The 54,238-nt window shown below is 68.8% G+C and carries 58 protein-coding genes, 1 rRNA gene, 3 pseudogenes and 1 riboswitch (1 of these 63 cut by a window edge); of the genes and pseudogenes, 36 read left to right on the forward strand and 26 right to left on the reverse strand.

Annotation, left to right across the window (positions count from 1 at the left end; all coding sequences use genetic code 11):
- Positions 1 to 10 precede the first annotated feature (10 nt).
- The 11 genes from rrf (at position 11) to G3I71_RS31245 (ending at position 10,479) form a co-directional block, all read left to right on the forward strand.
- Positions 11 to 127: ribosomal RNA gene (gene rrf, locus G3I71_RS31195) — 5S ribosomal RNA — on the forward strand.
- A 109-nt stretch (positions 128 to 236) separates the two neighbouring features.
- Complete coding sequence (locus G3I71_RS31200) at positions 237 to 845, forward strand: CDP-alcohol phosphatidyltransferase family protein (protein WP_164319831.1); 609 nt, start codon at positions 237 to 239, stop codon at positions 843 to 845.
- Positions 846 to 956: 111 nt separating this feature from the next.
- Positions 957 to 3,452: a mannose-1-phosphate guanyltransferase gene (locus G3I71_RS31205; RefSeq protein ID WP_164319832.1), complete on the forward strand. Its 2,496-nt coding sequence runs from the start codon at positions 957 to 959 to the stop codon at positions 3,450 to 3,452.
- Between the two features lie 110 nt (positions 3,453 to 3,562).
- The gene (locus G3I71_RS31210; protein ID WP_239149447.1) at positions 3,563 to 4,459 is read left to right on the forward strand and encodes a DUF881 domain-containing protein; all 897 of its coding nucleotides are present in this window, start codon (positions 3,563 to 3,565) and stop codon (positions 4,457 to 4,459) included.
- A complete protein-coding gene (locus G3I71_RS31215; RefSeq protein ID WP_003988855.1) occupies positions 4,456 to 4,788 on the forward strand; it encodes a small basic family protein in 333 nt (110 codons plus the stop codon). Before G3I71_RS31210 ends, G3I71_RS31215 begins: the two co-directional genes overlap by 4 nt.
- Before the next feature lie 5 nt (positions 4,789 to 4,793).
- Positions 4,794 to 5,687: a DUF881 domain-containing protein gene (locus G3I71_RS31220; RefSeq protein ID WP_164319834.1), complete on the forward strand. Its 894-nt coding sequence runs from the start codon at positions 4,794 to 4,796 to the stop codon at positions 5,685 to 5,687.
- A gap of 487 nt (positions 5,688 to 6,174) precedes the next feature.
- Positions 6,175 to 6,711 carry an FHA domain-containing protein gene (locus G3I71_RS52380; RefSeq protein ID WP_275409307.1) on the forward strand — a complete coding sequence of 179 codons (537 nt, stop codon included), beginning with the start codon at positions 6,175 to 6,177 and terminating at the stop codon, positions 6,709 to 6,711.
- A gap of 43 nt (positions 6,712 to 6,754) precedes the next feature.
- Positions 6,755 to 7,489: a MerR family transcriptional regulator gene (locus tag G3I71_RS31230; protein ID WP_164319837.1), complete on the forward strand. Its 735-nt coding sequence runs from the start codon at positions 6,755 to 6,757 to the stop codon at positions 7,487 to 7,489.
- 85 nt (positions 7,490 to 7,574) lie between these two features.
- Positions 7,575 to 8,048: a bifunctional nuclease family protein gene (locus G3I71_RS31235; RefSeq protein ID WP_164319839.1), complete on the forward strand. Its 474-nt coding sequence runs from the start codon at positions 7,575 to 7,577 to the stop codon at positions 8,046 to 8,048.
- A gap of 277 nt (positions 8,049 to 8,325) precedes the next feature.
- Positions 8,326 to 8,970 (forward strand): MerR family transcriptional regulator, encoded by a 645-nt coding sequence (locus tag G3I71_RS31240; RefSeq protein ID WP_164319841.1) that lies wholly within the window; start codon positions 8,326 to 8,328, stop codon positions 8,968 to 8,970.
- A 54-nt stretch (positions 8,971 to 9,024) separates the two neighbouring features.
- A complete protein-coding gene (locus G3I71_RS31245) occupies positions 9,025 to 10,479 on the forward strand; it encodes a DNA polymerase IV (protein WP_164319843.1) in 1,455 nt (484 codons plus the stop codon).
- Here G3I71_RS31245 and G3I71_RS31250 read toward each other — a convergent pair.
- Positions 10,401 to 10,772, reverse strand: a complete 372-nt coding sequence (locus tag G3I71_RS31250; RefSeq protein WP_164319845.1) for a PRC-barrel domain-containing protein — start codon at positions 10,770 to 10,772, stop codon at positions 10,401 to 10,403. The genes G3I71_RS31245 and G3I71_RS31250 overlap by 79 nt on opposite strands.
- Positions 10,773 to 10,884: 112 nt before the next feature.
- A riboswitch (glycine riboswitch) is annotated at positions 10,885 to 10,979 on the forward strand.
- Between the two features lie 180 nt (positions 10,980 to 11,159).
- Between G3I71_RS31250 and gcvP the strand changes: the two genes are divergently transcribed.
- On the forward strand, positions 11,160 to 14,045 hold the full coding sequence (gene gcvP / locus G3I71_RS31255; protein ID WP_164319847.1) for an aminomethyl-transferring glycine dehydrogenase: 2,886 nt from the start codon (positions 11,160 to 11,162) through the stop codon (positions 14,043 to 14,045).
- Between the two features lie 142 nt (positions 14,046 to 14,187).
- Here gcvP and G3I71_RS31260 read toward each other — a convergent pair whose 3' ends face one another.
- Together G3I71_RS31260 and G3I71_RS31265 are read right to left on the reverse strand one after the other, a co-directional pair.
- On the reverse strand, positions 14,188 to 14,382 hold the full coding sequence (locus tag G3I71_RS31260; protein ID WP_164319849.1) for a DUF5999 family protein: 195 nt from the start codon (positions 14,380 to 14,382) through the stop codon (positions 14,188 to 14,190).
- A 376-nt stretch (positions 14,383 to 14,758) separates the two neighbouring features.
- The gene (locus tag G3I71_RS31265) at positions 14,759 to 15,343 is read right to left on the reverse strand and encodes a hypothetical protein (RefSeq protein WP_164319851.1); all 585 of its coding nucleotides are present in this window, start codon (positions 15,341 to 15,343) and stop codon (positions 14,759 to 14,761) included.
- A gap of 571 nt (positions 15,344 to 15,914) precedes the next feature.
- Between G3I71_RS31265 and G3I71_RS31270 the strand changes: the two genes are divergently transcribed.
- Entirely contained in the window at positions 15,915 to 17,432 is a 1,518-nt protein-coding gene (locus G3I71_RS31270; RefSeq protein ID WP_164319853.1) for a glutamate--cysteine ligase, read from the forward strand.
- Between the two features lie 247 nt (positions 17,433 to 17,679).
- Positions 17,680 to 18,480 carry a type II CAAX endopeptidase family protein gene (locus G3I71_RS31275; RefSeq protein WP_164319855.1) on the forward strand — a complete coding sequence of 267 codons (801 nt, stop codon included), beginning with the start codon at positions 17,680 to 17,682 and terminating at the stop codon, positions 18,478 to 18,480.
- An 80-nt stretch (positions 18,481 to 18,560) separates the two neighbouring features.
- Here the strand turns inward: G3I71_RS31275 and G3I71_RS31280 are convergent, their stop codons facing one another.
- Both G3I71_RS31280 and G3I71_RS31285 read right to left on the reverse strand, forming a co-directional pair.
- Entirely contained in the window at positions 18,561 to 19,370 is an 810-nt protein-coding gene (locus G3I71_RS31280) for a PhzF family phenazine biosynthesis protein (RefSeq protein WP_164319857.1), read from the reverse strand.
- A 124-nt stretch (positions 19,371 to 19,494) separates the two neighbouring features.
- Positions 19,495 to 20,193: a response regulator transcription factor gene (locus G3I71_RS31285; protein WP_164319859.1), complete on the reverse strand. Its 699-nt coding sequence runs from the start codon at positions 20,191 to 20,193 to the stop codon at positions 19,495 to 19,497.
- 195 nt (positions 20,194 to 20,388) lie between these two features.
- Here G3I71_RS31285 and G3I71_RS31290 point away from each other — a divergent pair, with 195 nt between their 5' ends.
- The gene (locus tag G3I71_RS31290) at positions 20,389 to 21,036 is read left to right on the forward strand and encodes a PadR family transcriptional regulator (protein WP_164319861.1); all 648 of its coding nucleotides are present in this window, start codon (positions 20,389 to 20,391) and stop codon (positions 21,034 to 21,036) included.
- Between the two features lie 118 nt (positions 21,037 to 21,154).
- Here G3I71_RS31290 and G3I71_RS31295 read toward each other — a convergent pair whose 3' ends face one another.
- Both G3I71_RS31295 and G3I71_RS31300 read right to left on the reverse strand, forming a co-directional pair.
- Complete coding sequence (locus tag G3I71_RS31295; protein ID WP_164319863.1) at positions 21,155 to 21,583, reverse strand: SRPBCC family protein; 429 nt, start codon at positions 21,581 to 21,583, stop codon at positions 21,155 to 21,157.
- A 107-nt stretch (positions 21,584 to 21,690) separates the two neighbouring features.
- Positions 21,691 to 21,879, reverse strand: a complete 189-nt coding sequence (locus G3I71_RS31300) for a hypothetical protein (protein ID WP_164319830.1) — start codon at positions 21,877 to 21,879, stop codon at positions 21,691 to 21,693.
- 207 nt (positions 21,880 to 22,086) lie between these two features.
- On the opposite strand from G3I71_RS31300, the gene G3I71_RS31305 reads away from it, so the two are divergent.
- From G3I71_RS31305 to G3I71_RS31315, 3 genes are all read left to right on the forward strand, one after another.
- The gene (locus tag G3I71_RS31305) at positions 22,087 to 22,671 is read left to right on the forward strand and encodes a Clp protease N-terminal domain-containing protein (protein WP_164319866.1); all 585 of its coding nucleotides are present in this window, start codon (positions 22,087 to 22,089) and stop codon (positions 22,669 to 22,671) included.
- 94 nt (positions 22,672 to 22,765) lie between these two features.
- The gene (locus G3I71_RS31310; RefSeq protein ID WP_164320038.1) at positions 22,766 to 23,767 is read left to right on the forward strand and encodes an EamA family transporter; all 1,002 of its coding nucleotides are present in this window, start codon (positions 22,766 to 22,768) and stop codon (positions 23,765 to 23,767) included.
- A 222-nt stretch (positions 23,768 to 23,989) separates the two neighbouring features.
- On the forward strand, positions 23,990 to 24,970 hold the full coding sequence (locus G3I71_RS31315) for a DMT family transporter (RefSeq protein ID WP_164319868.1): 981 nt from the start codon (positions 23,990 to 23,992) through the stop codon (positions 24,968 to 24,970).
- Positions 24,971 to 24,973: 3 nt separating this feature from the next.
- On the opposite strand, the gene G3I71_RS31320 is transcribed toward G3I71_RS31315, so the two are convergent.
- Complete coding sequence (locus G3I71_RS31320; protein ID WP_164319870.1) at positions 24,974 to 25,876, reverse strand: oxidoreductase; 903 nt, start codon at positions 25,874 to 25,876, stop codon at positions 24,974 to 24,976.
- Positions 25,877 to 26,036: 160 nt separating this feature from the next.
- Between G3I71_RS31320 and G3I71_RS31325 the strand changes: the two genes are divergently transcribed.
- Positions 26,037 to 26,996: a helix-turn-helix transcriptional regulator gene (locus G3I71_RS31325; RefSeq protein ID WP_164319872.1), complete on the forward strand. Its 960-nt coding sequence runs from the start codon at positions 26,037 to 26,039 to the stop codon at positions 26,994 to 26,996.
- Positions 26,997 to 27,007: 11 nt separating this feature from the next.
- Here G3I71_RS31325 and G3I71_RS31330 read toward each other — a convergent pair whose 3' ends face one another.
- Positions 27,008 to 27,640 carry an FMN-binding negative transcriptional regulator gene (locus tag G3I71_RS31330; protein ID WP_164319874.1) on the reverse strand — a complete coding sequence of 211 codons (633 nt, stop codon included), beginning with the start codon at positions 27,638 to 27,640 and terminating at the stop codon, positions 27,008 to 27,010.
- A gap of 5 nt (positions 27,641 to 27,645) precedes the next feature.
- On the reverse strand, positions 27,646 to 28,401 hold the full coding sequence (locus tag G3I71_RS31335; RefSeq protein WP_164319876.1) for a pyridoxamine 5'-phosphate oxidase family protein: 756 nt from the start codon (positions 28,399 to 28,401) through the stop codon (positions 27,646 to 27,648).
- Between the two features lie 46 nt (positions 28,402 to 28,447).
- Here G3I71_RS31335 and G3I71_RS31340 point away from each other — a divergent pair, with 46 nt between their 5' ends.
- Positions 28,448 to 29,779 carry an aminotransferase class I/II-fold pyridoxal phosphate-dependent enzyme gene (locus tag G3I71_RS31340; protein ID WP_164319878.1) on the forward strand — a complete coding sequence of 444 codons (1,332 nt, stop codon included), beginning with the start codon at positions 28,448 to 28,450 and terminating at the stop codon, positions 29,777 to 29,779.
- A 63-nt stretch (positions 29,780 to 29,842) separates the two neighbouring features.
- Here the strand turns inward: G3I71_RS31340 and G3I71_RS31345 are convergent, their stop codons facing one another.
- The gene (locus G3I71_RS31345) at positions 29,843 to 30,826 is read right to left on the reverse strand and encodes a DMT family transporter (RefSeq protein WP_239149449.1); all 984 of its coding nucleotides are present in this window, start codon (positions 30,824 to 30,826) and stop codon (positions 29,843 to 29,845) included.
- Positions 30,827 to 30,900: 74 nt separating this feature from the next.
- Here G3I71_RS31345 and G3I71_RS31350 point away from each other — a divergent pair, with 74 nt between their 5' ends.
- Positions 30,901 to 31,803 carry a LysR family transcriptional regulator gene (locus G3I71_RS31350; RefSeq protein ID WP_164319882.1) on the forward strand — a complete coding sequence of 301 codons (903 nt, stop codon included), beginning with the start codon at positions 30,901 to 30,903 and terminating at the stop codon, positions 31,801 to 31,803.
- Positions 31,804 to 31,985: 182 nt separating this feature from the next.
- Here the strand turns inward: G3I71_RS31350 and G3I71_RS31355 are convergent, their stop codons facing one another.
- Positions 31,986 to 32,453, reverse strand: a complete 468-nt coding sequence (locus G3I71_RS31355; protein ID WP_164319884.1) for a pyridoxamine 5'-phosphate oxidase family protein — start codon at positions 32,451 to 32,453, stop codon at positions 31,986 to 31,988.
- A 120-nt stretch (positions 32,454 to 32,573) separates the two neighbouring features.
- Here G3I71_RS31355 and G3I71_RS31360 point away from each other — a divergent pair, with 120 nt between their 5' ends.
- On the forward strand, positions 32,574 to 33,224 hold the full coding sequence (locus G3I71_RS31360) for a cysteine hydrolase (RefSeq protein WP_164319886.1): 651 nt from the start codon (positions 32,574 to 32,576) through the stop codon (positions 33,222 to 33,224).
- A gap of 9 nt (positions 33,225 to 33,233) precedes the next feature.
- Here G3I71_RS31360 and G3I71_RS31365 read toward each other — a convergent pair whose 3' ends face one another.
- The gene (locus G3I71_RS31365; protein ID WP_164319888.1) at positions 33,234 to 33,671 is read right to left on the reverse strand and encodes a Rieske (2Fe-2S) protein; all 438 of its coding nucleotides are present in this window, start codon (positions 33,669 to 33,671) and stop codon (positions 33,234 to 33,236) included.
- A 114-nt stretch (positions 33,672 to 33,785) separates the two neighbouring features.
- On the opposite strand from G3I71_RS31365, the gene G3I71_RS31370 reads away from it, so the two are divergent.
- The 7 genes from G3I71_RS31370 to G3I71_RS31400 all read left to right on the forward strand — a co-directional run bounded on the left by G3I71_RS31370 (position 33,786) and on the right by G3I71_RS31400 (position 40,124).
- On the forward strand, positions 33,786 to 34,568 hold the full coding sequence (locus G3I71_RS31370; RefSeq protein WP_164319890.1) for a HipA family kinase: 783 nt from the start codon (positions 33,786 to 33,788) through the stop codon (positions 34,566 to 34,568).
- Positions 34,565 to 34,948: a DUF3037 domain-containing protein gene (locus G3I71_RS31375; protein WP_164319892.1), complete on the forward strand. Its 384-nt coding sequence runs from the start codon at positions 34,565 to 34,567 to the stop codon at positions 34,946 to 34,948. Before G3I71_RS31370 ends, G3I71_RS31375 begins: the two co-directional genes overlap by 4 nt.
- Before the next feature lie 138 nt (positions 34,949 to 35,086).
- Positions 35,087 to 35,848: a 3-oxoacyl-ACP reductase FabG gene (gene fabG, locus G3I71_RS31380; RefSeq protein WP_164319894.1), complete on the forward strand. Its 762-nt coding sequence runs from the start codon at positions 35,087 to 35,089 to the stop codon at positions 35,846 to 35,848.
- Positions 35,849 to 35,864: 16 nt separating this feature from the next.
- Positions 35,865 to 36,623 carry an SDR family oxidoreductase gene (locus tag G3I71_RS31385; RefSeq protein WP_164319896.1) on the forward strand — a complete coding sequence of 253 codons (759 nt, stop codon included), beginning with the start codon at positions 35,865 to 35,867 and terminating at the stop codon, positions 36,621 to 36,623.
- Between the two features lie 373 nt (positions 36,624 to 36,996).
- A complete protein-coding gene (locus G3I71_RS31390) occupies positions 36,997 to 38,577 on the forward strand; it encodes an ABC transporter substrate-binding protein (RefSeq protein WP_164319898.1) in 1,581 nt (526 codons plus the stop codon).
- Between the two features lie 139 nt (positions 38,578 to 38,716).
- Positions 38,717 to 39,400 carry a uracil-DNA glycosylase gene (gene ung / locus G3I71_RS31395; RefSeq protein ID WP_164319899.1) on the forward strand — a complete coding sequence of 228 codons (684 nt, stop codon included), beginning with the start codon at positions 38,717 to 38,719 and terminating at the stop codon, positions 39,398 to 39,400.
- A 184-nt stretch (positions 39,401 to 39,584) separates the two neighbouring features.
- Positions 39,585 to 40,124: a tetratricopeptide repeat protein gene (locus G3I71_RS31400; protein ID WP_164319901.1), complete on the forward strand. Its 540-nt coding sequence runs from the start codon at positions 39,585 to 39,587 to the stop codon at positions 40,122 to 40,124.
- 105 nt (positions 40,125 to 40,229) lie between these two features.
- Here G3I71_RS31400 and G3I71_RS31405 read toward each other — a convergent pair whose 3' ends face one another.
- Positions 40,230 to 40,682, reverse strand: coding sequence for a hypothetical protein (locus tag G3I71_RS31405; protein ID WP_343243125.1), 453 nt, complete (start codon positions 40,680 to 40,682; stop codon positions 40,230 to 40,232).
- A gap of 207 nt (positions 40,683 to 40,889) precedes the next feature.
- The gene (locus tag G3I71_RS31410) at positions 40,890 to 41,408 is read right to left on the reverse strand and encodes a DinB family protein (protein ID WP_164319905.1); all 519 of its coding nucleotides are present in this window, start codon (positions 41,406 to 41,408) and stop codon (positions 40,890 to 40,892) included.
- Positions 41,409 to 41,535: 127 nt separating this feature from the next.
- On the opposite strand from G3I71_RS31410, the gene G3I71_RS31415 reads away from it, so the two are divergent.
- The gene (locus tag G3I71_RS31415; protein ID WP_164319907.1) at positions 41,536 to 42,447 is read left to right on the forward strand and encodes a Gfo/Idh/MocA family protein; all 912 of its coding nucleotides are present in this window, start codon (positions 41,536 to 41,538) and stop codon (positions 42,445 to 42,447) included.
- Here G3I71_RS31415 and lnt read toward each other — a convergent pair.
- The gene (gene lnt / locus G3I71_RS31420; protein WP_164319909.1) at positions 42,365 to 43,939 is read right to left on the reverse strand and encodes an apolipoprotein N-acyltransferase; all 1,575 of its coding nucleotides are present in this window, start codon (positions 43,937 to 43,939) and stop codon (positions 42,365 to 42,367) included. The two genes, G3I71_RS31415 and lnt, sit on opposite strands and share 83 nt — an antisense overlap.
- 187 nt (positions 43,940 to 44,126) lie before the next feature.
- Positions 44,127 to 44,648, reverse strand: a complete 522-nt coding sequence (locus G3I71_RS31425; RefSeq protein WP_164319911.1) for a nuclear transport factor 2 family protein — start codon at positions 44,646 to 44,648, stop codon at positions 44,127 to 44,129.
- 90 nt (positions 44,649 to 44,738) lie between these two features.
- Between G3I71_RS31425 and G3I71_RS51485 the strand changes: the two are divergent.
- Both G3I71_RS51485 and G3I71_RS31435 read left to right on the forward strand, forming a co-directional pair.
- Positions 44,739 to 44,924: pseudogene (locus G3I71_RS51485) on the forward strand (DUF4291 family protein); the annotation flags it as partial.
- A 218-nt stretch (positions 44,925 to 45,142) separates the two neighbouring features.
- Positions 45,143 to 45,670 carry a hypothetical protein gene (locus G3I71_RS31435; RefSeq protein WP_164319916.1) on the forward strand — a complete coding sequence of 176 codons (528 nt, stop codon included), beginning with the start codon at positions 45,143 to 45,145 and terminating at the stop codon, positions 45,668 to 45,670.
- Positions 45,671 to 45,948: 278 nt separating this feature from the next.
- Here the strand turns inward: G3I71_RS31435 and G3I71_RS31440 are convergent, their stop codons facing one another.
- The 5 genes from G3I71_RS31440 to G3I71_RS31460 all read right to left on the reverse strand — a co-directional run bounded on the left by G3I71_RS31440 (position 45,949) and on the right by G3I71_RS31460 (position 49,829).
- The gene (locus tag G3I71_RS31440; protein ID WP_343243126.1) at positions 45,949 to 46,545 is read right to left on the reverse strand and encodes a hypothetical protein; all 597 of its coding nucleotides are present in this window, start codon (positions 46,543 to 46,545) and stop codon (positions 45,949 to 45,951) included.
- Between the two features lie 257 nt (positions 46,546 to 46,802).
- On the reverse strand, positions 46,803 to 47,396 hold the full coding sequence (locus G3I71_RS31445) for a DUF4291 domain-containing protein (protein WP_164319918.1): 594 nt from the start codon (positions 47,394 to 47,396) through the stop codon (positions 46,803 to 46,805).
- Between the two features lie 223 nt (positions 47,397 to 47,619).
- Complete coding sequence (locus G3I71_RS31450) at positions 47,620 to 48,324, reverse strand: hypothetical protein (protein WP_164319920.1); 705 nt, start codon at positions 48,322 to 48,324, stop codon at positions 47,620 to 47,622.
- A 357-nt stretch (positions 48,325 to 48,681) separates the two neighbouring features.
- On the reverse strand, positions 48,682 to 49,305 hold the full coding sequence (locus G3I71_RS31455) for a hypothetical protein (protein ID WP_164319922.1): 624 nt from the start codon (positions 49,303 to 49,305) through the stop codon (positions 48,682 to 48,684).
- 137 nt (positions 49,306 to 49,442) lie between these two features.
- Entirely contained in the window at positions 49,443 to 49,829 is a 387-nt protein-coding gene (locus G3I71_RS31460; protein ID WP_164319924.1) for a hypothetical protein, read from the reverse strand.
- A gap of 282 nt (positions 49,830 to 50,111) precedes the next feature.
- Here G3I71_RS31460 and G3I71_RS31465 point away from each other — a divergent pair, with 282 nt between their 5' ends.
- Complete coding sequence (locus G3I71_RS31465; protein WP_164319926.1) at positions 50,112 to 50,420, forward strand: hypothetical protein; 309 nt, start codon at positions 50,112 to 50,114, stop codon at positions 50,418 to 50,420.
- 122 nt (positions 50,421 to 50,542) lie between these two features.
- Here the strand turns inward: G3I71_RS31465 and G3I71_RS31470 are convergent, their stop codons facing one another.
- The 3 genes and pseudogenes from G3I71_RS31470 to G3I71_RS31480 all read right to left on the reverse strand — a co-directional run.
- Positions 50,543 to 50,956 (reverse strand): VOC family protein, encoded by a 414-nt coding sequence (locus G3I71_RS31470; protein ID WP_164319928.1) that lies wholly within the window; start codon positions 50,954 to 50,956, stop codon positions 50,543 to 50,545.
- Complete coding sequence (locus G3I71_RS31475) at positions 50,953 to 51,537, reverse strand: dihydrofolate reductase family protein (RefSeq protein WP_164319930.1); 585 nt, start codon at positions 51,535 to 51,537, stop codon at positions 50,953 to 50,955. Before G3I71_RS31475 ends, G3I71_RS31470 begins: the two co-directional genes overlap by 4 nt.
- A 185-nt stretch (positions 51,538 to 51,722) precedes the next feature.
- A pseudogene (locus G3I71_RS31480) lies at positions 51,723 to 51,941 on the reverse strand (IS256 family transposase); the annotation flags it as partial.
- A gap of 211 nt (positions 51,942 to 52,152) precedes the next feature.
- Here G3I71_RS31480 and G3I71_RS31485 point away from each other — a divergent pair.
- Positions 52,153 to 52,581 carry a DUF4291 domain-containing protein gene (locus G3I71_RS31485; protein WP_239149458.1) on the forward strand — a complete coding sequence of 143 codons (429 nt, stop codon included), beginning with the start codon at positions 52,153 to 52,155 and terminating at the stop codon, positions 52,579 to 52,581.
- 56 nt (positions 52,582 to 52,637) lie between these two features.
- On the opposite strand, the gene G3I71_RS31490 is transcribed toward G3I71_RS31485, so the two are convergent.
- Positions 52,638 to 53,606, reverse strand: coding sequence for a DUF6585 family protein (locus G3I71_RS31490; RefSeq protein ID WP_239149450.1), 969 nt, complete (start codon positions 53,604 to 53,606; stop codon positions 52,638 to 52,640).
- 26 nt (positions 53,607 to 53,632) lie between these two features.
- Between G3I71_RS31490 and G3I71_RS51490 the strand changes: the two are divergent.
- Positions 53,633 to 53,719 (forward strand): annotated as a pseudogene (locus G3I71_RS51490) (DUF4291 domain-containing protein); the annotation flags it as partial.
- 187 nt (positions 53,720 to 53,906) lie between these two features.
- A protein-coding gene (locus G3I71_RS31495) for a DUF1877 domain-containing protein (RefSeq protein ID WP_164319934.1) crosses the window boundary here: on the forward strand, positions 53,907 to 54,238 show its 5' portion. It continues 193 nt past the right edge of the window; only the first 332 of its 525 coding nucleotides appear in the window; its start codon is at positions 53,907 to 53,909; the stop codon falls past the right edge of the window.

Here is a 54,238-nt window from a genome sequence, read left to right on the forward strand (position 1 = left end):
TTCACCGTGTTTCGGTGGTCATAGCGTGAGGGAAACGCCCGGTTACATTCCGAACCCGGAAGCTAAGCCTCACAGCGCCGATGGTACTGCAGGGGGGACCCTGTGGGAGAGTAGGACACCGCCGAACTCCTTTTATAGCTCCGGCTCTTGGGCATACCGCCCAAGAGCCGGAGCTTTTTTGCGTTGAGGTAAGGTCAGGGGGCATCGTTGGCTCGTTTTCTACAGGAGGCCCCCGGGTGGAGGTTCAGGAGACCCGCGTCCAGACAGACCGGGTCCTCACCATCCCGAACATCCTCAGCATGGCGCGTCTTGTTGGCGTGCCCGTTTTTCTGTGGCTGATCCTTCGGCCTGAGTTCGGCGGTCCGAAGAGTGACGGCTGGGCACTCCTGGTGCTGATGCTGAGCGGGATCAGTGACTATCTGGACGGCAAGCTCGCGAGACGCTGGAACCAGATCAGCGGTCTTGGCCGGCTACTTGATCCCGCAGCCGACCGGCTCTACATTCTCTCGACTTTGGTCGGCCTCACATGGCGCGAGATTCTGCCAATCTGGTTGACCGCTGCGCTGCTGGCGCGAGAGCTGGTTCTGCTGGTGATGGTGGGTATCCTCAGACGTCATGGGTATCCGCCGCCGCAGGTGAACTTCCTGGGGAAGGCCGCTACGTTCAACCTGATGTACGCCTTCCCGCTACTTCTACTCAGTGACGGAAGTGGATGGATCTCGTCACTCGCTGCTGTTTTCGGATGGGCGTTCGCCGGATGGGGTACAACCCTGTATTGGTGGGCAGGAGTCCTCTACGTGGTACAAGTCCGCCGGCTGGTCCGTGCGGACGCCATGGCCGATTGAGCTCGCCGATTGGGCGACTGTAGTGGCTCGATGGCCCGCTTCGAAAAAGTGCGGGACAATCTGGACGGGTGAAGTCGGCTAGACCGTCTCTTCAAGGAGGACGCTTCCGACATGAAGGCCGTCGTGATGGCCGGAGGCGAAGGCACGCGCCTTCGCCCAATGACCTCAAGCATGCCCAAGCCGCTCCTACCAGTGGCCAATCGGCCGATCATGGAGCACGTGCTACGGCTGCTCAAAAGGCATGGGCTCAACGAGACAGTCGTCACTGTTCAGTTCCTGGCCTCGCTCGTCAAGAACTACTTCGGTGACGGTGAAGAGCTCGGGATGGAACTCACCTATGCCAATGAGGAGAAGCCACTCGGTACCGCCGGAAGCGTCAAGAACGCCGAAGAGGCGTTGAAGGACGACACCTTCCTCGTCATCTCCGGTGATGCGCTGACCGACTTCGACCTCACCGAGCTCATCAATTTCCACAAGGAAAAGGGTGCGCTCGTCACTGTCTGCTTGACGAGGGTGCCGAATCCACTGGAATTCGGTATCACCATCGTCGACGAGGAGGGCAAGGTCGAGCGCTTCCTCGAGAAGCCGACCTGGGGACAGGTCTTCTCCGACACCGTGAACACCGGCATCTACGTCATGGAACCCGAGGTCTTCGACTACGTCGAGGCCGATGTTTCCGTCGACTGGTCCGGTGACGTCTTCCCGCAGCTGATGAAGGAAGGCCGGCTGGTCTACGGCTACATCGCCGAGGGGTACTGGGAAGACGTCGGTACACACGAGAGCTACGTGAAGGCGCAGGCCGACGTCCTAGAGGGCAAGGTCGATGTCGAGCTCGACGGTTTTGAGATCTCGCCCGGAGTATGGGTCGCGGAGGGCGCGGAGGTGCATCCCGATGCCGTGCTCCGCGGTCCCCTCTACATCGGGGACTACGCCAAGGTCGAGGCCGGCGTGGAAATCCGGGAGCACACCGTTGTCGGCTCGAACGTGGTCGTCAAGAGCGGGGCCTTTCTGCACAGGGCCGTGCTGCACGACAACGTGTACATCGGTCAGCACAGCAATCTGCGTGGCTGCGTGATCGGGAAGAACACCGACATCATGCGCGCGGCGCGGATCGAGGACGGAGCGATCATCGGCGACGAGTGCCTCGTCGGTGAGGAATCGATCATTCAGGGGAACGTGCGCGTTTACCCGTTCAAGACGATCGAGGCCGGCGCCGTCGTGAACACCTCGGTGATCTGGGAATCGAGGGGGCAGGCGCATCTCTTCGGTGCCCGCGGAGTGTCCGGAATCCTGAACGTCGAGATCACTCCCGAGCTGGTGGTGCGGTTGGCAGGTGCCTACGCGACGACCTTGAAGAAGGGGTCCACTGTCACCACCGCCCGCGACCACTCCCGCGGAGCCCGCGCGCTGAAGCGGGCGGTGATCTCCGCGTTGCAGACCAGCGCCATCGACGTACGAGACCTGGAAAACGTACCGCTGCCGGTGGCTCGGCAGCAGACCGCTCGGGGGAGTGCCGGGGGGATCATGATCCGGACGACACCCGGTGTGCCTGACTCCGTCGACATCATGTTCTTCGACGGGCAGGGGGCCGACCTCTCGCAGGCGAGCCAGCGGAAGCTGGACCGGGTGTTCGCGCGGCAGGAGTACCGACGCGCGTTCCCTGGGGAGATCGGGGATCTGCATTTCCCGGCCAGTGTGTTCGACTCGTACACAGGGTCATTGCTGCGGAATGTCGATACGACCGGGATCGCGGAGTCCGGGCTCAAGGTTGTCGTGGATGCGTCCAACGGCAGTGCGGGACTGGTGCTGCCCAGTCTGCTCGGGAAACTCGGGGTCGATTCGCTGACCATCAATCCCGGTCTCGACGAGTCCAGGCCGACGGAGACCGCGGACACCCGGCGGTCCGGGATGGTGCGGCTCGGAGAGATCGTGGCGTCGGCGGGTGCCGCCTTCGGAGTGCGTTTCGATCCGGTGGGTGAGCGGCTTTCGCTCGTCGACGAGAAGGGGCGGATCATCGAGGACGATCGGGCGTTGCTCGTCATGCTCGATCTGGTGGCCGCGGAACGGCGCAGTGGGAGAGTGGCGCTGCCGGTGACCACCACCCGAATTGCCGAGCAGGTCGCCGCCTATCACGGCACACAGGTGGAGTGGACCACTACATCGCCCGACGATCTGACCCGGGTCGGGCGCGATGAGTCGACCATCTTCGGCGGGGATGGGCGCGGTGGTTTCATCATCCCTGAGTTCAGCAGCGTGTTCGACGGTTCGGCGGCCTTCGTACGGCTTATCGGGCTGGTCGCGCGGACTCAGCTCACGCTCAGCCAGATCGATGCCAGGATTCCGCGGGCGCACGTCCTGAAGCGGGATCTGGCGACTCCCTGGGCCGTCAAGGGACTTGTCATGCGGCGGGTTGTGGAGGAGGCCGGAGAGCGGTTCGTCGACACGACCGACGGGGTGCGCGTGGTCGAGACCGACGGGCGGTGGGTGATGGTTCTGCCGGACCCGGCGGAGGCCGTCACGCATCTGTGGGCCGAAGGGCCGGACGACGCTTCCGCTCAGGCCCTGCTCGACGAGTGGTCCGCCGTTGTGGACGGTGCCGGTCGCTGAATCGACGTCTCCACGCATGCGTGCCGGACGGGAGTTCCCCAAGGGGGCCTGTCCGGCACGCCGGTGGGCCCGTTCGGAGGCAGTGGTCGCGACGTGGGACGATGTGCGGCATGCCGCAGCAGCCCCCCGTTCGGAGCATCCCCACGAGCCGAACCCGCCCGGACGCGTCCATGTCGCTGCTCACCAACGTCATGGACCACAGCCTCGACGAGGGGTATGCCGAGGCTGCCGCGCGTCGGAAGGCCGCGGGCGACGGCGGGCTGCCGAAGCCGCTGAGAGCGAAGCTGGGTCTTGCCGCCGGTCTGGTGCTCGCCGCTCTCGTGGTAACCGTGGGGGCGGCCCAGGCGCGGATAGCGGCGCCGGTGATCGCCAAGGAGCGCGAAGAGCTGATCGACCGCATCGACCGCGAGACCGAATCGGCCGACAAGCTGGAGAAGACGGTCGACCAGTTGCGCGACGACGTGAGCGCGCGTCAGCGTGCGGCCCTGAAGTCGGAGGGCGGCGGTGACCAGGCCGACCTGATGGGCATCCTGTCGGGAGCGACCGAGGTGCACGGGCCGGGCGTCAAACTCGTCGTGGACGATGCGAAGGAAGCCGACAGCGGTGCCGGCGGGGACGCGCGGGAGACCTCCGGGTTCTCCGACACCGGGCGGGTGCGCGACCGGGACATGCAGCGGGTCGTGAACGGGCTGTGGCAGTCGGGTGCCGAGGCCATCGCCATCAACGGGCAGCGGCTGACGGCGCTGTCGGCGATCCGGGCCGCGGGAGACGCGATACTGGTCGACAACAAGCCGCTGGTGCCGCCGTACACGGTACTCGCGGTGGGGGACGGCAAGCGGCTGAGCAGCAGGTTCCAGGACAGCGCCGACGGACTGTATCTGCACGCGCTGCAGGAGAACTTCGACATCCGGACCAGCATCTCCGTGGAGAGCGACCTCCGGCTGCCCGCCGCACCGAGCGTGATCGTACGTACAGCGCAGCCGAGAACAGAGAAGGGCACATCGTGATCGCGGTACTGGGCCTCGTCGTGGGCGTCGTGGCTGGATTGTTGGTCCGGCCCGAGGTGCCGGCGGTCGTCGAGCCTTACCTTCCCATCGCTGTCGTCGCGGCCCTGGACGCCGTGTTCGGCGGTCTGCGCGCCATGCTGGACGGCATCTTCGACGACAAGGTCTTCGTGGTGTCGTTCCTGTCGAACGTCGTCGTGGCCGCGCTGATCGTCTTCCTGGGCGACAAGCTGGGTGTGGGCGCCCAGTTGTCCACCGGCGTCGTCGTGGTCCTCGGTATCCGTATCTTCTCGAATGCCGCGGCGATCCGTCGGCACGTGTTCCGGGCCTGACGCCGATGAGTGACAACGACAAGAACGACGCGAGCGACAAGCACCCCGAGGCGGGCGAGAAGCGATTGCGCGAAGAACTGCCCGAGGAGGTCCCTGCCACGCCCGCGGAGGCCTCGGACGCGCAGGCCCTGGACGTGGGGGCCGCGGTGGCCGGCGAGGGGACCGAGCCGTCCCTGACCGGCCGTCAGCGGCTGGGGAAGGGGCTGTGGCCGCCTCGGGTGACCCGGGCCCAACTCATCGTCGCGCTGCTGCTGTTCGGGCTGGGATTCGGGCTGGCCGTGCAGGTCGCGTCCACCAGTGACAACGACGGTGCGCTGCGCGGTGCGCGTCAGGAGGATCTCGTACGCATCCTGGATGAACTGGATGACCGTACGCAGCGTCTTGAGGACGAGAAGCGGGGTCTCGAAGATCAGCGGACCGAGTTGGAGAACAGCTCGGACCAGGCTGAGGAGGCCCGGAAGCAGACGGTCGAGAAGGAGCGGCAACTCGGGATCCTGGCGGGCACGGTGGCCGCTCAGGGGCCCGGGATCACGCTGACCATCGAGGACACGAAGGGAACGGTCGAAGCTGACATGCTGCTCGACGCGATCCAGGAGTTGCGTGCGGCCGGTGCCGAGGCGATCCAGGTCAACGGTGTACGGGTTGTCGCGGGGACCTTTCTGGCGGACGAGGACGGTGGGGGAGTGAGCGTCGACGGGAACAAGATCGACGCTCCCTATCGTTTCAAGGTCATCGGTAAGCCGCAGGACCTCGAACCGGCGCTCAACATCCCCGGAGGGGTGGTGCAGACTCTGGAGAAGGAGCAGGCCACCGTTACCGTGGAGCGGGCGGACAAGATCGTCGTGGACGCCTTGCGAGCGGCGAAGCAGCCTGACTACGCTCGGTCGTCCTCCCAGTGAACCGGGGGTGCATGGGGGCTGTCCGGGGAGGGCATGAGGTTGCGGGGGGTCGGCGCACCGAATGGGTGGTGCGTGGTGGAAACTGTCAGGTGGCGGCGGACGTTGTGAAGATGTCCGGGTCTACCGGTAGGTGCAGTCAGGGTTCGTCCTGCCCCACGGGCGGGTCTGTTTCGGTCAAGGGGAATCGCCCGTGAAGTTGTTTGCGAAGTTGTTCGGCAAGAGCGCGCGAGAGGGCAACAGCGACAACGCGACCGCCCGCCATCGCGCACAGCCCGACGCGGACGGCCAGCGTCCGCTGTTCCGGGATCAGGTCGGCGGTCCGGGCGGTGACGTTCAGGGAGGTCAGAGCGCGCCGTCTGTTGACCCTGCCCAGTCCGGGCGCATAGGTTTCGGGGAACCGTCAACCTCAAGTTCGGGTGGAGAGTTTCCCTCCGATCCGTATGCGTCCAATGCCCCGGCGGGGCAGCCGCGGCAGGAGGATCCGTCGATGTCGGCCCTGGTGTGTACGAGGTGCGGTAACCGCAACGCGGAGAACAGCCGCTTCTGCTCCAACTGCGGTGCGCCGCTGCGGGCCGGGGTCACCCCCGAGCGTCCGTCGGAGACGACGTCCACGATCTCCATCTCCGGCATCGAGGCGTACGACGCCGAGGTGACCGGTCAGACGCAGATGCCGATGCTCTCGCCCGAGGCGCAGGCCGCGGTGGACGCGCTGCCGCTCGGGTCGGCGCTTCTGGTGGTGCGCCGTGGCCCGAACTCGGGCAGCCGCTTCCTGCTGGACAGTGAGCTGACCACGGCCGGGCGTCACCCGCAGAGCGACATCTTCCTGGACGACGTGACCGTGTCGCGTCGGCACGTTGAGTTCCGCCGTGCCCAGGACGGCATGTTCACGGTCGCCGACGTGGGCAGCCTCAACGGCACGTACGTCAACCGCGAGCGGATCGACCAGGTCGCCCTGTCGAACGGTGACGAAGTGCAGATCGGCAAGTACCGGCTGGTGTTCTACGCGAGCCAGCGGGGCTACTGACCCTCCTCCGGACTGAGTCCGGGGGGATTCCCAGGGAAGGTCCATGCTTCAAACACCGAGCGGCGGTGCCGGGCACGGCATCGCCGCCGCGGACAGTGGGCTTATGAGCATCGGCACAGTCCTGAACGCGCTGCGTGACGAGTTCCCCGAAGTCACCATCTCCAAGATCCGTTTCCTGGAGTCGGAGGGGCTCATCGAGCCGCAGCGGACCCCGTCGGGGTACCGCAAGTTCAGTCCGGAGGACGTCGAGCGCCTCGGCCATGTCCTGAGAATGCAGCGGGACCACTATCTGCCGCTCAAGGTGATCAGGGAGTACCTGGACGCCATGGAGCGTGGGGAGGTCGTCCCGCTCCCCACCGTCGGCCGCCAGCGGGACGGCGAGCCGGTTCTGGAGCCCGAGGGGCCCACCGCCGTGCGGATCGGCCGCGCCGAGCTGCTCGCCGCCGCCGAGATCGGCGACGAGGAACTCGAGGAGTGGCAGTCGTACGGGCTGGTCGCGCCGCTGCCCGACGGGGCGTACGACGCGGAGACGGTCACCGTCGCCGCGCTTGTCGCCGAGTTGGGGCGGTTCGGGATCGAGCCGCGGCATCTGCGGGTGATGAAGGCCGCCGCCGACCGCGAGGCCGGCCTGGTCGACCAGGTGGTGGCTCCTCTCAAGCGTCATCGCAATCCGCAGACCAGGGCCCTTGCGGAGGCCCGCAGCAAGGAACTGTCGGGGCTCACGGTGAAGCTGCACGCGGCCTTGGTGCGACTCGCGCTGGGAGTGCGGCAGCCCTGAGTGCGGAGGGTCGCCGGAGGGTGGATCGGTCACCCGTTCCGTGCCCGACTACCCAAACGTCCCGGGCACGGCCTAGGGTTGCTGTGTGAACGAGCTCGATGTCGTAGGTGTCCGGGTCGAGATGCCCTCCAACCAGCCGATCGTGCTCCTGCGTGAAGTGGGAGGCGACCGTTACCTTCCCATCTGGATCGGACCGACTGAGGCGACGGCCATCGCCTTCGCCCAGCAGGGCATGGCCCCCGCACGACCGCTGACCCACGACCTGTTCAAGGACGTGCTGGAGGCCGTCGGCCAGGAGCTCACCGAAGTGCGCATCACGGATCTGCGCGAGGGTGTCTTCTACGCGGAGCTGGTGTTCGCCAGCGGGGTCGAGGTGAGCGCCCGCCCGTCCGACGCCATAGCGCTGGCGCTGCGTACCGGTACGCCGATCTACGGCAGTGACGGAGTACTCGACGACGCCGGGATCGCGATCCCGGACGAGCAGGAGGACGAGGTGGAGAAGTTCCGCGAGTTCCTCGACCAGATCTCTCCCGAGGACTTCGGGACCAACAGCCAGTGAGCTGCGACGGTTGACGAGGCTCGGGCCGCCCCACGGACCCACTGGTCGGTGGGGCGCATCTTTTCGCCCACGACGTCACGGATGATGGCAATTGCCAGCGGCGTGTGAGAGCGTCCTGCGGCCCACGCGGAGCACATTCGGCTAGCCTTTCCCCGCGGTGGGGCACGGGAAACCACTCCTAGGGTGATTATCACTCGGCGTGCCGAGTGTGGCGATCGTTGACGCGCCCCTGGTGACTGCCTACCGTCGATAAGGCAGTTCAAGGACGGAGGTCGGCGTGAGAAGCAGCGGCGACGGTACGGCTGGGGGTGCCCCCGGACGCGGTCTGGGGGAGTGCGGCCCGTACCAGCTTCACGGCAGCGCGGCCGATCACGTTCCGCGGCGGCCGACGGCTGTAACAGGCAGCGGAGGGGCGACTTCCATGGCGTCCGAGGAGATCGGCTACCGCGGCCCGACGGCGTGCGCGGCGGCGGGCATCACGTACCGGCAGTTGGACTACTGGGCGCGCACCGGCCTGGTCGAGCCGAGTGTGCGGCCCGCGCACGGATCGGGGACGCAGCGGCTCTACAGCTTCCGGGACGTTGTGGTCCTGAAGATCGTCAAGCGCTTTCTGGACACCGGCGTCTCGTTGCAGAACATCCGCACGGCGGTTCAACATCTCCGGGCGTGTGAGTTCCGAGATCTGGAGCGCATGACGCTGATGAGCGACGGTGCGACCGTCTACGAGTGCACTTCCCCTGATGAGGTGCACGCGCTCCTCCAGGGCGGGCAGGGTATTTTCGGAATCGCCGTCGGTGTGGTGTGGCGCGATGTGGAAAGCGCTCTCTCGCAGTTGCACGGGGAGCGCGTCGACACCGGCGAGACGCTCGTCGGGCACAACCCCACGGACGAACTGGCGCGGCGGCGCAACCGGGCGGTCTGAGCGGCGCCCCTGGGTTCCGGGGCATTGTCAGTGGCGTAGGGCAGCATCGGTGATGTGAGAAACGCGCCCACGATCCTGCATCTCGACATGGACGCCTTCTTCGCCTCGGCGGAGCAGGCGTCCAAGCCGAGTCTGCGTGGGAAAGCCGTTGTCGTGGGCGGGCTCGGGCCGCGCGGAGTGGTGGCCACCGCGTCGTACGAGGCCCGCGTTTTCGGCGTGCACTCCGCGATGCCGATGGCGCAGGCGCGCAGACTCGCGCCGAACGCCGCCTATCTCGTGCCCCGGGGCGGGTTCTACAAGTTGATCAGCGAGCAGGTCATGGGGCTCCTGCACGCCCTGTCGCCCCTGGTTGAGCCGTTGAGCCTGGACGAGGCGTTCGTCGACCTGGAGGCCGGGGAGGCGGCCTGGGACGAGGCGTCGGCGCGGCTGGCCGGGAGCAGGCTGCGCGCGGACATACGGGCGGTCACGGGGCTCACGGGATCGGTGGGGCTCGCCGCCTCCAAGATGCTCGCGAAGATCGCCTCGGAGCAGGCCAAGCCGGACGGGCTGGTCGTGATCGAACCGGGAACCGAGCGGGCACTGCTCGGGCCCATGTCGGTGCGGACCCTGCCGGGGGTCGGCCCCGCGACCGGGGACCATCTGCGGCGCACCGGGATCAGTACGGTCGACGAGCTGGCCGAGGCGGGCGAGGACGAGCTCGTACGGCTGCTGGGGAAGGCGCACGGGCACGCGCTGTACGCGATGGCGATGGCGCACGACGAGCGGCCCGTGGTGGCCGCGCGGGAGACCAAGTCCGTGTCGGTCGAGGACACGTACGACGTGGACATCCACGACCGGGTCCGGGTGGGGACGGAGGTGCAGCGGCTGGCCGACCGGTGTGTGCGTCGGCTGCGCGGTGCCGGGCTGTCCGGGCGGACCATCGTCCTCAAGGTGCGCCGGTACGATTTCTCCACGCTCACCCGGTCCGAGACGCTCCGGGGGCCCACGGACGACCCCGGAGTGGTGCGGGAGGCGGCGGCCCGGCTCCTGGAGGCGGTGGACACCACCGGGGGCGTCCGGCTGCTCGGGGTCGGCGTGAGCGGCCTGGCCGACTACACGCAGGAGGATCTGTTCGCCCAGGCCGCCGGAGAGTTGGCGGCACTTGAACCGGTCGAGGAGGCGGAGGGTGAGGCCGTCGAGGAGCAGGAGGCACCCGCCGAGCGGCGCTGGACCTCGGGGCACGACGTGCGGCATGCCGACTTCGGACACGGGTGGGTGCAGGGGAGTGGGCTGGGGCGGGTGACCGTCCGGTTCGAGACGCCGGAGTCGGAGCAGCCGGGGCGGGTGCGTACGTTCCGGACCGACGATCCCGCACTGGAGCCGGCGGACCCGCTGCCGTTGGTGACCCTCGCGCCGCGAAGACCCGACGGTCCGGATGAGGATTCGGTGGATCAGGCGTCCTCCGTACCCGCCAGCCTGCCGAAGTCGTGGTCCGGGAACGGGGGAGGGGGAGCCACGTCGAGGCCGTAGTGGTGGTAGAGCTGCAGTTCCTGCTCCGGGGAGAGGTGGCGGCCCACTCCGAAGTCGGGGGCGTCCTTGATCAGGGCCCGCTCGAAGGGGATGCGCAGTGTGCCGTCGACAAGTTCGCTGGGCTCCAGGGGCACGAAGGCGTCCCTGCTGAACAGCCCTGTCCTTATGGCCGCCCACTCCGGCACTCCCGTCGCGTCGTCGAGGTAGATCTCGTCGATCGTGCCGATCTTGGTGCCGTTTCGGTCGAAGGCCTTGCGGCCGATCAGGTTGCGCGGATCGATGTCGGTCTGCACGGGCCCTCCCAATGGTCGCAACTCATCCGTAAGCACTACAAAAGAGCACTTCGGGGAAGGCGGCCACTCGAAGGTGTGTGTGGGGCCCGCTGATAGGCTGGCCAGTGGCTGCTGACCCTGTGCGGGAGAGTCCTCCGGAACCTCGGAGGACGCCGAAGGAGCAAATCCTCCCCGGAATCTCTCAGGCCCCTGTACCGCACGGACGAGGTCACTCTGGAAAGTAGAGCGGATGCCGACGGCTTCCGCTCTCACCGACGGTGAAAGCCGGGACGTCAGCGCGTTGGCGGACCGGTGAAGCTCTCAGGTTGAGATGACAGAGGGGGAGGCCGTTCGGGCACCCGTGCCGTGGTGCCCCTCGAAGGTCGCGACGACCAGGAGGCCTCCGTAATGACCGCCCACCGCACTCCGCTCGCCGTACTCGAACAGGGAACGCCCTTCGAACGGCGTCACATCGGGCCCGACAAAGAGGACCGGGCCAAGATGCTCGCCCAGGTCGGGTACGGCTCGCTCGACGAGCTGACGGCCGCCGCGGTCCCGGATGTGATCAGGAACGCCGACGCTCTCGATCTGCCGGCCGCCCGCACCGAGGCCGAGGTGCTGGCCGAGCTGCGGTCGCTGGCCGACCGGAACCAGGTACTGGGGTCCATGATCGGACTCGGATACTACGGAACCTTCACCCCGCCGGTCATCCTGCGGAACGTGATGGAGAACCCGGCCTGGTACACCGCGTACACGCCGTACCAGCCGGAGATCTCGCAGGGGCGCCTCGAAGCGCTGCTGAACTTCCAGACCATGGTCGCCGACCTCACCGGGCTGCCCACCTCCGGTGCCTCGCTGCTCGACGAGGGCACCGCGGCCGCCGAGGCGATGGCGCTGTCGCGGCGCATGGGCAAGAACAGGAAGGGGCTCTTCCTCGTCGACGCGGACGCCCTGCCGCAGACCATCGCAGTGATCGAGACACGGGCCGAGCCCGTCGGCGTCGAGGTCGTCGTCGCCGACCTGAGCGCGGGCATCCCGGACGACATCGCCGGGCGCGAGATCAACGGTGTGCTCCTTCAGTACCCGGGCGCCTCCGGTGCCGTACGGGACCTGAAGCCCGTCGTCGAACAGGCGCACGGGCTCGGCGCCTTGGTCACCGTCGCCGCCGATCTGCTCGCCCTGACGCTGCTCACCTCACCCGGTGAGTTCGGCGCGGACATCGCGGTCGGTACGACCCAGCGGTTCGGCGTGCCGATGGGCTTCGGCGGGCCGCACGCCGGATACATGGCCGTGCGCGAGCAGTTCGCGCGCAGCCTGCCCGGGCGGCTCGTGGGTGTCTCCGTGGACGCGGACGGGCACAAGGCGTACCGGCTCGCCCTGCAGACGCGGGAGCAGCACATCCGCCGCGAGAAGGCGACCAGCAACATCTGCACGGCCCAGGTCCTGCTGGCGGTGATGGCAGGCATGTACGCCGTCCACCACGGCCCCAAGGGGTTGCGGACCATCGCCCGGCGCACCCACCGGTACGCCACGATCCTCGCCGCGGGACTGACCGCGGGCGGTGTCGAGGTCGTCCACGGGGCTTACTTCGACACGCTCACCGCGCGGGTGCCGGGGAAGGCCGGGGAGGTCGCCGCTGCCGCGCGCGAGCACGGGGTCAATGTGCACCTCGTCGACGCCGACCGGCTGTCCGTCTCCTGCGACGAGACCACCAACCGGGCTCAACTGGGCGCCGTATGGACCGCGTTCGGGGTCGACGGCGACATCGAGGCGCTCGACGTGTCCGCCGAGGACACGCTGCCGGAGGCGCTGCTGCGCACCGATGAGATCCTCACGCACCCCGTCTTCCACCAGTACCACTCCGAGACCGCGCTGCTGCGCTACCTGCGCCGGCTCGCCGACCGTGACTACGCGCTCGACCGCGGCATGATCCCGCTGGGCTCCTGCACCATGAAGCTCAACGCGACCACCGAGATGGAGCCGGTCACCTGGCCCGAGTTCGGCCAGCTGCACCCCTTCGCACCCGCCGAGCAGGCGCAGGGCTATCTGACGCTCATCCGTGAGCTGGAGGAGCAGCTCGCAGAGGTCACCGGGTACGACAAGGTGTCGCTCCAGCCGAACGCCGGTTCGCAGGGCGAGCTGGCCGGGCTGCTCGCCGTACGCGGATACCACCGGGCCAATGGCGACGAGCAGCGGACGGTCTGTCTGATTCCGTCGTCCGCGCACGGGACCAACGCGGCCAGTGCCGTCATGGCCGGCATGAAGGTCGTCGTCGTGAAGACCGCCGGGGACGGTGAGATCGACGTCGAGGATCTGCGGGCCAAGATCGAGCAGTACCGGGACGAGCTGTCGGTGCTGATGATCACGTACCCGTCCACGCACGGGGTGTTCGAGGAGCATGTCGCCGACATCTGCGCCCAGGTGCACGAGGCCGGTGGGCAGGTTTACGTCGACGGGGCCAACCTCAACGCGCTGGTGGGGCTGGCCAAACCGGGGCACTTCGGCGGGGACGTCTCGCATCTGAATCTGCACAAGACGTTCTGCATCCCGCACGGGGGCGGCGGTCCCGGCGTGGGCCCGGTGGGGGTGCGGGCGCACCTCGCCCCCTATCTGCCCAACCACCCCCTGCAGCCCGCGGCCGGGCCCGAGACCGGTGTGGGGCCGATCTCGGCGGCGCCCTGGGGTTCTGCGGGCATCCTGCCGATCTCGTGGGCGTACGTCCGGCTGATGGGCGGCGAGGGTCTGAAGCGGGCCACGCAGGTGGCCGTGCTGAGCGCCAACTACATCGCCAAGCGGCTGGAGCCGCACTACCCGGTGCTCTACACCGGTCCCGGCGGCCTGGTCGCGCACGAGTGCATCATCGATCTGCGGCCGATCAGCAAGGCGACGGGCGTGAGCGTCGACGACATCGCGAAGCGGCTGATCGACTACGGCTTCCACGCGCCGACGATGTCGTTCCCGGTCGCAGGGACGCTGATGATCGAGCCGACGGAGTCCGAGGACCTGGGGGAGCTGGACCGCTTCTGCGCGGCGATGATCGCCATTCGCGGCGAGATCGAGAAGGTCGGCGCGGGCGACTGGCCGGCCGACGACAACCCGCTGCGGAACGCGCCGCACACCGCCGCCGCGCTCGGCGGGGAGTGGACGCACGCCTACACGCGCGAGGAGGCGGTCTTCCCGGCCGGGGTCTCGGCGGCCGACAAGTACTGGCCGCCGGTGCGCCGGATCGACCAGGCCTTCGGCGACCGGAACCTGGTCTGTTCCTGCCCGCCGCTGGACGCCTACGAGGAGTAGTCACCCTCGGACATGCGTCGGGGCCGGTTCGCAGCAGGTGTCTGCGGGCCGGCCCCTCTTCGTCTGTTCGGTTGTTCGGGCAGTCGGTTCGGGCAGTCGCTCCTGACGTCGGGAGGCTGCCCTTCGTCCGTGTGCGCGGCCGTCACGCGGCCGTCATCACCGCCGGGCGGTGCGGGGCGATGATCTGGCCGTCGGGCAGGAGCTCACCGGTGTCCTCGAAGAGGAGCACGCCGTTGCACAGCAGGCTCCATCCCTGTTCCGGGTGGTGCGCCATGAGACGGGCGGACTCCCGGTCGGTGGAGTGAGCTGTCGGGCACGATGGCTGGTGCTGGCACATTGATGGGATCTTTCGCTCTGTCGTGGAGTGTGAGATGGCTGTGGTGTCTGTCCCGCGGCTCGAAGCACTGTTCATGGCCGCCCCCCGTTGTGATAAATCGTTTGGAGCCCAGTGTTGCCCCACGGGCGTCAATCCGCAGGTATTTAGCCGCACGACTTCTCACAGGTTCAAGACGCATCACCCGGGCGGACGGTTCAGCCCAACTGGGCTGTCCCTTCGGGTGGTTTCTGATGGCCGGATAGGGCTAGTCCGGGCAGGGTGCAGGCCCTTTATGGCTCGTACGAGCGTAATCGCGCGCGAAAGAGCAATGTGCCCCGCCGCCGGAAATTCGGCGGCGGGGCACATGGGAATACGGAGAGTGTCGTGTCGTGTGCTGTCAGGCGGGGGAAGTCAGCAGCGGGGCCGGAGTCACCCGATGGGTCAGGACGGGGAGCAGCTCCGCGACCCGGTGCGGACGGTGGGCCGCGATACCTGGCGGGGCCGGCGCCAGTGGGACGAGCAGGTCGGTCGCGGCGGGGTGTCCCTCGGCTCCGTCGGCGGTGATGTCGCCGTGCAGCCAGAGCGTGAGCATGTACAGCCCTGGGACGGAGAGCAGGCGCGCCTGGTAGGGCTGTTTCATCGTCTCTGCCTGGCGCAGAGCGCGCTCGGTGGAGGCGATGTAGGGCCCTTCGAAGAAGTGCGAGAAGGCCCAGCCGTCGGGGGTCAGCGTGGTCTCGGCCGCGGCCACCGCGCGGTCGCCGGCGCGGATCAGGAAGCGCCACCCGGTCAGCCGGGTGGCGGACGTGCCCTCGGGGGTGATCCGGTCCAGGACGTGCACGGGCAGCGGGAGTTCGGGGGTGGTGGGCCCCTGGGCGTTGCGAAGAGCTGGGGTGCGAGCCTCACGGACGGCGGTGGGGGAACCGAGTGCCGTGAGGACGGTGCGCAGTGCGGGCGCGGGAGCCGGGGGAACATGCAGGGGCATGGTGGAACGCCTCTCATTCGACAGGCACGGTGGCGCGAGGGCGGGGGCGGACGGCGCTGTCAGCTCTCGAAGTCTCGGGGCCGAAGAGGCGGGGGCCGGGTGCACTGACGGGGTGCGGCCTGCCGACGTCACCTGGATGGCAGGACCCAGGACCTGGGCGCCGACTCTCTGCCCTTGTTCGCGGAGTTTATACGACACGTGTTCTGACTATGTTTCGTCTAACTGTTTTCCGCGTGAAGAGCAAGGGCTTGTTGAGTCGGTGTTGAGCGGTGTTTCTACCGACTCTCGACGGTCGTACGGCGATGACCTCGGTAGATGTGCCGGAGGCGGTCGGCCAATTGTCGTCGGCGTTTTTCACGAGTTCGCAAGTGCGCGAAACTGTCGGGTCGCACCGGCCCGAACCGTCTGCTGTGCCATGCCGGACGAATGTGCCGGGGGTCACGTCGGCCAGCGTAGCGGGTGACGGGAACGCGCGGGACGTTATCGATCGCGTTTGGTGGGCATTATCCCACGTGACCCGGGACATCAGCGGCCGGATCTTCGGCCCGCCCATTCGAGGAGGGACGCTCCGATGGGGGAGAAGGTCGTGGCGGGGCCGTTCGACCTGTCCGATCGCCAGCGCTACCGCACCAAGCTCCGGCAGTGTCTGACGGGGCTGGAGCGGCTGCTGGCGGAGAAGCGGTTCGACCGCCCGAAGAATCTCCTGGGCCTGGAGATCGAGCTGAATCTTGTCGGGCCCGACGGGATGCCGAAAATGATGAATGGGCAAGTACTCGAAAGGATCGCGAGCCGAGATTTCCAAACAGAACTCGCCATGTTCAATCTGGAAGTCAACATTGCCCCCCACCGTCTCGCAGGTCGGGTATTCGACCGGCTCGCCGAAGAGCTCCGTACGTCACTGGCATATGCCCACCGGAAAGCGAGCGAGGTGGACGCGGGGATCATGATGATCGGCATTCTGCCGACGCTCGAGCGTGACGACCTGGTCTCCTCCAACCTTTCCGACGTCGACCGTTACGTCATGCTCAACGATCAGATCGTGGCAGCCCGCGGCGAGGACTTCACCCTCGACATCGAGGGCGTGGAGCGCCTGTCGTGCACGTCCAAGTCCATCGTTCCGGAGGCCGCCTGCACCTCCGTGCAACTGCATCTCCAGGTCACTCCGGCGCGGTTCGCCGATGTGTGGAACGCGGCTCAGGCGATCGCCGCCGCGCAGGTGGCGATCGGGGCCAACTCGCCGTTCCTGTTCGGCCGCGAGCTGTGGCGCGAGTCGAGGCCCCCGCTGTTCACCCAGTCCACGGACACGCGTCCGCCGGAGCTGCAGGCGCAGGGCGTACGGCCGCGCACCTGGTTCGGGGAGCGGTGGATCTCGTCGGCGTACGACCTCTTCGAGGAGAACCTGCGCTACTACCCGGCGCTGCTGCCGATCTGCGACGACGAGGATCCGCTGAGCGTCCTCGACGCCGGAGGAGTGCCGAAGCTCGGCGAGCTCGTGCTGCACAACGGCACCGTGTACCGCTGGAACCGCCCGGTCTACGGCATCGCGGACGGCGTTCCGCATCTGCGCGTCGAGAACCGGGTGCTGCCCGCCGGGCCCACCGTCACGGACGTCATCGCCAACGCGGCCTTCTACTACGGGGTCGTCCGGGCGCTCGCCGAGGAGCCCCGGCCGGTGTGGACCCGGCTGCCCTTCGAGGCCGCCGCAGCCAACTTCGACGCCGCCTGCCGGCACGGCATCGACGCGCGGCTCCGCTGGCCCCGGGGCGGCCGGTTCGGCGGCACGGCGGAGGTCGACGCCGTGCAACTCGTACGGGACGAACTACTGCCCCTCGCCGCGGCCGGCCTCGACGCGTGGGGGGTCGAACCCGCCGACCGGGACCTGTACCTCGGGGTGATCGACGAACGGTGCCGGCGACGGGCCAACGGAGCGTCCTGGCAGGCGGCCACCTTCCACCGGGCTCTGGAGAAGGGGCTGTCCCGGGAGGCCGCGCTTGCCGCGACCACCCGTCGCTACAGCGAGCTGATGCACCTCGGGGAGCCGGTGCACACCTGGCCCGTGGGGCTGCCGGAGCCGGTGCCCCTGGGGTGAGCACCCAGAGACAAAGAGTGCCGTCGCTGTGGCTCCCGTGCGGTGGCCGGCGCGTGCGCGGGGGTCACCCGCGCCCTCCTCAGGTCGATCGGGCAAGCTGTGATGTCCCATGACGGTGGTGTCCCTCCCTGGTCAACAGCACACGTGCCGCGAAACAGCCGTATGAGCTGATTCGGGTGCCGGGCCGTATGGCAGGGAAACGGGGAGGCGCGCCGGAAGCGGCGGGACTACACAACTGGAGGCAGGAGTGCAGGTGGAGGCGGGCGCGGTGGCCGGTTCTGTTCCTGAGGAGCGGCCGTCGCGACGGACTCTCCGGGACGAGACGCTGTTGGTTCTGGGGCTTTCCCTCGGGGCGAGCGGCGTATCCGCCCTGATCAGCTTTGTCGGGTCGGTCACGAAACCGGGCGGCCTCAAGGACCAGGCGGCCACCCTGAACGCGTCGGCGGCACCGGGGCGTCCATGGCTGGACCTCGCCTGGCAGCTCTTCGGCATCACGACGTCACTGGTACCGGTCGCCCTGGTCGCGCACTTCCTGCTGCGCGAGGGGAAGGGGCTGCGCACGCTGGGCTTCGACCGTACCCGGCCCTGGCCCGACCTCAGCCGCGGAGCCGCCGTCGCGGCGGTGATCGGCAGCAGCGGAATCGCCTTCTACCTGGCGGCCCGTGGCCTCGGCCTCAACCTCACGGTGGTGCCGGAGGCGCTGCCCGAGGTGTGGTGGAAGTTCCCGGTGCTGATCCTCTCGGCGGTGCAGAACGCCGTACTGGAAGAAGTGATCGTCGTCGCCTATCTGCTGCGCCGGCTGAACCAGTTGGGGTGGACCCCGGGGACGGCGCTGGTGGCCAGTTCCGTGCTGCGCGGGTCTTACCACCTCTACCAGGGCATCGGCGGGTTCATCGGCAACATGGTGATGGGGGTGGTGTTCGTGTACCTCTACCGGCGGTGGGGCCGGGTGGGGCCCTTGGTCGTGGCGCACTCGCTGCTCGACATCGGGGCGTTCGTCGGGTACGCGCTGCTGGCGGGGAAGCTGCCGTGGCTGCCCACCGCGTGAGCGGCACGGAGGGGTGAGCTGCTCACGAGCTGAGGGGCGTACGACGGTTTCGTGCGCCCCTTTCGTCCGGTCTGGATGCCTCAGACGAGCAACGTGCCGTCGATGGTGGTGACCGCTCGGCCGGTCAGCAGGGTGCGGTCGCCGCGGAGTTCCGTGCGGACCAGGCCGGTGCGGGCGGACGCCTGGAGGCCTGTGAGGCCGGGGCGGCCGATGCGCTCGGACCAGTAGGGGGCGAGGGCCGTGTGGGCGCTGCCGGTGACCGGGTCCTCGTCGATGCCGATCCGGGGGAAGAAGCAGCGCGAGACGAAGTCGTAGCCCTCGGCGGGGTTGTCCGCGCGGGCGGTGGCGATGACGCCGCGTTCCGAGTGGGCGCTGAGGGCCTTGAGGTCGGGGGTGAGACCAAGGACCGTCTTCTCGTCGGCGACCTCGACCAGCAGGTCGTTGATGTTCGGGCCGGTGTCGAAGGCCGCGAGCGGCTCGGCGCCCAGGGCCTCGGCGATTCCGGCGGGCAGCTCGACGCGGGTCAGGGGAGCGGTCGGGAAGTCCAGGGTGATCGAGCCGTCCTCGTGGGGCGTGGCGCTGAGGACACCGCTGAGGGTGGCGAACCGTACGGGGCCCGAGTGGGAGCCGGTGGTGTGCAGGACATGGGCCGTGGCGAGTGTGGCGTGGCCGCACATCGCGACCTCGGCGGCCGGGGTGAACCAGCGCAGCGCCCAGTCGGCCTCGCCGCCCTCGGGCAGACGGTGGGCGAACGCCGTCTCGGCGTGGTTGACCTCCAGGGCGATCCGCTGGAGCCGGGTGTCGTCCGGGAAGGCGTCGAGGAGCATGACGCCGGCCGGGTTGCCGGCGAAGGGGCGGTCGGTGAAGGCGTCGACGATTCGAATGCGCATGGGGACGACGCTAGACGGGTGGCGGGGTGGGGGACCAAAGCCAATTCCCAGGTGCTGGACCTGCTTCGGCGGCTGACCGGGTGGGGCGGGTCGGGCAGGTGGGGGTGCTGGGCGGCGCGGAGCGTCAGGCTGCCGGTCGTACCAGGCCGGACTCGTATGCGAAGACCACCGCCTGCACGCGCGCGCGTGCGCCGATCTTGGTGAGGATGCGGCTGACGTGGGACTTGACCGTGGTCGGTGAGATGGACAGACGGGTGGCGATCTCGGAGTTGGACCAGCCGGCTGCGACGGCGGTGAGGACGTCCCGTTCGCGCCTGGTGAGTGCGCCGAGCTCGGTTTCCCGTTCCAGCGAGCCGATGGTGCGTTCGTGCCGGACGGTGTCGATGAGCGCGCGGGTGAGGCTGGGAGTGGTGACGGCGTCTCCGGCGGCAACGATGCGGACGGCCGCGGTCAGTTCTTCGGGGGTGGCGTCCTGGGGAAGGAACCCGCCGGCTCCGGCGCGCAGGGCCGCGTAGGCGTGCCGCTCGTGGCCGGTGGGGGTCAGGACCAGCACGCGCGGGCGGTGTCCTGCGGCTCTCGCCGGTTCGGAGACCGGCAACAGAGTGGGGGGCCGGCTGATACGGCGGATGATGTCGACACCGTCCGTGTCGACCACCAAGCTGTCCATCAGGACGACGTCGGGTCCGAGCGCGGCGCTCATGCGAACCGCCTCCACGCCGCTCGTCGCCTCACCGACGACGGTCAGGTCGGGCTGGGCCGCCAGCAGCATGCGCAGTCCGAGACGCTGCAGGGACTGGCGGTGTACGACGAGTACGGAGGCCATGGGGGGCACTCTCCTTGTACGAAACCGTTTCGTTCACTTTGCTTGCGTCAGCCTAGCTCTCGGCGCTATCGAAACGTCATCGTTTCTACTGTGGCCTGGGTCACTTCCGTGCAGGGGTTGTCGGGCGAGCTATTCCGATATATCGTTAACGCATCGCGACAGATCAAAGACAACACAACGAATGGAGTGGTTGCGATGCGTTCCCATGGAGAAGAATTCGGTCCGGGCTTCGGTCCCGGACACGCACACGGTCATGGCGGCCCCCGAGGCTTCGGGCGGGGCGGCTTCGAGGGGCGGCGAGCCGCCTTCGGTCCCTTCGGGCCCGGTTTCGGCGGTCCCGGCGGTCCTGGCTTCGGCCCGGGTCCCTGGGGTGGGCGCGGAGGTCGGGGCGGACCGCGGGGCAGGGCGCGGCGCGGTGACGTCCGCGCGTCGATCCTGGCCCTGCTGAAGGACCGGCCCATGCACGGCTACGAGATGATCCAGGAGATCGCCGAGCGCAGCGGAGGGGCGTGGAAGCCCAGCCCCGGCTCGGTCTACCCCACCCTTCAGCTGCTGGAGGACGAGGGCCTGATCGCCAACGAGAGCGAGGGCGGCAAGAAGCTGTTCGCGCTCACCGAGTCCGGTCGCACAGCGGCTGACGAGGGCCCCGACGCACCCTGGGAAGAGGCCGGACGCGGCGTCGACTGGGAGGCGCTGAGCGACATCCGCCAGGCCGGCTTCGGTCTGATGGAGGCCTTCGGTCAGGTCTGGAAGACGGGCTCCAAGGAGCAGCGCGAGAAGGCGCTCACGGTGATCAACGAAGCGCGCAAGAAGCTGTATCTGATCCTCGCCGACGAGGACTGATGGGCCGTCCTCGTCAGACGTGGCCGCCCCCGGCGGCGCGTCCCCCAGCGCGCGCAGGCGCCCCGCGGAAGTGTCCGCGGGGCGCCTGTGCGTTGTCGGTCGGCGCTTGCGGCCGGGCTCAGGCGACCAGGCCGGCCAGTTTGCGCAGAGACTCGTTCAGGGCGGCCGTCCCCGAGTCCTTCAGTTTGCCGGCCATCAGGGAGACGGCCGCGCCGGTGAACTCGCCGTCGATACGGACGGTCGTGGCGTCGCCGTCGGGCGTGAGGGTGTAGCGCGTGGCGACGATCACCGCCATCGGGCCCTTGCCCCGGATGGCCAGCGTGCGGGCGGCCTCCAACTCCTCGATGGTCCACTCGACCTCGGCCGGGAAGCCCATCAGCTTCATGTTCTCCTCGAAGGTGCCGCCGACCTCGAATGCCGAGGGGCCGCCCTTGGGGAAGCTCGTGTGGGTCGCGTTCCACGCTCCGTACGCCGACCAGTCCGTCAGCTGCGCCCAGATCTTCTCCGCCGGCGCCTGGATGTGTGCCTCCGCGCTAATTTCGGCCATGCGACCACCTCTGTGTCTCGGGCTGCGGTGTCGCGGAAGGTAGCCGCAAGGGCTGGAACAATCAATACTGACGGGGCATCAGATCTGCTGCGGGAGGGGGCGCGGCCTCAGCCCACCCGCTGTATCTCCGCCGCGTCGAACAGGTCCCACGCGCGCGGGAAGGGGCCCTCGTCATGACAGTGCCACGCCTCCCAGAACAGGTCGGCGAGCAGCGCGTCCTCCGGGGCGTACACCCGGTACACATACTGTCTGCCGTCCGTGGCCGGCAGCGCCACCAGCCAGCACCTGCTCTCCATGTTGGAGTGGGACGTGCGAGCGGGTGCCCCGGTTGCGCCAGAGGCGCGCGGAATGAGGGTGCGCGCCCCTTGCGTCGGATTGGTGCCGGAGCGGCGTGATGTCCTCCGTAAGGAGGAGATTCCGTGCTCCATGCCCACCCTCCGTGGGACGCGGAAATGGTGCCTCGCGAGGATGACCGGATCCGCTGGGACTGATGGGGTGGGGATGTGCAACCCCGTATCCCCCGGCAGTCGACCACTGAGCACGGTGCGAACCGTGTGGACAACGATGCCAGGCTCACCACCGAGCTGGCAGCGGTGGTCGCCGGCGCGCGCAGACGGGCGTTGCGGGACGGGGACCGGCAGATCGACACGGCCCATCTGCTGCACTCGCTCCTGGAGTCCGATCCCGAGGTGCGCACGGTGTTCGAGGGCGGGGACCAGCAGGTCGCGCGGCTGCTCGGCTATCTCGTGCAGCGCAGCATCGGCTACGGGCTGCGCTGGCAGGGCTCGGTCGAGGACTCGGGGGCCCTGCCCGTGCTGCCGGGGGTGGCGCACACGGCGGGCTGGTCGCCGGTCGCGGCGGGCGCGTTGGAGGAGGCGTGCGAGCGGGCCGGGCGCCGCGGTGACGCACGGGCCCGCGGTGTCGATCTGCTCGCGGCGATCGTCGTGGATCCGCAGTCCCGGGCCGTCGAGGTGCTGCGACGGGGTGGAGTCGACGCGAGGGAGCTGCCGGCACGGCTGCTACAGGTCGAACTGATGGCGGCAGCGGGATACGAGGAATACGCCGAGGGCGTTGACGGCGTCGGCTGAGGGGCGGGGCATGCTCGGCCGACCTCTGTGGGCCCGTCCGGTCGGTGAGACAGGTGTCATCGGGGGTGACGGTCATGTCGTCGCCTGTCATCATGTGCCGGTGTGTACGTCAGGGAGTGGTGGGGTCGGTCGGGGCAAGGGAGTCGGGCTCGGGCTCGCGCTCGTGTCGGCGGTCGCGTTCGGCGGGTCGGGGGTCGTGGCCAAGCCCTTGATCGAGGCGGGCCTCGATCCGCTGCACGTGGTGTGGCTGCGCGTGACGGGTGCCGCCCTCGTGATGCTGCCCCTGGCCGTGCGACACCGCGCGTTGGTGCGTCGGCGCCCCGCGCTGCTCGCCGGGTTCGGCCTGCTCGCCGTGGCCGGCGTCCAGGCCTTCTACTTCGCCGCGATCTCCCGTATCCCTGTCGGGGTCGCGCTGCTCGTCGAGTACCTCGCACCCGCCCTCGTGCTGGGCTGGGTGCGGTTCGTGCAGCGGCGGCCGGTGACCCGTGCCGCCGGGCTCGGTGTCGTCCTCGCGGTCGGCGGGCTCGCCTGTGTCGTGGAGGTGTGGTCCGGGCTGAGCTTCGACGCCGTGGGGCTGCTGCTCGCCCTCGCCGCCGCCTGCTGCCAGGTCGGCTACTTCCTCCTGTCCGACCAGGGCAGCGACGCGGGCGACGAGGCGCCGGACCCCCTCGGTGTCATCGCTTACGGCCTCCTGGTCGGCGCCCTCGTGCTGACCGTCGTCGTGCGTCCTTGGCGCATGGACTGGTCCGTGCTCGCGGGCACCGCGCACATGGACGGCACGCCCGTCGCGGCCGGGCTGCTGCTGGGCTGGCTCGTGCTGGTCGCCACGGTCGTCGCCTACGTCACCGGTGTGCTCGCCGTACGGCGGCTCTCGCCGCAGGTCGCCGGTGTCGTGGCCTGTCTGGAGGCGGTCATCGCGACCGTGCTGGCCTGGGTGCTGCTGGGCGAGCATCTGTCGGCGCCGCAGATCATCGGGGGCTCGGTGGTGCTCGTGGGCGCGTTCATCGCGCAGTCGTCGGCGCCCGCCAAGGGGTCGGCGGAGCCGGTCGCCCGGGGACCCGAAAAGGATGTGGCGGACCGCCGTACCGCCGCATAGGGTCGTGATCATGCACGCACGCGCACTCGTCCTGCCGCCTCCGGCCGCCTGAGGCGGGCTCTCCGGAGAACGTGTCCGACGTATCGCCGTCGGGCTGAACGGTGCTGCCCGCAGACGACGTCAGAGGACCCCGTGGAGCCCTGAGGGGCCGGGTCCTTTCGTCAACTTCCGTGTGGTGGGCGGCCTTTCGCCTTCTCCCCGCGCGGCTGCGGAGAGACTCCCGTGTCGAACACCGTTTCCGGCCTGCCCATCGGGCGAGGCCTGCTCTTCCTGACCGTCGCCGGTGCCGCCTGGGGTACCGCGGGCGCTGCCGCCTCCCTCGTCTACCGGGTGAGCGACATGGGCCCCGTCGCCCTCTCCTTCTGGCGCTGCGCCGGCGGTTTCGTACTGCTGCTCCTCGCCCGCTCACTACGGCGCCGTACTGCCGTCAGGCCCGAACCGAGGCGGCGCAGGGCCCTGCGTGCCGGTGTCACCGGCTGCTCGCTCGCCGTGTTCCAGACCGCGTACTTCGCGTCCGTGCAGGCCACCGGCCTCGCGGTCGCCACCGTTGTCACCCTGGGCGCCGGGCCCGTCCTCATCGCGCTGGGCGCCCGGCTGACCATGGGCGAACGGCTGGGGGCGAGCGGGATCGTCGCCGTCGTCGGGGCGCTCACCGGGCTCACGGTGCTGGTGCTGGGCAGCGGGGGCGCCCAGGTGCGGCCGTCGGGTGTCGCGTGGGCCACGGTGTCGGCGGCCGGGTACGCCGTGATGGCCCTCCTCACCCGCTGGTGGGGGCGGGACGGCACAACGGACGCGTTCGGTACGTCCGTCAGGGCCTTCGGCGTCACGACGCTCTGCCTGCTGCCCTTCGGACTCGCCGAGGGGCTCTTCCCGCACACCGGCGACGGCCTGCGGTTCGTCGGTCTTCTGGTGTACGTCGCCGCCGTACCGACCGCCCTGGCGTACGGGCTGTACTTCGCCGGGGCGGCCGTCGTCCGCTCGGCGACCGTCTCCGTGATCATGCTCCTGGAGCCGGTGAGCGCGGCACTCCTCGCCGTCACTCTGCTCGGCGAGCGGCTGACGGCGGCGACCGTCGCGGGCACCCTGCTGATGCTGGGAGCGGCGGCGGGGCTCGCGGTGGCGGAGACGAGGAGTGCCGGTACGGACGGGAGTGCGGACGGAGGTGTGGAGCGGCGGGCGGAGCCCGGAGGGGCGTTCGGCTGAGACTCAGTCGGTCTGCGAGGTGTCCGTCGCGTAGTCGATCGCGTCGCCGATCGTGTCGAGCTCCTCTACGGCGTCCGCCGGCAGTGTCAGATCCGCGGCGGCGATGTTCTCGCGCAGGTGGGCGCGTGAGGAGGTACCGGGGATGAGAACGATGCTCGGCGAGCGCTGGAGCAGCCAGGCCAGGGCGACCTGCTGGGGCGAGGCGTCGAGACGGGCGGCGACGTCGGTGAGGGTCTGCGACTGGAGCGGGCTGAAGCCGCCGAGCGGGAAGAAGGGGGCGAAGGCGATGTTCTCCGCCGCGCACCGCTCGACCAGCGCGTCGTCCCCGCGGTTGGCCAGGTTGTAGAGGTTCTGCACGGTGACGACCGGGGCGATGGCCTGCGCCTCGGTCAGCTGGTCGTCGGTGACCGCACTGAGCCCGAGGTGCCGGATCAGGCCTTCTTTCTGGAGCTCGGCCAGCACCCCGAACTCCTCGCCGAGCGGCGCCGATCCGCCGGCCAGGTCCGTGCCGACGCGCAGGTTCACCACGTCGAGCACGTCCACGCCGAGGTTCCGGAGGTTGTCGTGGACAGCCGACCTGAGGCTCTCGGGGTCCAGCGCGGGCAGCCAGCTCGCGTCGGCGCCGCGGCGGGCGCCCACCTTGGTGACGATGCGGAGATCGGCGGGGTAGGGGGCGAGGGCTTTCCTGATGAGTTCGTTGACGACCGTGGGCCCGTAGAAGTCGCTCGTGTCGATGTGGGTGAGGCCCCGGTCGACGGCCTCGCGCAGCACCGCCACAGCCTCGTCGGGGTCCTTGGGCGGCCCGAACACGTGGGGTCCCGCCAACTGCATGGCGCCGTACCCCATGCGGGTCAGGGTCAGGCCCTCGGCCGGGGTGAGGGTTCCGCCGGAGACGGTGTCGGCCATGGTGATGCCTTTCGTCGCGTACCGCTGTGTCGTCGTTGCGGTTGTCGTCTGTCGTCCGGGTCGACTCTGGCGCGATCGGTACGCGGGTGGCAGTACCCCGCTGTTCCTGGGAGCGACAGGGACACCCACATCCCGAGCCGCCCGATCTACGGTGGTGGGCATGGACGCCAACAACGTGCTCGGAGAGTTCCTGCGGGCCCGCCGGGAACAGGTCCGGCCCGAGGACGTCGGGCTCAGCGGCGGCGGTCTGCGCCGGGTGCCCGGGCTGCGCCGCGAGGAGGTCGCGACGCTCGCGGGGATCAGCTCCGACTACTACCTGCGGCTTGAGCAGGGACGGGACCGCAACCCGTCCGCCCAGGTGCTCGAAGCGCTCGCCCGGGTACTGCGCCTGGACACCGACGCGACCCGTCACCTGCTCGGGCTGACGGGGACCGGGCGTCGGCCCGCGCGGCGCAGCCGGGCGGCGAAGCCCGCACCGGTGCCGCTGAGCATCCGGCAGCTCATGGACGGCTGGACCACGAACCCCGCCTATGTGCAGAACAGGTACGCCGACGTACTCGCGGTGAACGCGCTGTACAGCGCACTGGCCCCCCATCATGTCCCCGGCGTGAACCTGCTCAGGACCGTGTTCCTCGACCCCGGCGAGCGTGAACAGCACCGGGACTGGGAGGACTTGACCGCGGGAGTGGTCGCGAGCCTGCGCGCGCGGGCCGGTGCCGAGGTCGACGATCCGCGTCTGGTCGAGCTGGTCGGGGAACTGTCCCTGCGCAGTGAACGCTTCCGGTTGCTCTGGGGCCGCCACGACGTCCTCCCCATGCGCGCACGCGTCAGCAGGAGGACCCATCCCCAGGTGGGCGACCTCGACCTGTACTGCGACAAGCTCGACGTCGGCGGCCTGGACGGCCTCACCCTCGTCGTCTTCCACGCCGAGCCCGGCAGCCGGAACGCGGAGTTGCTGGGGTTGTTGGGCAGCCTCAACGCCCCGCTGTCCGCAGGGCACTTGGACGCCGGTGAACAGCACCGGCACACGGATGCGCCGGGCGTCGACAAGAAGAGTGACGAGAAGAGCGTCAAGAAGAGCGTCAAGAAGAGCGACGGGAAGATCATCGACGGACAGTGAGTCCGCTGCGGCTACAGTCCCCGCCTGCGCCGCTGAACCGCCAGCGCCCCCGCGTCCCGTGGCCCGGCCCGAGCCGCCAGCCCGGCCGCGATACGGTCCTGGACCTCCGCCGGCTTCTTCTCGGCGTACTTGAACTTGGCCCGTACGTCCGTCACTTCGAGCCTGATGCCACGGATACCGGCGAGCATCCGCCCGAACGGCGCCTCGCCCGCCGCCACTCGCGCCGAGCCGCCTGCCGGCTGGAAGTGGCTCAGCTGGCGGTTGAGCAGCGCGGCCTTCTCCGCGGGGTCGTCCACGACGTGGGCGGTGCAGCGCAGTTGGACCGCGGCGTAGAAACTCGTCGGCGTCCCGTGCTCCGACGGGCCGTCCGGCGCGGCCTGCCACGGTCCGGGGACGAACGTGTAGTCGTCGACCACGCTGAGCAGGACGACCGGGTTCTGCTCCAGCGCGGGCCAGAGCGGGTTGGGGCGGGCCAGGTGGGTCACCGCCTCGGCGCGCTCGACGTCGTACGCGAAGTGCAGCGGCTGGACGTACGGCGCCTCGCCCGGCAGGCCGTTGACGGAGAGCTGGCCGAAGTCGTGGGCGGCCAGCCACTGTTGCCATTCCGCTTCGTCGCGCGGGGCGTCCCAGGGGTGGATCAGCATCGGGATCAGCGGGCCCTGAGGTAGTCGGGGAGCTGAGTGCCGGGTGCCAACTCCGCGTCCGCGAGCGGGGTTTCGTAGCCCTTGCGCAGCGGGACCACGCCGGCCCAGTGGGGGAGCGTGAGGTCCTCTGGCTCGTCGTTCACCCCGCCGGTGCGCATCTTCGCGGAGACCTCGTCGAGGTCGATGCGGATCACGGCGGTGGCGGCCAGTTCCTTGGCGTTGGCGGGCCGCGAGTCGGCCGAGCGGCCTGCCACGACGTTGTCGACCAGGACGTCCAGGGCCAGGCGCTTCTCGTCCGGGTCCGTCACCTGGTGGGCGATGCCGTGGACCACCACCGAGCGGTAGTTGATCGAGTGGTGGAAGGCGGACCGGGCCAGGATCAGCGCGTCCACGTGGGTGACCGTCAGACAGACCGGCAGGCCCGGGTCGGGCTGGCCGGCCATCCGCAGCGGGCGCGAGCCCGTGGACCCGTGCACGTAGAGGCGCTCACCGAGCCGCGCGTACAGCGTCGGCAGCACGACCGGGGCGCCGTCACGGACGAACCCCAGGTGGCACACATACCCCTCGTCGAGGATCGCGTGCACCGACTCCTTGTCGTACGAAGCCTTGGCGGCGGAGCGGGTGGGGACCGTGCGGTCGGTCTGGGCATAGGTGTCGGCTGCGGGCGGCAGAGGTGACTGGTGGTCGGCCTGTGGTGTCGCCGACGCCGCTTCCTGGACGGCGTCTTTCGTGTCCTGTGCGTCCTGCGTGGTCCCTGACATCAAGGTCTCCTTGCGATTCTTATTGCACTAGTGCATAGTTCATGTTGTGCTAGGAGAATATCCGATCAAAGGTCGGGGCGCAGCAGAGATTTCCGCGAGCGTCGAACGCGCGGTGGGTACCGGAGAGCTGGAACCCGGGCAACTGCTGCCGCCCATGCGGGAGTTGGCGGAGCGGCTCGGGGTGAACCCCAATACCGTCGCCGCCGCATATCGCATGCTGCGTGAACGAGGGGTCATCGAGACTCATGGGCGGCGCGGCAGCCGGGTGCGCTCCAAGCCGGCCACCACCGGGCGCGAATACATCAGGGTGGAAGTGCCGCCCGGTGTGCGGGACGTGGCGCGCGGGAACCCCGATCCGGCGCTGCTGCCGTCACTGGCGGCGGCGTTCGCGGCGGCCGGTGAGCAGGGCGACCGGGCTCTGGTGCTCTACGGGGACGCCACCGTGGAACCGGAGTTGGCCCGCATCGCCCGAACCGACCTCGACACCGACGGTGTGCCGGACGGGCCCCTCGCCGTCACCTCCAGTGCGCTGGACGGCATCGAGCGCGTCCTCGCCGTACACCTCAAGCCCGGTGACACCGTCGCCGTCGAGGACCCCGGGTGGGGTGGGCTGCTGGACCTCGTGCCGGCGCTCGGGCTGCGCATGGTCCCGGTGGGCGTCGACGACGAGGGGCCGCTCGCCGAGGACGTACGGCAGGCGCTGGCAGCCGGGGCGCGGGCGCTGATCGTCACGGACCGGGCGCAGAACCCGACCGGGGCCGTGGTGAGCGCCACGCGTGCGCGTGCCCTGCGTTCCGTGCTCCGGGAGCACCCGGAGACCCTGCTCGTCGAGGACGACCACGGCTACCGGATCGTCGACCAGCCCCTCCATCCACTGGCCGGGGTCACCCGGCACTGGGCGTTCGTCCGCTCGGTCGCCAAGGCGTACGGCCCCGATCTGCGTCTCGCCGTCCTCACCGGGGACGCTGTCACCGTCGACCGGGTCCTGGGGCGGCAGCGACTCGGGCCGGGCTGGGTCAGCCGGCTGCTGCAACGGGCCGTCGTGCGGCTGTGGGCCGATGGCGTGCTGGACGCGCGCGCGGTGGCCTCGGCGTACGGGGAGCGCCGGGACGCGCTGATCGACGCGCTCGCGCAGCGCGGGGTCGCTGCCCGTGGGCGCAGCGGACTGAACGTATGGATCCCCGTCCCGGACGAGACCGGCGCGGTCGCCCGGCTGCTGCACGCCGGTTGGGCCGTCGCCCCTGGTGCGCGCTTCCGGATGAACGCCCCGTCCGGTATCCGGGTGACCGTGGCGACGCTGACCCGGGAGGAGACGGGTCCGTTGGCGGACGCGATCGCCTCGGCGGTGGGATCGGCGCCGACGCGGACCCACGTCTGAAGCGGGGCTCTGCGTAGGCGCACCAAAGGGGTATGGGGCTGCGTCGGTCCACGGCGTCGGGGCCTATGTCTGAGGCTCGGCCCGATGGCGGCGGCGAGGGCCGACCTGGGTGAGTGCCGCTCCGGCCAGCACCACCACCGCGCCCACCGGGGTCGACCAGGTCAGGGTCTCGCCGAGCAGGGTGACGCCCGCGACCGTGGCGATCACCGGGATGAAGTACGTGACCATCTGGGCGGTCGTCGGCCCCGTCTCGGCGACCAGGCCGTACTGCAGCAGCATCGCGCAGCCCGTGCCCAGTGCGCCGAGTGCGACGATCGCGAACAGTGGCCCGACGGGGAAGCCGTCGGGTATCCCGGTGAACAGCGGTGTGACCACGGCCAGTTGGAGAGTGGCCAGCAGCAGTTGGGCGCCGCTGAGCGACAGATGGGAGTGGCTGGAGCCCGCCAGTGTGCGGCGGACGTGGATCCAGCCGATCGGGTAGCTGAGCGAGGCCAGCAGCGCCAGCGCCGTGCCCGTCGCGTCCAGGCCGTGGAAGCCCTGCCAGGCGCCGAGGACGGTCAGCACACCTATGAAGCCCAGGCCGAGACCGGCCACCCGCACCCGCGTCGGACGGTCCTCCGAGAGCGCGACCAGGGACAGGGCCATGCCCCACAGAGGCGAGGTCGCGTTGCAGATGCCGGCGAGCGTGGACGGGATCGTCAGCTCCGCGTACGCGAACAGCGAGAACGGCAGGGCGTTCAGCAGGAACGCGGCCACCGCGAGATGCCCCCACGTGCGCGCGCCGCGCGGCAGCCGCTCCCGCTTCACCGCCAGCGCCGCCGCCAGGACCGCCGTACCGAAGAGCAGTCGGCCGAAGGTGACCTGGAACGGCGCGAACCCCTGCGTACCGACCTTGATCAGCAGGAAGCTGAAGCCCCAGATCAGGGACAGGACGCCGAAACGGATACGCCAGTCGAGGGCGGGGCGGCGACTGACCTGGGCGGACGCGGACGTGGAAGTGGGCGAGGGTGTCGGTGTCTTGGGCCTCGGGGTGGTGAAGCGGCTCATGGGTGCCACGATCCCGGAGTCGATCTCGTAGCACAAGCGAGCAAGTGTTCGCCTTATCTCGTAGGATCACTTACATGTTGAACCTGGAGCGCCTGCGCACCCTCCACGCCCTCGCCCGGCACGGTTCGGTCAGCGGGGCGGCCGAGGGGCTGCATGTGACGACGTCGGCCGTCTCGCAGCAGATGTCCAAACTGGAGCGGGAAGTGGGCCAGCAGCTCCTCGCCAAGAACGGGCGGGGCGTGCGGCTCACAGACGCCGGACAGCTGCTCGCGGACCATGCCGCGCGAATCCTGTCCCAGGTCGAGCTGGCCCAGTCCGACCTGGAGGCACAGCGCGGGCAGGTGGTGGGTGAACTGCGGCTCTCGGCGTTCCCGACCGCCGCGCGCGGACTGTTCCCGGCCGCACTCGCGGCCCTGCGTGCGGAGCATCCCGGGTTGCGGTTGCGCTCGTGCGAGCTGGAACCGGAGGCCGGGGTCGCCGGGGTGGTGCGCGGGGACCTCGACCTGGCGGTCGTCCTCGACTGGTACAACAAGCCGATGCCGCTGCCCGACGGTCTGGTGAAGGCGGCGATCCTCGACGACCCGGCGGATGTGGCGATGCCGGTCGCCCATCCGCTCGCCGGCCGGAGCGAGGTGGACCTCGGGGAGTTCGCCGAGGACGAGTGGATCACGTGGGGCGAGGGGGAGTTCTGCCACGAGTGGCTGATGTTCACGCTGCGGTCCAAGGGTGTCGAGCCGTGCATCGGCCATCGTGCGGCGGAGACGCACACGCAGTTGGCACTGGTGGCGGCGGGGCTCGGTGTGTGCATCGCGCCGCTGCTGGGCCGCGATCCGGTACCCGCCGGGGTCGTCACCGTTCCGCTGCGGCAGCGTGTGCGGCGGCATGTGTACGTGGTCTGGCGTGCGGACGCCGACCGGCGGCCGTCGATCCGTGCGGCGGTCGAGGCGTTGCGGGTGGTGGGGCGGGGGGTTGCGTGAGGGGCGCTCCGCGGGTTTGGCGGGTTGGGGGTGGGCGTGGCACAGTTTTCGCCCCCGCCGCCCCTACCCGTCCCATCCCCTTGCTGGGGGCTGCGCCCCCAGACCCCCGTTCGCGCTGAACGCGCTCGTCCTCAAACTCCCCCAGAGGGGGGACCCCCAGACGGGCTGGGGGCGCGGGCCCGTTACTGGGGTGGCAGCTTGCGGAAGTCCCAGGAGACCGTTTTTTCCGGGGTCAGGCGTATCCAGGCGTGTCTGCCGTCGTGCGGCATCTCGTCCAGGTGGAAGTTCTTGCGGGCGAACAGGGTTTCCGGGACGTCCAGTTCGGCGCGCAGTTCTCCGGTGCGCGGTGACTCGCCGACGAACTCGACGGCGCCGGACAGCTCGACGCCGCGCAGATCGTCGTACTCCTCGCCCGTGTCGACGACGATCGCCACCCGCGGGTCGCGGCGCAGGTCGGTCCAGCGCTTGCTGCGGACCACCGAGTACAGCCACATCGAGGTGCCGTCCCAGGCGAACCACAGCGTGCTCACGTGCGGAGCGCCCCCGGCCGACACGGTGGCGACCCGGCAGGTGCGCTGGGTCGCCAGGAACTCGTCCAGCTCGCCCGGCGTCATCATGATCTTCCGGCCTCGGCGCTGAGTGGCGGTCATGCGATCCTCCCCCTTTTGTTCTCTTACGTCAGAAAAGAATATGGGCTGCCTTCCGCCCTCACGCGACGGACGTTAGTCTCGCGCCCGCCCACCCGTACGGTCCGCGAGCCAAGGAGCGCCATGCCGTCGCACGAACAGCTCAGCGAACTCCTCGACCCCGCGACCACGGTCCTGCTCACCGTCGAGTGCCAGCAGGGCGTCGTCGGACCGGACAGCGCGCTGCCCGAACTCGCCGGGGAGGCGCGGTCGTCGGGGGCGCTCGCCCAGGTAGCCAGGTTGGTCGCCGCCGCCCACGAGACCGGTGTCCAGGTCATCCACGCGATCGCCGAGCGCCGTCCGGACGGCCGGGGCGCCAACCACAACGCCCGTCTGTTCCGGGCCGCCGAACGGCTCCCCGTCCAACAGCTCTCGGGCACCACCGCGGTGCGCGTCGCACCGCCGATCGAGGTCGCCGACGAGGACTTCGTCGTACGGCGGCTGCACGGACTGTCGCCGATCCAGGGCACCGACGTCGACGCCCTGCTGCGCAACCTGGGCTGCCGGACCCTGATCGTGACCGGGGTGTCGGCCAACGTCGCGATTCCCAACGCCGTGTTCGACGCCGTGAACCGTGGATACACCGTCGTCGTGCCCGGGGACGCCATCGCGGGGGTGCCCTCCGACTACACCCCCGCGATGATCCGCAACACCCTCGCGCTGGTCGCCACAGTCGCGACCACCGACGAGGTGCTGGCCTGCCTCAAGCGGCCTCACCGCGCCGGGCGAGGGTGAGGCCGAGGGTCAGGCGAGCGTGATGGAGTCCCCGGACACCTTGATCGACTCGGCGGCCAGCGCCTCGGTCGCCGGACCCTTCTTCACGCTGCCGTCCGCGACCGAGAACTCGCTCTTGTGGCACGGACAGATGATGGCGCCGTTGGCGATGCTCGTCACCGCGCAGCCCGCGTGCGTGCACTTCGACGAGAACGCCTTGTAGGTGCCCGCCGTCGGCTGCGTGACCACCACACCCTGGTCCGCGAAGATCTTGCCGCCGCCCTCCGGGATGTCGGAGGTCTTGGCGAGGGCGGTGCCGGCAGCGGCGCCCTGGTCGGTGGAGGAGTCCGACGCGTCGTCCTCCGACCCGCAGGCGGTCAGCGCGACGGCGAGCCCCGCCGCCCCGGCCGCCGCCATGACCGTACGACGAGCCGGTCCCGATACGGGCTGAAGCGAGGCGCTGCTCATGCTGGCGTTTCCTTCCGCAGGCGTTTCCTGATCCGTACGAAGATACGAACCCTGCGCGCGCGCCGTTCAGGCGGGACGGGCATCGGGCCGCGAACGCCCCAGTAACCTGGGCCGATGCTCAAGGAAGTCATCGCGACCCGCTACATCACGCCCCTGCGTGAGGGCGGTTCGCTGCCGGGACTCGTCGAGGCCGACGATCTCGCGGCGTACGTCATGAAGTTCACCGGCGCGGGACAGGGCCGCAAGACCCTCGTCGCCGAGGTCGTCTGCGGTGAGCTGGCCCGGCGGCTGGGGCTGCGGGTACCGGGGCTGGTGACGGTCGCCCTGGACCCGGTGCTGGGCCTCGGCGAGCCCGACGAGCAGGTGCAGGGGCTGCTCAGGTCGAGCGGCGGCACCAACCTCGGCATGGACTTCCTGTCGGGGGCGATCGGCTTCGACCCCCTCGCCTTCGAGGTGAGTGCCGCGGAGGCCGGGCGGGTGGTGTGGTTCGACGCGCTCGTCAACAACGTCGACCGCTCGTGGCGCAACCCCAACCTGCTGATGTGGCACGGTGAGTTGTGGCTCATCGACCACGGCGCCACGATGATCTGGCACCACAACTGGCCTGGCGCCCGGGCCTCCGCGGCCAAGCCGTACGACGTCTCCGAGCACGCGCTCGCGCCGTTCGGCCCGGACATCGCCTCGGCCGCCGCCGAACTGGCCCCCCTGGTCACCGGGGAACTGCTTGCCGAGGTGACCGCCGAGATCCCCGACGCGTGGCTCGCGGACGAACCCGGCTTCGACTCGCCGGACGCCCTCCGGCGGGCCTACGCGGAGCCGCTCCTCGCGCGCGCCGCCGTCATCCATGAGCGCGTCCAGGGCGTCCAGGGCGTCCAGGGTGCCGAGGGGGAGAAGTGAGCGAGCGGGACGTCTTCGAGTACGCGCTGCTGCGGGTCGTACCGCGGATCGAGCGCGGCGAGTGCTTCAACGCCGGCGTTCTGGTGTACTGCCGCGCCAAGTCCTTCGTCGCGGCGCGTACGCATCTGGACGAGGGCAAGCTGAGGGCGCTGGACCCCGAGGCCGACGTGGCCGGTGTGCGGGCCGCGCTGCGTGCCGTCGAGGGGGTCTGCGCGGGCGGGAAAGCAGCAGGTCAGGCGGCGCTGGATGATGCCGGGCGGCGCTTTCGCTGGCTGATCGCGCCGCGCTCGACCGTGGTTCAGCCGGGGCCAGTGCACACGGGCCTCACCGCCGATCCCGGGGCCGAGGCCGAGCGGCTGCTCGCGTTGCTGGTCAGGTAATGGCTCACACCGGCGCCGCATGCCGTTGACACCGGGTGCCAGGACTTCTAGCGTCACGTCTACTGAAGGTACTAAGCGGTCGCTCACCTGAGGGCGTACCGTGGGCCGCAGGCTTTTCAAGGGCGAGGAGAACCAGCAATGTCCACCACTGAGCAGCGGGTCGCCGTGGTCACCGGCGGTGCGCGCGGCATCGGCGCCGCGACCGCCGTACGACTGGCGGCGGAGGGCCGCGCCGTCGCGGTGATCGACCTCGACGAGGCCGCCTGCAAGGACACCGTCGAGCAGATCACCGCCGCCGGTGGCAAGGCGCTCGCCGTCGGCTGCGACGTCTCCGACGAGGCCCAGGTCGCGGCCGCGGTCACGCGTATCGCCGAGGAACTGGGCGGACCCACGATCCTCGTCAACAACGCGGGTGTCCTGCGCGACAACCTGCTCTTCAAGATGAGCGTCTCCGACTGGGACACGGTCATGAACGTGCACCTGCGCGGCGCCTTCCTGATGTCGAGGGCCTGTCAGAAGTACATGGTGGACGCCAAGTTCGGCCGGATCGTCAACCTGTCCTCGTCCTCCGCCCAGGGCAACCGGGGCCAGGTCAACTACTCGTCCGCCAAGGCCGGTCTGCAGGGGTTCACCAAGACCCTCGCCCTCGAACTCGGCAAGTTCGGCGTCACCGCGAACGCTGTCGCCCCCGGCTTCATCGCCACCGACATGACCGCCGCCACCGCCGAGCGCGTCGGTATGGGCTTCGAGGACTTCAAGGCCGCAGCCGCGACCCAGATCCCCGTGCAGCGCGTGGGCAACCCGGACGACATCTCCAACGCGATCGCCTTCTTCACGGGCGAGGCCGCCGGATTCGTCTCCGGCCAGGTGCTGTACGTCGCCGGCGGACCGCTCGACTAGGGCTGGGGAACAGAACATGACGACAGTGGAACTCTCGGGCAAGGTCGCCCTCATCACGGGTGCCAGCCGGGGCATCGGCTACGGCATCGCCGAGGCGCTGCTCGCGCGCGGTGACCGGGTCTGCATCACCGGACGCAACGAGGACGCGCTCAAGGAGGCCGTCGAGACACTCGGCGCCGACCGGGTCATCGGCGTGGCCGGCAAGGCCCACGACGAGGCCCACCAGGCCGTCGCCGTCGAGCGCACCCTGGAGGCGTTCGGGCGCGTCGACTTCCTGGTCAACAACGCCGGTACGAACCCGGTGTTCGGTCCGATCGCCGACCTCGACCTCAACGTGGCGCGCAAGGTCTTCGAGACCAACGTCGTCTCGGCGCTCGGCTTCGCCCAGAAGACCTGGCACGCCTGGCAGAAGGAGAACGGCGGCGCGATCGTCAACATCACGTCCGTCGCCGGCCTCTCGGCCTCGCCGTTCATCGGTGCGTACGGCGTCAGCAAGGCCGCGCTGGACAACCTGACACTCCAGCTGGCGCACGAGTACGCGCCCGGGGTGCGGGTCAACTCGATCGCGCCGGCCGTCGTGAAGACGAAGTTCGCGCAGGCGCTGTACGAGGGCCGGGAAGAGGAGGCCGCTGCCGCCTACCCGCTCGGCAGGCTCGGCGTACCCTCCGACATCGGGGGCGCCGCCGCGTTCCTGACCTCGGCCCAGGCCGACTGGATCACCGGCCAGACGCTGGTGGTCGACGGCGGCATCTTCCTCAAGGCCGGCAACAGCTGACGCACGGACCCCCTGTGTACGAGGCGGGGCGGGCGTTACCCGATGAGGGAGCGCCCGCCCCGCCTCGCTGGTTTCGCGCACCCTGTCCGGAGCGTCCGCCAGGAGTCTCCGTATGCCGGCGAATCTGATGTCCACTCCGACATCCACCGGAAGATGAACGGCGGAAAGTCTCCATGTCGACCGTCGCAAACCAATGCGGCCCCGGCTGACAGAAAAAGCTCCTGTGTCGACGTCCGAGGTCACACAGTCCGATGGCAGTGCTGTCCGATACGTGCTGATCAACGGGCCGTCCTGGAAGCTGGACCGTCCGGTGGGGCCCTGCGGTATGGTCTGCCGACCGTTGGCTTGGTATGGCAGATCGAGGAGCGTGCACGTGTTCAACCGGAACCGGGGCCTGCGGCAGCTGGCGACAGCCGCGTCCATATCCATGGTCGCCGGATGCGGAGTCTTCTCCTCCGACTCCTCCAACGACGGTAAGCCGATCGTGGTGGGGACGACCAGCGAACCCAGCACACTCGATCCGGCGGCCTCCTGGGACAACTCGTGGGAGCTGTTCCGCAACGTCCACCAGACTCTGCTCAACTTCGAGACCGGCGGGTCCGAGCCCAAGCCCGACGCCGCCAAGAGCTGCGAGTTCACCGACAGTTCGAGCACGGTGTACAGCTGCGAGCTGCGCGAGGGCCTGAAGTTCTCGGACGGACACGAACTGGACGCGCAGGCCGTCAAGTACTCCATCGACCGGATCAAGAAGATCAACGTCAACGGTGGCCCCGCCGGTCTGCTGACCAGCCTCGACCGGATCGAGGTGAAGGGCGACCGCGGGATCGTCTTTCACCTGAACCAGGCCGACGCGACCTTCCCCTTCGTGCTCTCCACGCCCGCCATGTCGATCGTGGACCCCGAGGAGTACCCCGCGAAGTCACTCCGTAAGGACGGCAAGGTCAGCGGCTCCGGGCCGTACACCCTGGAGTCCTACAAGGAGGGCGACAGGGCCGTACTCGTCAAGAACAGCGGCTACAAGGGCATCGCGGGCCTCAAGAACGACGCCGTCACCATCCGCTACTTCCGGAGTTCGTCCGCGGTGGCCGACGCCCTCCGGGAGAAGTCCATCGACGTCGTCTACCGCGGTCTCAGCGCCGCCGACGTCGTCGACATCGAGGACAACGAGAAGGAGGAGGGCCTCCAGCTCATCGAGAACGCCACCACCGAGATCAGTTACCTGGTGTTCAACCCCAAGGACCCGTGGTCCAACAAGCTCTCGGTCCGTAAGGCGATCGCCCAGATCGTCGACCGTCCGGCGCTCGCCCACAACGTCTACAAGGACACCGTCGAGCCGCTGTACTCCATGATCCCCAAGGGGCTGGTCGGCCACACCACGGGCTTCTTCGACGACTTCGGGAATCCCAGTTCCTCCAAGGCCCGGCAGATCCTCCTGGAGGACGGCATCACCGAGCGGGTCCCGCTCACCCTCTGGTACACGAGCGACCGCTACGGCTCCCAGACCAAGCCGGCCTTCGAGGAGTTGAAGCGGCAGCTGGAGTCCTCCGGCCTGTTCACCGTGACGCTCAAGAGTCGCCCCTGGAAGACGTACGTGGACGGCTACCAGAAGGGCGAGTACCCGGTGTTCGGGCGCGGCTGGTTCCCCGACTTCCCCGACGCCGACAACTTCATCGCCCCCTTCGTGGGCGAGCAGAACGCGCTCGGCACGCCGTACACGTCGCCCCAGATCACTGGTCAACTACTGCCCGAGTCACGCCGGGAGAGCGACCGCGGGGCCGTCGGCGAGCAGTTCGAGGAGGCCCAGCAGATCCTTCTGGACGACGCCCGGCTGCTGCCGCTGTGGCAGGGCAAGCAGCATGTGGCGGCGAACGAGGACATCGGCGGCGCCGAGGTGTCCATCGACCCGGCGACCATGATGGTGATGTGGGAGCTGTACTGGAAGACCAGCTGGTAGCGGAGCCCGTGACCGGTACTCGTGGTCGGCGCACGGCAGGCGTCGGGAGCCTCGGGAGTCGTGGTCGGTGACCCGTTGTCAGTGGGCGCCGGTAGGTTCTTCGGTGAGTGGAACACACCGCACATCGGAGGAAGTTCACGTGACCGACATCGCCATGCTGCCCGAGTCCTGGCGCGGCGTCCTGGGTGACGAGCTGCAGCAGCCCTACTTCAAGGAGCTGACCGAGTTCGTCGAGGAGGAGCGGGCGAAAGGTCCTGTCTATCCTCCGCGCGAAGAGGTGTTCGCCGCGCTCGACGCGACGCCGTACGACCAGGTGAAGGTTCTGATCCTCGGTCAGGACCCCTACCACGGCGAGGGGCAGGGCCACGGCCTGTGCTTCTCGGTCCGCCCAGGGGTGAAGACCCCGCCCTCGCTCCGCAACATCTACAAGGAGATGAAGGAGGAGCTGGGCACGCCCGTCCCCGACAACGGCTATCTGATGCCGTGGGCCGAGCAGGGAGTCCTGCTGCTCAACGCGGTGCTCACGGTCCGCTCCGGCGAGGCCAACTCGCACAAGGGCAAGGGCTGGGAGAGGTTCACGGACGCGGTGATCCGGTCGGTGGCCGACCGTCCCGACCCGGCGGTCTTCGTCCTGTGGGGCAACTACGCGCAGAAGAAGCTCCCACTGATCGACGAGGAGCGGCACGTGGTGGTGAAGGGGGCGCACCCGTCACCGCTGTCGGCGAAGAAGTTCTTCGGCTCGCGCCCGTTCACACAGATCAACGAGGCGGTGGCCGGCCAGGGGCACGCGCCGATCGACTGGACGATTCCCGACCTCGGCTGAGCCTCGACCCGCGCCGACTCCCGACCCGTGCCGATCCGGGTGCGGTGAGCCGCGTCGCCGGGCCGGTCTGCGTCCGTCACGGGGCCGGTCCGGTGCCGTACCGGCTCGCCTGACCGGGATTGTCAGTGCCTGCGGCTAGCGTCGGGAGGGACAGCGGGCACAGCGGACGAGGGCGGAGGGCGCGGTGACGGAGCGGCAGGAACAGGTGGCACCGGATGCCATGATGACCCGGATCGGACAGGCCGTCATGTTGCATCACGGCGGTGACCGCGAGGAGGCCCGGGGCCGCTTGCTGGGGCTGTGGGCGGAGATCGGCGCGACCGGCGACCCGTTGCACCGCTGCACACTGGCGCACTACATGGCTGACACACAGGACGACCCTTCGGACGAACTGGCGTGGGATCTCCGGGCGTTGTCGGCGGCACAGGAGCTGTCGGACGAGCGGGTCGCGGAGGTCGTCCAGCACGAGGGAGCGCTCGCGGTACGCGCCCTGTATCCGTCACTGCACCTGAACCTCGCCGCCGACTACGTCAAACTGGACCGCCCCGACGCCGCCCGCACCCACATCCGTCGCGCCCGCGGCGCGGCCGACGCCCTGGGCGACGACAGTTACGGCGACGGGGTCAGGGCGGCCATCGGGCGACTGGAGCTGCGGCTGGGGGAGGGGGACTCCGCCGGGGAATCGGAGGGGGATCCCTGGGGGCCGCCGAGACAGCGGCCCTAGGGAGTCCTGGCGGGGGCTCTGGAGGGCTCCGGAAGGTGCCTGTCCGTCAGCCCGACGCAGACCACCTGATCTCCAGACCGATCTCTCGACCGAACTTCTAGTTGCTCAACGCCCGTACGCCTCCTTGCAGATGACCGTCTGGGGACTGTCCTTGCCCCAGCCGCCGTACTTCTTGCCGAGGGCGCACACATCCGTGTTCTCGCGTACCGGGCGGGACACCTCGGGGAGCTCGACGCGGGGCTGGGTGTGACGGCGCTCCGGCTTCGGCGGGCGCTTCTTCGGCTTGGTCCGGCGGGGCGGAGGTGCCGGAGCGGCGGCAGGCGGTGCCGCGGGCGCCGCGGCAGCCGGGCGCTGCGGCTCGCCCACGGCCCGCGGGGCCCGCGCGGGCCTGCGGTCGGGGCCGATGAGCTCCAGTGCCTCCCGGGCAGGCGCCTGCACGATCTGCGGTTCGGCCCGGCCGTCCGGACGGGGCACCGACGCCTGGGACGGTGCCGGGGGCGGGCCGGGAGCAATCGGGTGCTGGATCGTGACGCAGCCGGAGAGGGCTGTGACAGCCACAGTTACCAGGAGCGTTGCGGTGGTCGTCGTTCGATGCACCCGCGCAACTCTGCTGGTTCCGCCCCGTTTCGCAGCCGTGGACAAGCGGAGGATGCCCCACACGGGTGATCTCCGGCCCCTTACGGAGGGCCTGGGAGGGTCCCGGCTGACGGCCCCGCACCGTCCCGACGCGTGACCCTCCGACGCGTGACCCTCCGCCGGCGTGGCTCAGTCGCCGGTCGTTCCGTCGAGCCGTTCGCGGAGCAGGTCGGCGTGGCCGTTGTGGCGGGCGTACTCCTCGATCATGTGGGTGTAGATCCAGCGCAGGTTGAACGGCTCGTCGCTGTGCCTGCTTCGGCCCTTCGAGAGGTCGTCGAGACCGAAGCCGGCGGCGTTGCGCCGGGCGATCTCGATCTCGGCCTGCCAGGTGCTGCAGGTCTCCTGCCAACTGTCCGACTCGGTCAGGTGGAACTCGCCGTCCGGGTCCTCCTCGGTGTAGTAGATCGGCCCCGGATCGTCGGCAACCAGCACCTTGCGGAACCAGCCCCGCTCCACTTCCGCCATGTGCCGCACCAGACCCAGGAGGGACAGTTCGGAGGGCTCCACGGAGGCGGTCCTGAGCTGGGCGTCGGTCAGGCCCTCGCACTTCCACGCCAGAGTCTGCCGGTGGTAGTCCAGCCAGCCCTCCAGCATGGTGCGCTCGTCGGCGTTCTGGGCGGGTTCACTGCGTGGCGTCTGTGTCGTCATGCAGGCATGGTCGCTCACCGGGACCGTCCCCACCATGTGTTTTCCGGAAGCTCGGGCGGCCGGCGAAACCTCCGTCGGCCCTATGCTTCCGGCATGACCCCGGCAGACAACCGTTGAAGGAGACCCCGTGAAGGTCGGCTGCATCGGACTCGGTGACATCGCGCAGAAGGCCTATCTGCCGGTGCTGGGCGCGCGACCCGGCGTCGAACTGCATGTGCAGACTCGGACGCCCGCGACACTTGCCCGGGTCGCCGACGGCCTGCGCCTGCCGGCCGGGCAGCGCCACGCCGACCTCGACGAACTGATCGCCCAGGGCCTCGACGCGGCCTTCGTGCACGCGCCCACCGACGTGCACCCGGAGATCGTGACCAGGTTGCTGGAGGCGGGCGTACCGACGTACGTGGACAAGCCGCTCGCGTATGAACTCGCCGAGTCGGAGCGGCTGGTGGGGCTGGCGGAGGATCGTGGGGTCTCGCTCGCCGTCGGGTTCAACCGGCGCTTCGCGCCCGGGTACACCCAGTGCGCCGATCATCCGCGCGAGCTGATCCTGATGCAGAAGAACCGCATCGGGCTGCCTGAAGAACCCCGCGCGATGATCCTCGACGACTTCATCCATGTCGTGGACACGCTGCGGTTCCTGGTGCCGGGCCCGATCGACGACGTGACCGTTCGAGCCCGCACGAAGGACGGACTGCTGCATCACGTGGTGCTCCAGCTCGCCGGGGACGGCTTCACCGCGCTCGGGGTGATGAACCGGCTCAGCGGCTCCGCCGAGGAGATCCTCGAAGTGTCCGGGCAGGACACCAAGCGTCAGGTGATCAACCTCGCCGAGGTGATCGACCACAAGGGGCAGCCGACCGTACGGAGGCGCGGTGACTGGGTGCCTGTGGCCCGGCAGCGCGGCATCGAACAGGCCGTGCTCACCTTTCTCGACGCGGTGCGCGCGGGCAAGGTGCTCAGCGCCCGGGACGCACTGGCGACTCATGAACTGTGCGAGCGGGTTGTCCATGCGGTGGAGGAGCGGACCGGCGCCGCCTGAGCAGGCCCACGCCCTCGACGGCACCCAGGACGAGGAAGACGAGGACGGCCGCATGCACCGGCCAGTCGCCGAAGCGGACGTACGCCGTGACACCCCGGGCCAGCGGTACGTCGTACACCTCCGAGGTGCTCGCGTCGGTGCCGAGCCAGGAGCCGACGCGCTCGCCGCTCGGACCGTAGACGGCGGAGACGCCGGTCAGCGTGGCGTGCACCATGGGCCGGCCGGTCTCGGCGGCGCGCAGGGCCGCGATCGAGGCGTGCTGCTGGGGGGCCCAGCTGTGCTGGAACGACGAGGTCGAGGACTGGGCGATCAGTACCTGGGCGCCGTCCTGGGCGAGATGCCGGCTCATGTCCGGGAACGCGGACTCGAAGCAGACCATGGGCCCGACGCGCAGCCCGTGCCCGACGTTCATCACCACCTGCTCGGTGCCGCGTTTGCGGTCCTCGCCCGCCGCCTTGCCGACGGAGGTGGCCCAGCCCAGCAGCGAACGCGCCGGAATGTACTCACCGAAGGGGACGAGCCGCATCTTGTCGTACCGGTCGCCGGTGGGGCCGTCCGGGCCGACGAGCACCGAACTCTTGTAGATGCCGGGCCGGTCGGAGCGCCTGGCGTCCACGTTGACGAGGATGTCGGTCCCGGTCGTGCGTGAGAGTGTGGCAAGCCTTTTCGCCAGGTCGGGGCGGTCGGCGAGGTCGTAGCCGACGCTGCTCTCACCCCAGACGACCAGATCGACGTCCTGGCCGGCCAGCCGGCGCGTGAGCGCTTCCTCGAGCGCGAACCGTTTCCCGATGCTGTCGGCCCCGTCGACGATGCCCGGCTGCACGACGGCGATCCGTACCCGGCCGTCCGCCTCCGGGCGCGGTGACCACACCCAGGCCGCGGAGGTCACGGCGACGGTGGCGACGAGCCCAGCCACGGCCGGGACCCGGGACTCGCGCACCGCGACCAGGACGGCGACCGCGACGTTCACGGTCACCACCAGGAAGCTGAGCAGCCACACCCCACCGACCGAGGCCAGCCGCAGCGCGGGCGCCACCTGCCACTGGCTGGATCCGATCATGCCCCAGGGCCCGCCCAGCCCCTGCCACGAGCGGACCAGCTCGGCCATGAGCCACCCCGACGGCAGCACGACGAGACCGGCGGTGATCCGTCCGACGGACGGTCTGCCGCCCAGGAACCGGCGTACGAGAACACCCCAGGGCGCCCAGAGCGCGCCGAGCAGCGCCGCGATGACGACCGTGAACACATGCAGGCTCGGCAGCAGCCAGTGATGCACGGCCAGCATGTACCCGAGGCCACCGAACCAGCCGTCGTACGCCGCCCGTCCGGCGGTCGGCGCGGACCGGACGAGCAGGATCCAGGGCACGAGCGCGGCATACGCGAACCACCACAGGGCCGGCGCCGGAAAGGCGAACATCGGCAGGGCACCGGCCAGCGCGGCGACGACGGAACGGCGCCACGGGGAGGCGAGCCAGTGGCCGGGCAGTTTCATACGGCGCCTCCTACCAGTCGGTTTCCCAGGATCACCGGGTCAACTACCCAGTCGGTCAACCCTTACGTGGGTCACCTGGGTTCAGTGTGCGTGGTGGGGGCGATCCCGGACCAGCAGGACTCCGGCCAGGCCCGGCGGATTCCTCGTACGGTGTACGGCGGCTGGTCCGGGTGGGCGGGGGAAGGGGTCAGTCGGTGGCGGGCTCGATGACGGGTTCCGGACGCGGATGCGGAAGGGGGCGCGGATTCGGCATGCGCCGCCACTTCTCCTGGACGACCACCTCGCGCAACCGCCAGCCGTCCCTCGTACGGATCAGCTCGAATGCGTACCGGCCGCCGCACACGAAGTCGGGTGCGGTGGATCCGCCTTCGCCGTCGCGGTCCGCGAGGCGCATGGGATTGACGTAGTCCGCCTGGACGCGGGCCGTGTCGCCGGTGTCCTGCTCCAGGAGGCCGAAGCCGACCCGGCGGTTGACGATCAGATGCTGCCGCATCGGGAACAGTTCCATGTTCTGCCTGAGCCACCCGGCGACCTGCCGGGCGTCCCCCTCGATGCCGCCGGCCGAACGGTAGTCCGCCCGCCCGTCCGGCGCGAACAGGTCCACGTACGCCTCCCAGTCACCGTCGTCCACCGCCACCGCGTACGCGGTGACGAGTCCATCGAGGGAGAGCCGGTCCATCACGGTCGCGAGCTCCACACGCTGCGTCATCGGCTCAGTGTTGGGCACGGGACGGGCACAGCCAAGGGAAGTACGGATATTGGGTGGCCGACGGGCGTGTCCGCCTCCCAAGCTGGTCGCGTGAACGATCAGACAGTCGGCCTTCCCGACCTTTCCCACGAACAGGAACCCAAGTTCCGCGTACGCGCCCTTCATACGGCCTCCACGGTGACCGTCTATCAGGCCTACAGCCCGCAGATCGGGCTCGCGGCGGCACGCGAGGGTCGGTTTCCGGTGGCGTGGAAGCGGGACCGTATGACGTGGATCATCAAGCCGCGTTCACAGCCCTCATCTGCGTTGCCAGTGCCGTGACCACGTAGGCGCAGGCGTCTGACTGGTCAAGCTGAGTGGCTTCGGGCGCCTGGGAGTCGAACGTGATCGGTTCGCCATCCGGGCTTGCGTGCGTATCTCCGGTCGCGCAAGAGTTCGGTTGACGCGGGACTTGGGGCTCATGGAGGCAGGACGGGGGTGTACAGGTGTGTGGGATGGACCTGGTCGCCAAGGAGGCGACGATCGCTCGGTTTCTCCAAGAGTACCCGCAGGTAGCTGATTCCGACCGCGGGCATCCTGCCCTCCACGGGTGCGAGGAGGTCCGCTGGTCAGAATTTTTCGAGTGCCCTGCCGCGATCCCGATCCTGCTGTACGGCCTTCTCGATCAGACCGCCGCGGCCGAGGCCCAGCGTGCGCTCATCAACACCATGTTCAGCATTGCCGACATGAATCCCGCCATGTCGGAAGTACTGCCGTTCCTGCTTCGTCTCGCGGGCGACTCGCAGGTTCCTGAGCGGGTCGGACTACTGAATCGTCTGGTCATGGTCGCCGACTACTCAAGGCCCATCGATTCCGGCAACGAGGCCATGGCTCTGTGGTTCGGCAGCGACAGTGATCATCCCGAGCGTGAGCAGTGCAGGGCCGTGTTCGCGCAACATGCGAATGTGGTGGCGATGCTGCCGGAGGGCCTGATCAGCCCGGACAGCCGCGCAAAGCTTCGGCAGGTCGCTGGCCTTCCGTGAACGAATCAGGTTCACCGGGCTGCTGTCACGGGCGTTCGGATGTGCCATGACGCCCGATCCAGTCACGCGAACCGCACCTGGCCGCCGAGGCCGAGGAACTGCACGAAGAACGGTGCTCTGACCGGGAACGCTCGGCAGGTCGGCTGGTCCGACGATTGGATGTGCGGTGGCGGCCGAGGGTCATCGTGAAGGGGCTGTGAACGCGCCTTGACATGCGTCATCAAGCCGCGTTGACAGACTCCTGCGCGTCGGCCAGGGAAAGGGGATGCCGCCGCAGCTCAGAAGCCAGCCGGGTGGCTGGAAAGCCAGCCTGCGTGTCGGTCACGCACACGGTCGCGCTCTGCAAGCGTGGCAAGGATGACGTCTGCGCCGCCGTCGTAGGGATGGTGGATGCATCGCAGTTCCGTGTCGGCAATGAAGACTTCGACGAGCGTCTCGTCCGCGACGGCTCGCAACAGCCCGTCGACGCAGCCGCGGTTCCACCGGCGCTGGTCGGCGTAGAGGCGTGTGTGGGTGTGGAACTCCGGGTCGGGGTCGTCCTGCTCCGACTCGGTCCACCAGCGGATGCTGTCGGGGTGCAGAATCTGTCGTGGCGTCGGGTACCCGGCGGGCCCGGTCGGTGTGTTCGACCAGTCCATGGTCACCACGAACACGTCCGTGCCCGCGAACAACGCGTCGAGGATCGTGTTGTACCGGTCCACCACGATCGCGTACTCGTCCTCGGACTCCGGGTAGCGCTTCGAGCCGGGAAGGCTGTGGAAGCGCACCCAGCGATCCGTGTACCTAGTGCGAAACGTGTGAGCGACGGGAGGACCCGACGGATGCCGTTTCCTCCACAAAGCCGCCAGGAGATCAGGGTCGATGGCGAAACTCACCCCTTGGCCAGAGCCACACCGATCGGGCAGGAAACGCGGGTCCCAGTGTGGCCGTTGATATGTTGCAGTGAAGAAACTGCTGGTGGTAGCCGTCGGCCGTGCAGAACGTACAGCCCTCCAAAGGAAATTGGCGTCCACCCCAATCATGGTGGATGCAGTCTGTGAACGCGGCTTGACATGAATCATCAAGCCGCGCTCACAGGCCTTTTCCGCCATGTGACCCGGGGGTGATGTCAGCCGTCGTACCGGACAGCCGGTCAGGGACGCAGGTGGGCGAGTAGCTCTTCACCAGCGGGGTATCCCCGCTCCTGAGGGAGCAGGCGGGTGGCTGCATCCAGTTCGCCGTCCCTGACGAGTGCGTGGATCTCGTTGGTGAGCGGAGTCACGTCACTGATGGACATGATCCACTCGTCCGCGTAACGCGACGATGCCTCACCCGAGAGCCCCAGTTGCAAGGAGCGGCGCGGTAGAGGACGCAGGTGCAGATCGCGTTCGGCATCCCACTGGACACGGGCCGGTGCGCGCTTGAGGTCCCGCTGCCAGGCGCCGCGATCGGAATGCAGTCCCTGGACGTAACCCGCCAGGCAGGCATGGCGCAGCGCCCACTCGAAGCCGTCGCGAGTGATCTCGATGGCGAGGACGGTCTCCTGACCCTCCTTCGTGCCCCAGCCGGAGCGGTACATCATCCACATGAAACTGGGCTTGATCCACGTCATGCGGCCCGGCTTCCACGCGGCGGGAAAGCCGCCGTCTCGGATGGCGGGCAGTCCGATCTCAGGGGAGTACGCCTGGTGGACGGTGATCGTGGATGCTGTGTGGAGCGCGCGGATCCTGCGGTGCGGTTCTTCCATGGCGTACAGCGTGGGGTCGGCCGACTCAGGTGACCACCGATTTTCGACCGTTGCGCGACGCGACGGAGCAGGCCGGCCACGCGCGGCAGGCAGTCGCCCGTGCGGGCCAACTAGCGTGCGGCCAGGGATGCGTGGCGCTTGGCTCACGAAAAGTCCGTGAGGACGGCTTGACGTGGGTCTCACCGTCGTTCCCTGCGGACCTCAAGTCGGTACGTTCCTATGATCACTTGGCGGTCGTCGGATTGCTGATCTTGTCCAGCTGTGTCCTGATGATCTCTTCCGGAACGACAGCCGGCCCCTTGGCCCTTACCGCTCCGGGGCGGTTGAACGTGTAGAACATGGTGACCGTCGACCCTTGCCGAACAGCCACCACGGCGTAGGGAACTCGGACGGGCTCGTCGTCCTCATCGAACGCCGCGAGTTGTGTGAGCCGCAGAGACACGGATTCATCGCCGTAGCCTGGGTCGGGCTGGAGTGCGACCTCGTCGTAGCGGAAGCCCACCCCGATGTCCAAGAAGGTCTTGCATCGTTCGGCGGCTGTGCGGAGTGCGTCGATCACCCGAGCGGCGTCCCCGGAGCTGTGAGACGCAAGGATCATGGAGGTTCCGGGGCCGTGCTCCTTCGGGAACATCGTCCGGCCGATGCGCGCGGTGGCTACGAAGCCGCTGCTTCCCCCCGTCGCCTGAACGACGGGCGCGCATTCGGCAGGATCCGCCGTCCTGCGAGACGCCATGGGAGCAGCCAGGGTCTGTTCGACCTCGTAGCCGTCGAGATCCGCGTCCGTGATCGCTACCCGCTCCAGGTCCGCCTTGCCCAACGGCTTGTCCTCTGCGCCGGCCGTCCTGGTCTCTTCCGACTCCGACTCCGATGCTGCACCTACCCGGGAGCCCTGCCCCGGCTCGCACGCGGAAAGCGCGAAGAAGGTCATGAGCATGGCAATAGTAATGCCGACCCGTGATTGGCGAACCACTCTCATCCCCACCCGTTCCTGTGTGAGCGCGCGCAAGTGCCCGTCGGCTCAGAAGTACTGCCCGAGCCCTTCACTCGGCTCACAGCATCAAGCAGCAGACTAGATCGTCAGATCGGGAGGCGGAACGGGTTTTGGGGCTGAGGGACGATGCGCATAGTTCTGTCCCGTTGGGAAAACGTCTGTGAACGCGGCTTGACATGGATCATCAAGCCGCGTTCACAGACACCAGCCGTGCTCCTCGTGGGGGCCGATCCAGGTGGCTGACTGGAGCGAGCGGATGGCTCGCGAGGCGCTGAGATGAGAGGCTCCGTGTGGTCAGTCGAACGCCACGACCAGGCGAACCCCGTCATCACCGAAGCGGTGGGCCAAAGCCTTCATTACGGCGAAGACATGTTGCCAGTGCGTTTCAGTGCCCAAGACGGCGCCAACGGTCAACGGTTCGTACGTGCACATCACTTCGTTGGTGGTCCACTGCACGCGTTTCGCTGCGCCACGCACGTCCGCGGGCGGCATGCCCACCCTGGACAACGCTTCCGGCGGCCAGGAATCAGACACGAGTTGTTGATGCAATGTCGACGGCAGCGACTTCGTACACCAGGTCAGCCGGCCGATGAAGTGATCAGGTTCGGTCGTGAGGTCCATCTCAGCAAGCTCGGCCCAGCTGACCCAGCTGGCACTGTGCAGGTCGCCCGCAATGACCGAAGAACCCAAATGCGATTGCATCCCGCTCGACAGATCGACGGGAAGGCCACGGTCTGGTGCGAGCGGTTGAAAGCCTGCGTAGTTGCGCACTCCGAAGAGACATCCGAAGGCGGCGTAGTCGGTCTCGTCGTACAGCGGCCAAAGGTCCATGGACGCCACCCACGGCTCGCCGTCGTAGTAGTCGGTGCCTATGCCGGGGTGACGAAACTCGATGCCGCCATGGATGTCTGTACTCACGATGGCGCACCGTAACAGCGCTGGCCTGGACAGGCACCGCGTTTGTCGGCGAGTGCCGTTCGGGTCCGCGCAAGCTTCGAGAACCAGCCCGGTCGCTGGTCGCCTGTGATTGCAGACCGCAGCGACCGACCGCCAACTCATCGGGTCGGCATGCCTCCGTGCGGGCTGTTGACCACCAAGGGCACGGACCCTTCGGCGAGGTAGAAATGCCCGGGGAAGTATTCCAGGTGGAGGTGACCGCCGTCCTCGGCGGTGGCCATGGCCTGCAGGTTCTCGGCGAGTACTGCCCTGCTTGCCGAGTCACCGCTGATGACAAGGATCTGCTGCTCGGTGTCCCGGCGGATGAGGGCACCGGGGCCGGAAGTCCTGTCGACCCGGATCCCGGTCAGGGCGGTACTGCCCGGCAAGGAGGTGGCGCTGACCAGTCCTTCACCCAGGGCCACAGCGCTTGCCAACCGCATCAGCTCTTCCGCCGATGCGGCGAGGTCCACTTCGCCGTACCCGGGGTCGGATACCAGTCTCATGGGTGTCTCTCCTTCGAAATCGGACTCCTATGATGCCTGTCGACCAAGATCGTCCGACATGTGTCCGGCACAGTGAATACGACCCGACCGACGGGACACATCGAAGCTGCTCGTAGGGCTCGTCGCCCACATCAACGACGGCTTGTTCCAAAGAGAGGTCTGTGAGCGAGGCTTGACATGGATCATCAAGCCGCGTTCACAGACCTCAACCGCCTTCCTGACGCGATGCCCCGGACACAGTTCGCCGCATGGGGCACCGGCAAGCGTGTGCGAAGGTGCAGCATGATCCAACATCTGCGGTTCTTCTTCGAGGCCGGTGTGGACACCCCGCTGTGGCCAGAAGACATGGACAGCCCGTACGGCTACCCCTGTGATCTGTCGCGCCTGCCGATCAGCCAGGAGACTCAGACCGAGTTGGCGAGACTGAGCCAGTGGTACCAGTCGTCGATCGACTGGGACTATCCGCCGGATCCGTCCCCTTGGCCCGACGAGGAACTGCAAGGGTTCAAACAGCAGGCGCATGCGGCATTGGAGGTCCTGCGCCGCGAGTTGGGTGAGGGTTGGATCGTCCGGGACGAGAGCCTTCTGTGAGAAGCGGTACCGTCCCCGGGGCGAGCAACCGACAAGACCTGTGGATGGGATGGGGATGACGCTGCGCGTTGCGCTACGGCCGCGCCGAGGAGAGCGTCGCCACCCGGCTCACCGTGACCACCTCAGGAGAAGTCTGCTGCGGTGATGCCGTCGGGATGTCCGAACGGCCACTCCACCAGCTCGATCCGGTAACCGTCCGGGTCAGTGAGCCACGACGTCTTCGGGCCGTGGGGGCCGCCCGGATACTGGACACGCTCCGGCTCCAGGCCGGCTTCGGCCAGCGTCCTCAGGGTGACAGTCAGCGTGTCCACCTGGATCGCGAGGTGGTCGATTCCGCTGCCCACGTCGACACGTCCGTCGGCGGGACGGTGGACCAGTTCGAGCGAGGCCGCCGGTTCGCCGGGGAGCTTGAGGATCACGAGGCGACTCCCGTCGCCGATCTCGACTCTGCCCAGTTCTACGTAGCCCAAGGCGGTGTAGAAACCGAGCGAGCGGTCCAGATCGGTGACGCGGTAGGAGACGAAGAGCGTCTTCATGCGGCCTCCCCGGGTCGGCGCACCTGGTAGCGGAGGTGCGTGACGTCTCGATCCTCGAGCCGTCGGACGAGGTCGCGTTCGATGTGATCAGCACCGAGGTGGTCGAACAGCCGTCGGCCGTCCCCGAGGAGGACCGGAATCAGGTGGATCTCCATCTCGTCCAGCTGCCCGGCTCGGAGAAGCGCTTGGGCCGCCCCCGCCCCATGGACCATGACCGGTCGGTCCCCGGCGGCGGCGCGAGCCTGACGGGCGCATTCCTCGACGCCGGTGACGAAACGCGCGTGGCCGGGTGGCACGTCCCCGTCATCCACGTGGTGGGTGAGGACGAAGATCGGCACGCCGTCGTGGTGGTCGCCCTGCCAGCGCCCGGCGAGTTCGAAGGTCCGTCGGCCGGAAATCACCGCGCCGGTCGCCAGCGCCTCGCGGTAGATCTGGCCGCTCGGACCGTCGAACTTCCGGTCGTCGAGCCAGTTGAGAAGCCGCCCGCCGTCGCGTCCGAGCTCCTGGCCCGGCCGATCGTCCGGCCCGGCGATGTAGCCGTCGAGCGACATCGACATGTACAGCCGAATCGGATTGTGCATCCTGGCCTCCCTCTCTCCTCCATGACACCGGGACCCGCCGCTTCCTGATCCACCGACGGGGCGGGCATGTCACGAAGAAGACTTCAGACAGCCGGCAAACTCATCGGTCTGACGCGTCGGCCTGCTGCCCAGGGCGGCGCGGGCAGGGGAGTTACAGTCAAGATCTGTGGATGAATCGAGGTCGTTCAGGCCACGTGGCTCTCGGGGCGTTCGACGAGGTGGCCGCGCTCGAAGTGGGCTCTGGCACGGACGAGAGCGGCGAGGTGAGGTGCGTAAACGGCTCGCCAGCAGGCCTGGGCGGATTCGACAAGCTTGAACACCATCGCCAGGGTGGCCGCGCGGGAGCCAGCCCCTTCGGTGACCTCGGTCCGTAGCCGGACGGTCGCGAAGGTCGACCCGACCGGATGCGCGGAACTACGAGCCTCCGGCTTCTTTCCCTCCGGGGAGACATCGCCGTCGCAACGAGCAGTGATGTATCTCTGCGAACCCGCCGTCCTGACCACAGCAACGGCAGCGACGCTCAGCGCTGACCAGCCCGCGACGCGAGCCTGCAACCACCCGAGCCAAAAGGTCTGCGAACACGGCTTGACGTGGATCAAGCCCAGCTTTCTCTGGATGATGTACCGCTGCGGATGGGGCGCCAAGGAGGGCCAGGAGACCGTCCTGGCTGTGGAGATCACCCGTGAGGGATTCGAGTGGGCGCTGCGGCACGCGTGTCTGTCGCACTATGTGCCGGAACTGCATGCTGACCAGGCCGAGTGGAAGCGGCAGTTGAAGCACGCTCCGGCGCGGGTGCAATGGGATCCGGAGCGGGACCTGCACCTCGACCCCCTGCCCTACCGCTCGCTCCAGCTGGGGCTCGGGGGCGAGGCGGCGGAGCGGTATGCCGACGAGTGGATCGTCGGGATCGAGGACGTGACGCCGCTGGCCAAGCAGGTCCACGCGCATGTGCGTGTGGGCGAACTGACAAGGGCAGCCGCGTTGTTGCCGGCGGAGCGGCCGTATCCGGTGGCGGAGAGGACTGTGTCGCGCCTGCGGGGATAGGGCCGAGGGACAAGCTCAGTTCTGATGGGTAGTGGTCGGAAGGAGCAGCCTCTGACTCACCTGGTCTGCCGCGCAGCCTGCCGCAAGGCGTCCGACACGGTGAGGAACAGGACGGCGTCCGGCACGGCCGCGACCGGCTCTCGGACCGGCTTGCGCTCACCGGTCACCACCACGCAGACGGTCGATCCCATCAGCTCGACCTCGCTGATCTTCTTCCAGTCCATGACGGTGCCCCCGTGCTCGAGTCCGGCCAGACTCACCGTGAACGGCCCGAACTCCACTCGCCCACCGGTCTCCAACAACGCGCCCAGTTCAACCATTCGGACCGTGGCGTCCTCTTCGGCGATCCGGTTCTGGATCTCGACCCAGCTGTTCGCGATCAGGGCGCTGATTTCCTGAGCGTCAGGCGTGTCACCCGACACCATGAAGTTGCCGGCGGGCATCTGGACGTACACGGAATGTGTAGTGGACATGGTGACCCCGTTGCGTACGAGGTCCGTCGCCTGACGCTGGCATCCGGTGATCTCGTCCCAGGCCCCGGCGATCGGTGGCTGCGAACCGTACTGGTAAACGACGCCGTTTTCGAAAACGGCACACCATACGACCGGTCTGAACCGTGCGACCAAGGGGACGGCAATCGCCCCGAGAAAGGTGCACGCGCCGAGGATGATGAAGAGGATCGCGTTCGTCCACTCACTCTCACCACTGATGACGAAGAACATCATCACGCAGAACGCCGTGACGAGGAGGAGCATGAACGAGCCCCACCAGGACACCGCACTGGTCCGTGTGCGAAAGGCGTATCGACCGGCGCCGAGTTGCCGCGCCACAGCCGCGCCCGGCACGGTTTCCGGGATCTCGTCCCATAGATTTCTGGCCCCCATCGACACTCCCGCCGCACGCTGATGTACCCCAACAGGCCTGCCAACAAGCTGAGTTGACGATCCAGAATGTCGTCGAGATGCTACGGTGTCCGGCTGGAAACCGGTAGACGATTGTCGCTCATCGTGGCGGGCCATGCCCATGGCCGAGTTGTTCCCGTCGTCGCTGTGATCTGCACCTGCGGCCTCTGCCGTACCGTTCGCTTCAACTCGGGCTCCGCGGCGAGGCAGCGGAACGTTACGCGGACGAGCTACTGGCCGCGCTGCGCCCGTGACCGACAAGAGCAGTACCTCGTGACCGCCGGCGAGCGGCAGGGTCGGACCCTGATCATCATGAACGGCCCCAGCTACCGCCCAACAGGCGCCTGGAGAGCCTCACCAACGGGAACGGCGGGCCCCCGACCAAGCAGGAAATCAGGTGGACGCTGTCGGGATACTGGCGTCATGGCCGTCACCCAGCAACTCGCCCGCGTCCCGGCGGAGTATCTTGCCGCCTGCCGTCAGTCAGCCGGAACATCGACCGATGGAGATCCCTGTTGGGATCCGCCGTCGGCGGACGTCCTGGACCTGGACTGGGCGCCGGCCGTGTTGGAACGGGCCTGCGAGCAGGCAGGTCTCGACGGCGTCCACCTGGATGCTCTTCGGCAGGCCACCGAGGGGGACCCGGTGATCGATCTCGGCTTCCTCAGCACGCACCCGCATGCCATTGGTGCCTTCGGACCGCCTCCCACGGCCCTTTCCGCAGCTCAAGTGGCCCGGGTCTCGGAACTGCTCGG

It is taken from the genome of Streptomyces sp. SID12501, from assembly GCF_010550245.1.
Lineage (GTDB): Bacteria > Actinomycetota > Actinomycetes > Streptomycetales > Streptomycetaceae > Streptomyces.

Excerpts from the sequence above, each read along its gene's own strand:
- G3I71_RS31445 (WP_164319918.1), bottom strand. The coding sequence starts at position 47,396 with ATGGAAGAACCGCACCGCAGGATCCGCGCGCTCCACACAGCATCCACG.
- G3I71_RS31270 (WP_164319853.1), top strand. The coding sequence starts at position 15,915 with ATGGGGGAGAAGGTCGTGGCGGGGCCGTTCGACCTGTCCGATCGCCAG.
- G3I71_RS31335 (WP_164319876.1), bottom strand. The coding sequence starts at position 28,401 with ATGTCAGGGACCACGCAGGACGCACAGGACACGAAAGACGCCGTCCAG.
- G3I71_RS31460 (WP_164319924.1), bottom strand. The coding sequence starts at position 49,829 with ATGAGACTGGTATCCGACCCCGGGTACGGCGAAGTGGACCTCGCCGCA.
- G3I71_RS31410 (WP_164319905.1), bottom strand. The coding sequence starts at position 41,408 with ATGACGACACAGACGCCACGCAGTGAACCCGCCCAGAACGCCGACGAG.
- G3I71_RS31360 (WP_164319886.1), top strand. The coding sequence starts at position 32,574 with ATGCCGTCGCACGAACAGCTCAGCGAACTCCTCGACCCCGCGACCACG.
- G3I71_RS31345 (WP_239149449.1), bottom strand. The coding sequence starts at position 30,826 with ATGAGCCGCTTCACCACCCCGAGGCCCAAGACACCGACACCCTCGCCC.
- G3I71_RS31230 (WP_164319837.1), top strand. The coding sequence starts at position 6,755 with ATGCTTCAAACACCGAGCGGCGGTGCCGGGCACGGCATCGCCGCCGCG.
- G3I71_RS31470 (WP_164319928.1), bottom strand. The coding sequence starts at position 50,956 with ATGAAGACGCTCTTCGTCTCCTACCGCGTCACCGATCTGGACCGCTCG.
- G3I71_RS31220 (WP_164319834.1), top strand. The coding sequence starts at position 4,794 with ATGAGTGACAACGACAAGAACGACGCGAGCGACAAGCACCCCGAGGCG.
- G3I71_RS52380 (WP_275409307.1), top strand. The coding sequence starts at position 6,175 with ATGTCGGCCCTGGTGTGTACGAGGTGCGGTAACCGCAACGCGGAGAAC.
- G3I71_RS31325 (WP_164319872.1), top strand. The coding sequence starts at position 26,037 with ATGGACGCCAACAACGTGCTCGGAGAGTTCCTGCGGGCCCGCCGGGAA.
- G3I71_RS31205 (WP_164319832.1), top strand. The coding sequence starts at position 957 with ATGAAGGCCGTCGTGATGGCCGGAGGCGAAGGCACGCGCCTTCGCCCA.
- G3I71_RS31355 (WP_164319884.1), bottom strand. The coding sequence starts at position 32,453 with ATGACCGCCACTCAGCGCCGAGGCCGGAAGATCATGATGACGCCGGGC.
- G3I71_RS31300 (WP_164319830.1), bottom strand. The coding sequence starts at position 21,879 with ATGGAGAGCAGGTGCTGGCTGGTGGCGCTGCCGGCCACGGACGGCAGA.
- G3I71_RS31435 (WP_164319916.1), top strand. The coding sequence starts at position 45,143 with ATGGACCTGGTCGCCAAGGAGGCGACGATCGCTCGGTTTCTCCAAGAG.
- G3I71_RS31210 (WP_239149447.1), top strand. The coding sequence starts at position 3,563 with ATGCCGCAGCAGCCCCCCGTTCGGAGCATCCCCACGAGCCGAACCCGC.
- G3I71_RS31385 (WP_164319896.1), top strand. The coding sequence starts at position 35,865 with ATGACGACAGTGGAACTCTCGGGCAAGGTCGCCCTCATCACGGGTGCC.
- G3I71_RS31320 (WP_164319870.1), bottom strand. The coding sequence starts at position 25,876 with ATGGCCGACACCGTCTCCGGCGGAACCCTCACCCCGGCCGAGGGCCTG.
- G3I71_RS31290 (WP_164319861.1), top strand. The coding sequence starts at position 20,389 with ATGCGTTCCCATGGAGAAGAATTCGGTCCGGGCTTCGGTCCCGGACAC.
- G3I71_RS31370 (WP_164319890.1), top strand. The coding sequence starts at position 33,786 with ATGCTCAAGGAAGTCATCGCGACCCGCTACATCACGCCCCTGCGTGAG.
- G3I71_RS31295 (WP_164319863.1), bottom strand. The coding sequence starts at position 21,583 with ATGGCCGAAATTAGCGCGGAGGCACACATCCAGGCGCCGGCGGAGAAG.
- G3I71_RS31450 (WP_164319920.1), bottom strand. The coding sequence starts at position 48,324 with ATGACCTTCTTCGCGCTTTCCGCGTGCGAGCCGGGGCAGGGCTCCCGG.
- G3I71_RS31425 (WP_164319911.1), bottom strand. The coding sequence starts at position 44,648 with ATGACGCAGCGTGTGGAGCTCGCGACCGTGATGGACCGGCTCTCCCTC.
- G3I71_RS31350 (WP_164319882.1), top strand. The coding sequence starts at position 30,901 with ATGTTGAACCTGGAGCGCCTGCGCACCCTCCACGCCCTCGCCCGGCAC.
- G3I71_RS31365 (WP_164319888.1), bottom strand. The coding sequence starts at position 33,671 with ATGAGCAGCGCCTCGCTTCAGCCCGTATCGGGACCGGCTCGTCGTACG.
- G3I71_RS31490 (WP_239149450.1), bottom strand. The coding sequence starts at position 53,606 with ATGGGCATGGCCCGCCACGATGAGCGACAATCGTCTACCGGTTTCCAG.
- lnt (WP_164319909.1), bottom strand. The coding sequence starts at position 43,939 with ATGAAACTGCCCGGCCACTGGCTCGCCTCCCCGTGGCGCCGTTCCGTC.
- G3I71_RS31465 (WP_164319926.1), top strand. The coding sequence starts at position 50,112 with ATGATCCAACATCTGCGGTTCTTCTTCGAGGCCGGTGTGGACACCCCG.
- G3I71_RS31475 (WP_164319930.1), bottom strand. The coding sequence starts at position 51,537 with ATGCACAATCCGATTCGGCTGTACATGTCGATGTCGCTCGACGGCTAC.
- G3I71_RS31285 (WP_164319859.1), bottom strand. The coding sequence starts at position 20,193 with ATGGCCTCCGTACTCGTCGTACACCGCCAGTCCCTGCAGCGTCTCGGA.
- G3I71_RS31260 (WP_164319849.1), bottom strand. The coding sequence starts at position 14,382 with ATGTGCCAGCACCAGCCATCGTGCCCGACAGCTCACTCCACCGACCGG.
- G3I71_RS31485 (WP_239149458.1), top strand. The coding sequence starts at position 52,153 with ATGATGTACCGCTGCGGATGGGGCGCCAAGGAGGGCCAGGAGACCGTC.
- gcvP (WP_164319847.1), top strand. The coding sequence starts at position 11,160 with ATGACCGCCCACCGCACTCCGCTCGCCGTACTCGAACAGGGAACGCCC.
- G3I71_RS31265 (WP_164319851.1), bottom strand. The coding sequence starts at position 15,343 with ATGCCCCTGCATGTTCCCCCGGCTCCCGCGCCCGCACTGCGCACCGTC.
- G3I71_RS31330 (WP_164319874.1), bottom strand. The coding sequence starts at position 27,640 with ATGCTGATCCACCCCTGGGACGCCCCGCGCGACGAAGCGGAATGGCAA.
- G3I71_RS31280 (WP_164319857.1), bottom strand. The coding sequence starts at position 19,370 with ATGCGCATTCGAATCGTCGACGCCTTCACCGACCGCCCCTTCGCCGGC.
- fabG (WP_164319894.1), top strand. The coding sequence starts at position 35,087 with ATGTCCACCACTGAGCAGCGGGTCGCCGTGGTCACCGGCGGTGCGCGC.